Origin of the sequence: Acetatifactor muris (assembly GCF_024623325.1) — a bacterium.
Lineage (GTDB): Bacteria > Bacillota > Clostridia > Lachnospirales > Lachnospiraceae > Acetatifactor > Acetatifactor muris.
The window spans coordinates 1-57296 of the sequence record NZ_JANJZD010000030.1; the positions used below are offsets into that span (position 1 = coordinate 1).

The 57296-nt window shown below is 49.5% G+C and carries 58 protein-coding genes, 2 tRNA genes, 1 rRNA gene, 1 pseudogene and 1 riboswitch (1 of these 63 running past the window's edge); of the genes and pseudogenes, 13 read left to right on the plus strand and 49 right to left on the minus strand.

Translation table 11 applies throughout. The features are described 5' to 3' along the window. From NSB25_RS22090 to NSB25_RS22100, 3 genes are all read right to left on the minus strand, one after another. A 16S ribosomal RNA gene (locus NSB25_RS22090) occupies positions 1–103 on the minus strand; the annotation flags it as partial. 309 nt (positions 104–412) lie between these two features. Further along, positions 413–501: transfer RNA gene (locus NSB25_RS22095), tRNA-Ser, on the minus strand. Between the two features lie 62 nt (positions 502–563). After that, a tRNA-Ser gene (locus NSB25_RS22100) sits at positions 564–649 on the minus strand. A 410-nt stretch (positions 650–1059) separates the two neighbouring features. Between NSB25_RS22100 and NSB25_RS22105 the strand changes: the two genes are divergently transcribed. The 3 genes from NSB25_RS22105 (at position 1060) to NSB25_RS22115 (ending at position 4695) form a co-directional block, all read left to right on the plus strand. Then, the gene (locus NSB25_RS22105) at positions 1060–2775 is read left to right on the plus strand and encodes a type 2 periplasmic-binding domain-containing protein (protein WP_103241686.1); all 1716 of its coding nucleotides are present in this window, start codon (positions 1060–1062) and stop codon (positions 2773–2775) included. Between the two features lie 76 nt (positions 2776–2851). Further along, positions 2852–3820 carry an ABC transporter permease gene (locus NSB25_RS22110; protein ID WP_103241685.1) on the plus strand — a complete coding sequence of 323 codons (969 nt, stop codon included), beginning with the start codon at positions 2852–2854 and terminating at the stop codon, positions 3818–3820. An 11-nt stretch (positions 3821–3831) separates the two neighbouring features. Continuing rightward, a complete protein-coding gene (locus tag NSB25_RS22115) occupies positions 3832–4695 on the plus strand; it encodes a carbohydrate ABC transporter permease (RefSeq protein ID WP_103241684.1) in 864 nt (287 codons plus the stop codon). A gap of 150 nt (positions 4696–4845) precedes the next feature. Here the strand turns inward: NSB25_RS22115 and ispD are convergent, their stop codons facing one another. From ispD to NSB25_RS22190, 15 genes and pseudogenes are all read right to left on the minus strand, one after another. Further along, complete coding sequence (gene ispD / locus NSB25_RS22120; protein WP_103241695.1) at positions 4846–5586, minus strand: 2-C-methyl-D-erythritol 4-phosphate cytidylyltransferase; 741 nt, start codon at positions 5584–5586, stop codon at positions 4846–4848. Between the two features lie 214 nt (positions 5587–5800). Beyond that, entirely contained in the window at positions 5801–6844 is a 1044-nt protein-coding gene (gene tsaD / locus NSB25_RS22125; RefSeq protein WP_103241682.1) for a tRNA (adenosine(37)-N6)-threonylcarbamoyltransferase complex transferase subunit TsaD, read from the minus strand. A 50-nt stretch (positions 6845–6894) separates the two neighbouring features. Next, positions 6895–7482 (minus strand): DUF6715 family protein, encoded by a 588-nt coding sequence (locus NSB25_RS22130; protein ID WP_103241681.1) that lies wholly within the window; start codon positions 7480–7482, stop codon positions 6895–6897. An 8-nt stretch (positions 7483–7490) separates the two neighbouring features. Continuing rightward, complete coding sequence (locus NSB25_RS22135; RefSeq protein WP_103241680.1) at positions 7491–8402, minus strand: ribonuclease Z; 912 nt, start codon at positions 8400–8402, stop codon at positions 7491–7493. A 132-nt stretch (positions 8403–8534) separates the two neighbouring features. After that, complete coding sequence (locus tag NSB25_RS22140; protein WP_103241694.1) at positions 8535–8783, minus strand: hypothetical protein; 249 nt, start codon at positions 8781–8783, stop codon at positions 8535–8537. A 94-nt stretch (positions 8784–8877) separates the two neighbouring features. Then, entirely contained in the window at positions 8878–9327 is a 450-nt protein-coding gene (rimI, locus tag NSB25_RS22145) for a ribosomal protein S18-alanine N-acetyltransferase (RefSeq protein WP_103241679.1), read from the minus strand. A 2-nt stretch (positions 9328–9329) separates the two neighbouring features. Next, the gene (tsaB, locus tag NSB25_RS22150; RefSeq protein WP_103241678.1) at positions 9330–10058 is read right to left on the minus strand and encodes a tRNA (adenosine(37)-N6)-threonylcarbamoyltransferase complex dimerization subunit type 1 TsaB; all 729 of its coding nucleotides are present in this window, start codon (positions 10056–10058) and stop codon (positions 9330–9332) included. A 36-nt stretch (positions 10059–10094) separates the two neighbouring features. Beyond that, positions 10095–10565, minus strand: coding sequence for a tRNA (adenosine(37)-N6)-threonylcarbamoyltransferase complex ATPase subunit type 1 TsaE (gene tsaE / locus NSB25_RS22155; RefSeq protein ID WP_416385578.1), 471 nt, complete (start codon positions 10563–10565; stop codon positions 10095–10097). 109 nt (positions 10566–10674) lie between these two features. Further along, positions 10675–11151 carry a YcxB family protein gene (locus tag NSB25_RS22160; RefSeq protein WP_103241677.1) on the minus strand — a complete coding sequence of 159 codons (477 nt, stop codon included), beginning with the start codon at positions 11149–11151 and terminating at the stop codon, positions 10675–10677. 497 nt (positions 11152–11648) lie between these two features. Next, positions 11649–12002: pseudogene (locus tag NSB25_RS22165) on the minus strand (Uma2 family endonuclease); the annotation flags it as partial. A 67-nt stretch (positions 12003–12069) separates the two neighbouring features. Further along, positions 12070–12807 carry an ECF transporter S component gene (locus NSB25_RS22170; protein WP_306817683.1) on the minus strand — a complete coding sequence of 246 codons (738 nt, stop codon included), beginning with the start codon at positions 12805–12807 and terminating at the stop codon, positions 12070–12072. Positions 12808–13085: 278 nt separating this feature from the next. Then, positions 13086–13238, minus strand: a riboswitch (FMN riboswitch). 244 nt (positions 13239–13482) lie between these two features. Beyond that, positions 13483–15276: an L-fucose isomerase gene (locus NSB25_RS22175; protein WP_103241675.1), complete on the minus strand. Its 1794-nt coding sequence runs from the start codon at positions 15274–15276 to the stop codon at positions 13483–13485. 141 nt (positions 15277–15417) lie between these two features. Next, positions 15418–15852, minus strand: coding sequence for an RbsD/FucU family protein (locus NSB25_RS22180; protein WP_103241674.1), 435 nt, complete (start codon positions 15850–15852; stop codon positions 15418–15420). Next, positions 15846–16862 carry an aldo/keto reductase gene (locus NSB25_RS22185; RefSeq protein WP_103241673.1) on the minus strand — a complete coding sequence of 339 codons (1017 nt, stop codon included), beginning with the start codon at positions 16860–16862 and terminating at the stop codon, positions 15846–15848. Before NSB25_RS22185 ends, NSB25_RS22180 begins: the two co-directional genes overlap by 7 nt. Positions 16863–16891: 29 nt before the next feature. Beyond that, positions 16892–17953, minus strand: a complete 1062-nt coding sequence (locus tag NSB25_RS22190; protein ID WP_103241672.1) for a zinc-dependent alcohol dehydrogenase family protein — start codon at positions 17951–17953, stop codon at positions 16892–16894. Positions 17954–18159: 206 nt separating this feature from the next. Between NSB25_RS22190 and NSB25_RS22195 the strand changes: the two genes are divergently transcribed. After that, positions 18160–19014, plus strand: coding sequence for a helix-turn-helix transcriptional regulator (locus NSB25_RS22195; RefSeq protein ID WP_103241671.1), 855 nt, complete (start codon positions 18160–18162; stop codon positions 19012–19014). A gap of 23 nt (positions 19015–19037) precedes the next feature. Here NSB25_RS22195 and NSB25_RS22200 read toward each other — a convergent pair whose 3' ends face one another. The 7 genes from NSB25_RS22200 to NSB25_RS22230 form a co-directional block, all read right to left on the minus strand. Beyond that, a complete protein-coding gene (locus NSB25_RS22200) occupies positions 19038–19421 on the minus strand; it encodes an EF-Tu/IF-2/RF-3 family GTPase (protein WP_103241691.1) in 384 nt (127 codons plus the stop codon). Between the two features lie 41 nt (positions 19422–19462). Further along, positions 19463–21145, minus strand: coding sequence for a transglutaminase domain-containing protein (locus NSB25_RS22205; protein WP_103241670.1), 1683 nt, complete (start codon positions 21143–21145; stop codon positions 19463–19465). An 83-nt stretch (positions 21146–21228) separates the two neighbouring features. Beyond that, positions 21229–22854 carry a hypothetical protein gene (locus tag NSB25_RS22210; RefSeq protein WP_103241669.1) on the minus strand — a complete coding sequence of 542 codons (1626 nt, stop codon included), beginning with the start codon at positions 22852–22854 and terminating at the stop codon, positions 21229–21231. Positions 22855–22939: 85 nt separating this feature from the next. Then, positions 22940–23680, minus strand: a complete 741-nt coding sequence (locus tag NSB25_RS22215) for a DUF2812 domain-containing protein (RefSeq protein ID WP_103241668.1) — start codon at positions 23678–23680, stop codon at positions 22940–22942. Next, a complete protein-coding gene (locus NSB25_RS22220) occupies positions 23674–23994 on the minus strand; it encodes a PadR family transcriptional regulator (RefSeq protein ID WP_103241690.1) in 321 nt (106 codons plus the stop codon). The genes NSB25_RS22215 and NSB25_RS22220 overlap by 7 nt, the downstream gene beginning before the upstream one ends. 547 nt (positions 23995–24541) lie before the next feature. Continuing rightward, positions 24542–26080 carry a UxaA family hydrolase gene (locus tag NSB25_RS22225; protein WP_103241667.1) on the minus strand — a complete coding sequence of 513 codons (1539 nt, stop codon included), beginning with the start codon at positions 26078–26080 and terminating at the stop codon, positions 24542–24544. Beyond that, entirely contained in the window at positions 26065–27525 is a 1461-nt protein-coding gene (locus tag NSB25_RS22230) for a tagaturonate reductase (RefSeq protein WP_103241666.1), read from the minus strand. The genes NSB25_RS22225 and NSB25_RS22230 overlap by 16 nt, the downstream gene beginning before the upstream one ends. 301 nt (positions 27526–27826) lie before the next feature. Here NSB25_RS22230 and NSB25_RS22235 point away from each other — a divergent pair, with 301 nt between their 5' ends. The 3 genes from NSB25_RS22235 to NSB25_RS22245 all read left to right on the plus strand — a co-directional run bounded on the left by NSB25_RS22235 (position 27827) and on the right by NSB25_RS22245 (position 30946). Continuing rightward, on the plus strand, positions 27827–28831 hold the full coding sequence (locus NSB25_RS22235) for a LacI family DNA-binding transcriptional regulator (protein ID WP_103241665.1): 1005 nt from the start codon (positions 27827–27829) through the stop codon (positions 28829–28831). An 81-nt stretch (positions 28832–28912) separates the two neighbouring features. Beyond that, positions 28913–30322, plus strand: coding sequence for a glucuronate isomerase (gene uxaC / locus NSB25_RS22240; protein ID WP_103241689.1), 1410 nt, complete (start codon positions 28913–28915; stop codon positions 30320–30322). 147 nt (positions 30323–30469) lie between these two features. After that, positions 30470–30946: a GNAT family N-acetyltransferase gene (locus tag NSB25_RS22245; protein ID WP_103241664.1), complete on the plus strand. Its 477-nt coding sequence runs from the start codon at positions 30470–30472 to the stop codon at positions 30944–30946. A 72-nt stretch (positions 30947–31018) separates the two neighbouring features. Here NSB25_RS22245 and buk read toward each other — a convergent pair whose 3' ends face one another. The 3 genes from buk to NSB25_RS22260 all read right to left on the minus strand — a co-directional run bounded on the left by buk (position 31019) and on the right by NSB25_RS22260 (position 33776). Next, positions 31019–32086: a butyrate kinase gene (gene buk / locus NSB25_RS22250; RefSeq protein WP_103241663.1), complete on the minus strand. Its 1068-nt coding sequence runs from the start codon at positions 32084–32086 to the stop codon at positions 31019–31021. A 33-nt stretch (positions 32087–32119) separates the two neighbouring features. Continuing rightward, complete coding sequence (ptb, locus tag NSB25_RS22255) at positions 32120–33136, minus strand: phosphate butyryltransferase (RefSeq protein WP_103241662.1); 1017 nt, start codon at positions 33134–33136, stop codon at positions 32120–32122. A 166-nt stretch (positions 33137–33302) separates the two neighbouring features. Next, on the minus strand, positions 33303–33776 hold the full coding sequence (locus NSB25_RS22260) for an NUDIX hydrolase (RefSeq protein ID WP_103241661.1): 474 nt from the start codon (positions 33774–33776) through the stop codon (positions 33303–33305). A gap of 208 nt (positions 33777–33984) precedes the next feature. Here NSB25_RS22260 and NSB25_RS22265 point away from each other — a divergent pair, with 208 nt between their 5' ends. Continuing rightward, a complete protein-coding gene (locus tag NSB25_RS22265; RefSeq protein WP_242982571.1) occupies positions 33985–34683 on the plus strand; it encodes an ABC transporter ATP-binding protein in 699 nt (232 codons plus the stop codon). Further along, positions 34590–34991, plus strand: coding sequence for an ATP-binding cassette domain-containing protein (locus NSB25_RS22270; RefSeq protein WP_242982570.1), 402 nt, complete (start codon positions 34590–34592; stop codon positions 34989–34991). Before NSB25_RS22265 ends, NSB25_RS22270 begins: the two co-directional genes overlap by 94 nt. Before the next feature lie 12 nt (positions 34992–35003). Here NSB25_RS22270 and NSB25_RS22275 read toward each other — a convergent pair whose 3' ends face one another. Continuing rightward, positions 35004–36587, minus strand: coding sequence for an AAA family ATPase (locus NSB25_RS22275; RefSeq protein ID WP_103241659.1), 1584 nt, complete (start codon positions 36585–36587; stop codon positions 35004–35006). A 226-nt stretch (positions 36588–36813) separates the two neighbouring features. Between NSB25_RS22275 and NSB25_RS22280 the strand changes: the two genes are divergently transcribed. Further along, a complete protein-coding gene (locus tag NSB25_RS22280) occupies positions 36814–38049 on the plus strand; it encodes an AI-2E family transporter (RefSeq protein ID WP_103241658.1) in 1236 nt (411 codons plus the stop codon). 11 nt (positions 38050–38060) lie between these two features. Here the strand turns inward: NSB25_RS22280 and NSB25_RS22285 are convergent, their stop codons facing one another. The 17 genes from NSB25_RS22285 to NSB25_RS22365 all read right to left on the minus strand — a co-directional run bounded on the left by NSB25_RS22285 (position 38061) and on the right by NSB25_RS22365 (position 50523). After that, the gene (locus tag NSB25_RS22285; protein WP_103241657.1) at positions 38061–39812 is read right to left on the minus strand and encodes a glycoside hydrolase family 35 protein; all 1752 of its coding nucleotides are present in this window, start codon (positions 39810–39812) and stop codon (positions 38061–38063) included. 251 nt (positions 39813–40063) lie between these two features. Next, the gene (locus tag NSB25_RS22290) at positions 40064–42064 is read right to left on the minus strand and encodes an ABC transporter permease (RefSeq protein WP_103241656.1); all 2001 of its coding nucleotides are present in this window, start codon (positions 42062–42064) and stop codon (positions 40064–40066) included. Continuing rightward, complete coding sequence (locus tag NSB25_RS22295; protein WP_103241655.1) at positions 42061–42825, minus strand: ABC transporter ATP-binding protein; 765 nt, start codon at positions 42823–42825, stop codon at positions 42061–42063. The genes NSB25_RS22290 and NSB25_RS22295 overlap by 4 nt, the downstream gene beginning before the upstream one ends. Positions 42826–43172: 347 nt before the next feature. Next, on the minus strand, positions 43173–44180 hold the full coding sequence (locus tag NSB25_RS22300) for a sensor histidine kinase (RefSeq protein WP_103241654.1): 1008 nt from the start codon (positions 44178–44180) through the stop codon (positions 43173–43175). A gap of 5 nt (positions 44181–44185) precedes the next feature. Beyond that, on the minus strand, positions 44186–44857 hold the full coding sequence (locus NSB25_RS22305) for a response regulator transcription factor (protein ID WP_103241688.1): 672 nt from the start codon (positions 44855–44857) through the stop codon (positions 44186–44188). Positions 44858–45132: 275 nt separating this feature from the next. Next, positions 45133–45468 carry a hypothetical protein gene (locus tag NSB25_RS22310; RefSeq protein WP_146040158.1) on the minus strand — a complete coding sequence of 112 codons (336 nt, stop codon included), beginning with the start codon at positions 45466–45468 and terminating at the stop codon, positions 45133–45135. Positions 45469–45543: 75 nt separating this feature from the next. Continuing rightward, positions 45544–46383, minus strand: a complete 840-nt coding sequence (locus NSB25_RS22315; protein ID WP_103241652.1) for a hypothetical protein — start codon at positions 46381–46383, stop codon at positions 45544–45546. Positions 46384–46398: 15 nt separating this feature from the next. Continuing rightward, a complete protein-coding gene (locus NSB25_RS22320) occupies positions 46399–46836 on the minus strand; it encodes a hypothetical protein (RefSeq protein ID WP_103241651.1) in 438 nt (145 codons plus the stop codon). A gap of 477 nt (positions 46837–47313) precedes the next feature. Continuing rightward, on the minus strand, positions 47314–47505 hold the full coding sequence (locus NSB25_RS22325; protein WP_103241649.1) for a hypothetical protein: 192 nt from the start codon (positions 47503–47505) through the stop codon (positions 47314–47316). A gap of 68 nt (positions 47506–47573) precedes the next feature. Continuing rightward, positions 47574–47777 carry a hypothetical protein gene (locus NSB25_RS22330; protein ID WP_103241648.1) on the minus strand — a complete coding sequence of 68 codons (204 nt, stop codon included), beginning with the start codon at positions 47775–47777 and terminating at the stop codon, positions 47574–47576. After that, positions 47774–48268 carry a hypothetical protein gene (locus NSB25_RS22335; RefSeq protein ID WP_146040157.1) on the minus strand — a complete coding sequence of 165 codons (495 nt, stop codon included), beginning with the start codon at positions 48266–48268 and terminating at the stop codon, positions 47774–47776. Before NSB25_RS22335 ends, NSB25_RS22330 begins: the two co-directional genes overlap by 4 nt. A 105-nt stretch (positions 48269–48373) precedes the next feature. Beyond that, positions 48374–49327, minus strand: a complete 954-nt coding sequence (locus tag NSB25_RS22340; RefSeq protein ID WP_146040156.1) for a DUF6291 domain-containing protein — start codon at positions 49325–49327, stop codon at positions 48374–48376. Continuing rightward, complete coding sequence (locus tag NSB25_RS22345) at positions 49320–49520, minus strand: hypothetical protein (RefSeq protein WP_103241645.1); 201 nt, start codon at positions 49518–49520, stop codon at positions 49320–49322. The genes NSB25_RS22340 and NSB25_RS22345 overlap by 8 nt, the downstream gene beginning before the upstream one ends. Beyond that, positions 49520–49696, minus strand: coding sequence for a helix-turn-helix transcriptional regulator (locus NSB25_RS22350; protein ID WP_257479313.1), 177 nt, complete (start codon positions 49694–49696; stop codon positions 49520–49522). Before NSB25_RS22350 ends, NSB25_RS22345 begins: the two co-directional genes overlap by 1 nt. Next, entirely contained in the window at positions 49674–49892 is a 219-nt protein-coding gene (locus NSB25_RS22355) for a hypothetical protein (protein ID WP_146040154.1), read from the minus strand. Before NSB25_RS22355 ends, NSB25_RS22350 begins: the two co-directional genes overlap by 23 nt. 99 nt (positions 49893–49991) lie before the next feature. Continuing rightward, the gene (locus NSB25_RS22360; RefSeq protein WP_103241643.1) at positions 49992–50267 is read right to left on the minus strand and encodes a hypothetical protein; all 276 of its coding nucleotides are present in this window, start codon (positions 50265–50267) and stop codon (positions 49992–49994) included. Positions 50268–50331: 64 nt separating this feature from the next. Next, positions 50332–50523 carry a helix-turn-helix domain-containing protein gene (locus NSB25_RS22365; protein WP_103241642.1) on the minus strand — a complete coding sequence of 64 codons (192 nt, stop codon included), beginning with the start codon at positions 50521–50523 and terminating at the stop codon, positions 50332–50334. A gap of 171 nt (positions 50524–50694) precedes the next feature. Between NSB25_RS22365 and NSB25_RS22370 the strand changes: the two genes are divergently transcribed. From NSB25_RS22370 to NSB25_RS22380, 3 genes are all read left to right on the plus strand, one after another. Then, positions 50695–51285: a helix-turn-helix domain-containing protein gene (locus NSB25_RS22370; protein WP_103241641.1), complete on the plus strand. Its 591-nt coding sequence runs from the start codon at positions 50695–50697 to the stop codon at positions 51283–51285. 1020 nt (positions 51286–52305) lie between these two features. Then, a complete protein-coding gene (locus tag NSB25_RS22375; RefSeq protein ID WP_172455241.1) occupies positions 52306–53487 on the plus strand; it encodes a tyrosine-type recombinase/integrase in 1182 nt (393 codons plus the stop codon). A gap of 215 nt (positions 53488–53702) precedes the next feature. After that, on the plus strand, positions 53703–54104 hold the full coding sequence (locus tag NSB25_RS22380) for a hypothetical protein (RefSeq protein WP_103241638.1): 402 nt from the start codon (positions 53703–53705) through the stop codon (positions 54102–54104). A gap of 104 nt (positions 54105–54208) precedes the next feature. Here NSB25_RS22380 and NSB25_RS22385 read toward each other — a convergent pair whose 3' ends face one another. The 3 genes from NSB25_RS22385 to NSB25_RS22395 all read right to left on the minus strand — a co-directional run. After that, positions 54209–54625: a DUF3788 domain-containing protein gene (locus NSB25_RS22385; RefSeq protein WP_103241637.1), complete on the minus strand. Its 417-nt coding sequence runs from the start codon at positions 54623–54625 to the stop codon at positions 54209–54211. Positions 54626–54769: 144 nt separating this feature from the next. After that, the gene (locus NSB25_RS22390; protein WP_103241687.1) at positions 54770–56146 is read right to left on the minus strand and encodes an FAD-dependent oxidoreductase; all 1377 of its coding nucleotides are present in this window, start codon (positions 56144–56146) and stop codon (positions 54770–54772) included. Between the two features lie 240 nt (positions 56147–56386). After that, positions 56387–57296 carry the 3' portion of a hypothetical protein gene (locus NSB25_RS22395; RefSeq protein WP_103241636.1) on the minus strand. Its footprint extends 311 nt past the window's final position, so 910 of the gene's 1221 nt are visible here — the last part of the coding sequence; its start codon lies off the right edge, out of view; the stop codon is at positions 56387–56389.

Consider the following 57296-nt stretch of genomic DNA (forward strand, 5'->3'; position numbering starts at 1 on the left):
ACTAGCACGGTTATCACTAGGTTTCAAACCGTGCCCGTTCGACTTGCATGTGTTAGGCACGCCGCCAGCGTTCATCCTGAGCCAGGATCAAACTCTCATGTTTTATCTCTCACTTCAAGTTCTTCCTGCCAGTTCCTTCTGGCTTCCAGTTTTGGTTTCTGGTTTACTGTTTTTGGTTGAGTTCTTTGTTCTTCTCTGAAATTCCTCTCCCTCCGCTTCGCTTTCCTCTAAGCCCCCTCTCCCCAGGACTTCCCGGGTTGGTTCCGCTTTGATTCCCGCTCCGCTTTGGTCGCTTCAGGCCGAGTCTCCTCTGCCTTTTTCGTGGAATTTTCAGGGTCGCATTACTGTTTATTTGTCAAGGTTCTACGGCATATTGTTTCAATATGCTTCTGCGGCTTTTTAATACCGCCAACGGAGAAGGAGGGATTTGAACCCTCGCGCCGCTATTAACGACCTGCACCCTTTCCAGGGGTGTCCCTTCGACCTCTTGGGTACTTCTCCAGGCAAGTAGAAATTTCTCAAACTATATGTTATTAATCAGGCTGTACCGCCAGTCCTGAGAGCGGAGAGAGTGGGATTCGAACCCACGCGCCCTTGCGGACAAACGGTTTTCAAGACCGCCTCGTTATGACCACTTCGATATCTCTCCATGCATTTCACATCTGCCATTTCCCAACGGCACAAGTTATTCTAGCAAAAACATTTTACTCTGTCAACAACTTTTTTACATTTTTTATCATAATTTTTATGATACCGTTTTCTCACTGAAACAGCGTATTATCAGAATCAGCCCGTTTCATAAAATTATTTCTCAAAAAGCGTACTTTTTGAGAATATATGGATGTAAGCGACTATTACAAAGTTTACAGCAAAATTATCAAAAAAGCAAGAGAAAGTTTTGCTTTCTTTAGTTATTTTTTTATAAAAATATTAGAAAGTTTATTTTTCTTTGATATCTTCTAAACTTATATGGCAAGAATTATATTTTTTCAAAAAGTACGCTTTATGAGAATCCGAAGCGGCACAACTTACTACATATCGTAATAAAAGGAGGAAAAGATGAGAAAGAGTAAGTTTTTATCTGTTTCGGTTTCCACCGCACTGGTAGCATCCATGCTGCTGTCCGGATGTGGGAATACCGATAACAATGCTTCAACCGGCGGTAATGATGCCGGCAACAGCGGAAGCAGTGCTGCTGACAGCAGTGCAGCTGACAGCGGAGAGAGCTCCGGCGACAACGGCGGTTCCGGCAGCGGAGAAGGTTATGTCCTGACCGATCTGAAGGTCATCGTGGACGGTACCGTGAACTCCGTAAAACAGGAAACAGAACCTCAGAGAACCATCCGTGAAGCATTCATCCCCCAGTTGGAGGAAGCAATCGGCGAAAAGATCGGCCACGAAATCAACATTGACTTTGAAGTCGGCAACCATACCAACTACAGCGAGTATGTGGGCCGTATGTTCGTCAGCGAACAGTATCCCGACGTTATGATCATGAGCGCCGCCATGCTGCGTCAGTATCAGGACACCGGACTTCTGTGGGACATGACGGAAGCTTATGAGAACGCCGAGTTCCAGAGCAGACTTCAGCTCACCGGTATCGCAGAAGGACTCAAGGACTCAAAGGGACGTCTCTACGGCTTCGCTCCCACTTACGGCAATGGCTGTATTACTTATGTAAAGCAGTCCTGGCTTGACAACGTGGGCCTGAAAGGCGAAGACATCAAGACCTATGATGATTTCTACAACATGCTCTTGAAGTTCAAGAATGAAGATCCCGACGGAAACGGTGTAAACGGCGATACCTACGGCTTTATCTCCGCAGGCCTTATCGGTACCGAAGCTCCCTGGATCAACTATACCGCCGAATTCTGGCAGGATGCTTATCCCAGTATCATTCAGGGTGAGGACGGCGTATGGTACGACGGATTCCAGACTGAAGCGACCAAAGCAGCTCTTGAAAGGTTAAAACAGGCTTACTTTGTTGACAAAGTAATCGACCCCGACAGCTATACCGCAGGTACCAAGCAGGCCCGTGAAAAATGGTGGGGTGCCGAGCAGGTAGGTTCCGCAGGCGTGTTCACTTACTGGGCAGGCAACTGGTACAACAACCTGATTACCAACCTTGAGAAAAATGATCTTCCCAAGGATGTATACGAGCTGGCTCCTATCGCTGAGATTCAGAATTCCTGGGGCGGTTATCTGAACAGAGAATCTCCCGTATGGGTTATTATCGACGATGGTGACGGGGATGATTCCCGTGAACAGGCTATCTTTGACGCCTTCCTGGATACCATGCTGGATGGAGACAGAGTGCAGACTCTCTGGACCTACGGCGCGGAAGGGCTTGACTGGACAACTGAGGCGGAGGAATTCGTAACCAATCCGGATGACGAGAGCAAGAGAAAAGAGTACTCCTATGCGGAAGGCGAATTCCATATGCGCCAAAGCCTGGCAGATCCCAATGTGATCGCAGTCAAAAACCATCTTGATCCCGCTCTGGTAGTTGCCCCTCTGACCAACGGTTATGTCAGCAGCAACGATAATCAGGATGTCAGCAACAAATTCTTCACGGACAACTGTGTTGACGCCCCTTCCTCTCCTGCTTCTCCTACCTACAGTGAGAGATCCTCTGAAATTCTGGATGCAAGAGATGTGGCTATCTCCTCCGTTGTCGTTAACGGCGGTGATGTGGACGCGGCAATGGAAACCTATGTGAACACCGTAGGTCCCCTGGTTGATCAGATCCTGGAAGAACTGAATTCTGCAGAATAAGTGATTCCGTAAGCCGTCCTGTCCGGAGGGCAGGGCGGCTTCCTTTATAAGATAATCTCGAAAGGAAAAGGACGGTATGAGCAAAAAGACGAAAATAGTAACCTCCACAGGCATGGAAGTCAGACAAAAACCCCTGAAACTGCGCATTTGGAACAATCGGGGACACTATCTGATGTTTTTACCTGTATTTATATTTGTGCTTATCGTAAATTATTGGCCCATGCTGGGCATCCGTTATGCTTTTATGGAATACAAAGCCGGTCCCGCTGGTCCCAGTTGGACGGGACTGACCCACTTCCAGAGAATGTTTGAGGCCTCCGCATTCTGGGACGCCTTCAGAAATACCTTGATCCTGAGCATTGTAAAACTGTTCCTGACTACTTTTGCATCTGTAGTCGTATCTATCTTTTTGAATGAAATGGGAAATCTTTTTGCGAAGAAAACCCTTCAGACCATTATATATCTGCCGCACTTCATGTCCTGGGCAGTGGTTGCTTCCATCTTCACCCTGATTCTGTCTCCCTCCAGCACCGGTATGCTGAACGGTCTGCTGAGAGAGTGGGGAATATTGGGAGCCAATGACAGCAATATCCACTTCCTGGCAACATCAAGTATGTGGCGGCCAATTTTCTATCTGATCAATATCTGGAAAGAAACCGGATGGGGTACCATCATCTTTTTAGCTACTCTGGCCGGCATCAGCCCGGAACTCTATGAGGCAGCTGATATTGACGGCGCCACCCGTTTCCAGAAAATGCGTTATGTCACACTCCCCGCTCTTTCCAATACCATTATCACCGTATTGATTCTGAATCTGGCAAAGGTTCTGAATCTGTTCGAGTCCGTATTCGTACTGTATAATCCTGCCGTATACAATGTGTCGGATGTAATCGGTACTTATATTTATCGCCAGACTTTCTCAGTGGCCAGACCCGATTACGGCTATTCCACAGCAGTAGGTCTGTTCCGCTCCCTGGTGGGCTGTGTATTGGTGTTAATCTGTAACCGGGCCAGCAAAAAAGTTCGCGGCCGCGGTATTGTATAGGAGGTACGGATATGGCTAAGACAAAAGCGGTTTCCGGCAAACGCAAAAAGTTTTCCCTTTTTGACGCTATAAATTATATCGTATTCATTATCATCACACTGATTATACTGGTTCCCATCTGGAAGGTAGTTGTCGACTCTCTGAACGCAGTAGGTGTGTATCAGTTTCGGCTGTGGCCCTCTCAGTTTACCTTGGACGGCTACCGGGTTATTTTCGGCGAACAGGGACTTTTCAGGCCCCTGATTAACTCCTTTGTAACTACTATTGTGGGGACCCTGTTCGGACTGATTCTCTGTACATTAGGCGGATATGTTCTGATCCAGTTCGATATGCCCGGGCGTAATCTGATGGCTTATTTCCTGCTCTTTACCATGATCTTCTCCGGCGGTATGATCCCTGAGTATCTGGTTATGAGGCGTCTGGGACTGCTGAACAGCATGTGGATCCTGGTTATCAAGCACGGCATCAATGTGTCCAATATCGTGCTGATGAGAAACTTTTTCGAAGGTATCCCGGGAAGTCTGTTTGAGGCGGCAAAGATCGACGGCTGTTCTCCCATGAGAATTTTCCTGAAAATCGTACTGCCGCTTTCCAAAGCGGCTCTGGCCTCCATCGGCCTGATGTTCGCTGTAGGCGTATGGAACGATTATTCCACCGTACAGATTTATATCACGGATCCGAACCAGGTAAACTTCCAGTACAAGCTGCGCGTCATGATTATGGACGGCGACACGCCGCCTACCCAATATCCGGTGTCGCAGACCACACTATACAACGCGGGTATTATCGCGGCAATCCTTCCCTTCCTGATTCTGTACCCCTTCCTGCAGAAATATTTCGTAAAGGGGGTCAATATCGGAGCAGTAAAAGAATAAACATATACATAAAAACCGAGGCAGAATTCTCTGTCCCGGTTTTTTATGTTTTATCTGTCTCCATATATCTCTTCGTACGGTCACTGTGAAATTTTAACACTTTATTCCGATTTCCGTTTTCACCGAACGCTCCATACCTTACTTTATACCTTACTTCATGCCTGACAGCAATTTCTCCGCTATCGCCAGATCCTCTGGCGTGGTGATCTTGATATTCCCATAGGAAGCCGTCACCAGCTTCACTTTTGTATCCGAGAACAGCTCCACCACACCGGCATCGTCCGTCACCACAATCCCCTGCTCCCGAAGGCTGTCCCATTTCTCCAGAAGCATTTCATAAGCTTTCACTATCAGCTTCGTTTCGAACACCTGGGGCGTCTGAATGCTCCAGAGCAGTTCCCTTGCAGGCGTTGCAGCTACAAATCCGCTCACGTCCGCTATTTTAACAGTGTCTTTGGAAGGGACTGCCGCTACACAGGCATGATATGTTTCCACCGCCCTGTAGGTATCCCGCAGAATCTCTTCAGTGAGAAAAGGTCTCGCACCGTCATGTATAAAGACATAACCGTCCCGGTTGGCTGCTTTCATTTTCTCTCCGGCAATTACCTGCAGCGCATTGGCCACGGAAAAGCAGCGCTCCGCTCCTCCTGCAATCACTGCATCCACTTTGCCAAACCCGTATTTCCCCACAATTTCCCGGCGCACATAAGGAATGTCTTCCTCTCCCGTCACCAGAATGCAGTCGTCTATGATTTCCGAATCCTCCATCGCTCTCAGCGCATACCAGATCAGAGGTTTGCCGTCCAGCTGTATAAACTGCTTTGCCACACTGCTTTTCATGCGTTTTCCGCTGCCTGCAGCCAGCACTACGGCCGTACATCTTTTTTTCATCTTCCCGTCATGCCTCTCCATTTCCATTCCTGTTTGTACGCGCTGAACTTCCTGCTTTCTTTTCCTGCAGCTCCCCGTTCCCGGAATATGTTCCTGTTCCCTGCCGGTTCGACCAGTATGCCGCAGGGACAAAATATCCGGCTCCTGCTCTGCCCGGACTGAGCGACCTTATGCAGCAATTCAGCCGAAGCGCTGCACTGCCGCAGCCGCACACCTATAGCTTCAATCCCGGCACCGCATTCAAATCATAGCCGCTGCGGACACCCTTTCTATACTCATAGTACCCCGCCGCGCCGATCATGGCCGCATTGTCAGTACACAGAAGCGGCGACGGCCGGTAGAAGGCAATCTTCCTTTTCTCACATTCCCGCTCGAAAGCAGCCCGCAGCGAAGAATTGGAGGCAACACCCCCCGCTATGGCAAATTTCTCATAGCCAAATTCCCTGACTGCATGAAGCGAATGCTCCACCAGTACATCAATGACCGCCTTCTGGAAGGAAGCCGCCACATCCGCCTGAGAAAAGCTTTCCCCTTTCATCCTGCAGGCATTCAGATAATTGAGCACCGCCGATTTCAGGCCGCTGAAGCTGAAGTCATATTCATTCTCCGCCACCTTCGCCCTGGGAAAAGGAATGGCATCCGGATTGCCCTGGGCAGATATTTTATCAATCTTCGGTCCTCCGGGATATCCCAGTCCGATGGCGCGGGCCACCTTGTCAAAGGCTTCGCCGGCCGCATCATCCCTTGTCCTGCCGATGATTTCGTATTCCCCGTAATCTTTTACCGCCACCAGATGGGAATGTCCTCCGGAAGCCACCAGGCAGATAAAGGGAGGTTCCAAATCTTCATGTTCGATATAATTTGCACTGATATGACCGCTGATATGGTGAACCCCCACCAGCGGAATTCCCGCGGCAAAGCTGATGGCCTTCGCCTCGGCCACTCCCACCAGCAATGCCCCTACCAGCCCCGGTCCATAGGTAACCGCAACAGCCGTAATGTCAGCCAATGTCACATCTGCCTGGTCCAGAGCTTCCTCAATCACCTGATTTATCTTCTCTATATGCTTCCGGGAGGCAATCTCCGGCACCACCCCGCCATACTGCGTATGCAGCGCAATCTGGGTAAAAATAACATTTGACAGCACCTTCCTGCCGTTTTTCACCACGGAAGCTGCTGTCTCATCACAGGATGTCTCGATGGCAAGCATCAGTACATCCTTTTCCTGTTTCTGCTCCACTTTTCTCTCTTCTTCCATTTCACCGTTCTCACAGTTTATTCATCACAATTGACGGCCTGCCTCTCCCGTCAGTCTGTGGGATTCACATTCTTCGCCAGATCCCAGCCGTATATCTTCCATCGTCTGTTCTCATCCCGCCGCAGCAGATAAATTGTGGACGACATGCTGCTCTGACCGTCTTCAATCAGGGAGTATGTACATTGTATTCTGGCGAAATCATAGCCGTCCTCCTGAAAAGTGTCCACATTTACGCTGGATGCCACAGCCACGCTTCCTATCTGCTTTTTATCGGATTTAAAGGAAGCGATGTCCGCCTTCAGCTGCAGCAGATTGGCACTTTCCTCGTTGATGGACAGCAGTTCATCGTCATAGAGTTCCCGGGCCTTCCGTCCCAGCTGCTCCACTTCCTCGTCCGTGCACTCTTCATTATAAAAGCATTTCTGGATGTCCGCGTAATACTTGATGACTTCCTTCACCGTGGGCGGATAATCATTCACCAGATCCCGGCTCAGAACAAGCTGCACCGTGGTCATCTTCGCCTCCCCCGCGGTATCCCTCCTTCTCCCGGACAGATAAGTATAATAGCCGATAATACAAATGATGATAATCAGAAAGATAACTATTATCCTTACGGTGGACTTCTTCATGGTTTTCATGCTTTCCTTTACTCCTCATCAAAATTCAGCTCGACCGTCCTGCCGTCCTTGGCGGCGACGGCGCCCGGGAAAATCTTCCGCACATCTCCCAGATATTCCTCCGGCCGCATCAGCGAAGGGCTGTAATGGGTCAGCCAAAGCTCCGGAACACCTGCCGTTCTTGCGATTCTGGCCGCCTCATACATGGTCATATGCCTGTTCTCTCTGGCCTTCGTCTGCTTCTCCGGTTCTCCGTACATCCCCTCCAGAATCAGCAGGTCGGAACCCGCCGCATTGGCTGTTATGGCATCCACGGGCCTGCTGTCTGTGCAATACGTCACCTTCAGACCCTTCCGCGGCGGTCCCAGTACCATATCAGGAGTATATATTCTGTCGTCCTGTACAATGGTTTCTCCCTTTTGCAGCCGACTCCACAGTTTCATGGGAATCTCCTGCTCCAGAGCCCGTTCCCTGTCAAAACGTCCTTTTCTCTCCACAATCAGGCTGTATCCATAGCATACCACACTATGATTCACTCTGAAAGCCCTAATTTGAAAACCTTCAAAAGAAAAAGTCTGCTCCTCCTCCGTAATCTCACAATATTGAATCTCAAAGGGAAGCTCCGGCGCAATGGTCCGCAGCGCATTCACCACTCTGATCAGTCCCCTGGGTCCGATCAGCTGCAGAGGTTCCTTCCGCTCCGCATTTCCCATGGTGAGAAGCATTCCCGGCAGTCCGCTGATATGATCGGCATGGTAATGAGTAAAGCAGATAACGTCAATAGGATTGGGACTCCACCCCCTTTCCCGGAGTGCAATCTGAGTCCCCTCCCCGCAATCTATCAATATACTTTTTCCATTGTACCTGAGCATAAGCGAGGTGAGCCACCGATAAGGCAGCGGCATCATTCCTCCCGTTCCCAGCAGACTTACATCCAACATAGCAGCGCTTCCTTCTTCTATTCCAGTTCCGCGGCTGCCCGCTCAGTACCCAGGCTTGGGCAGAGAATTCCGGCCGCACTTGCGTCCGTTAGTTCTCTGGGGTACTGGGCGGCCTGCCGCTGTTTACATAATTTAAAGGAGCTCCAATGCCTCCGTCTCTTCCACGGGCACATTGAACTGCTCCGTCAGACTGTCATAACAGTCCTCACATAAATCAAAGTGGTGCTTCATACCGTCCCTGCGGCTGAAATAGCCGAAAACAGTGTCCGCGGTAAAACAATACTCTCTCAGATATCCGTTTTCCACCTTCAGGGCTCTGCCGCATTTATTGCACACAACCTGAATCAGTTTTCTATCCTGTCCATCCCCGTACTTACGCATACTTTTATCTCCCTTCATGCATACAACTGTCATAACAACTGCACCACATTCTCATTATACTAAAAATATACATAAATACGTTTGGTAATTGTTGTCAATACATCTTTTTCCTTTTCCACATAATCAATGCGTCTTCCTTCGGTCTGTCATAAAATCCCGGCCGGATACCTTCCGGACAAAAGCCGCATTGCTCATAAAAGTGAATGGCCGCCACATTACTCACGCGGACCTCCAGCGTATATGCTTCCACACCTTCCGCTTCTCCCAGGGCAAACAGTTTCTCCAGCATGGCCCGGGCAATTCCCCGTCTGCGAAATCGTTCCGCCACCACCACATTGTCAATATTTGCCTCATTACAGAGATTGGTATACCCACAGCAGCCTGCCACCAGGCTGTCGGCCAGAGCCACCAGATACCGACAGTACGGCTGCCTCAGAAGATCCCGGAACGCATTCTCCGACCAGGGCATGGAAAAGCTTTCCCTCTCTATATCTGCCAGTGCTTCTATGTCTTCTTCCCGCAGTTCTCTGATTTCAATCTTCATAGTCAAACGGTCTTCTGCTCCTCCCGGGCCTGGTCTGCCTCCCGCTCCGCCTGACTCTTGCGCAGATACTCCGGCCGATGTTCCGCGGCCGTGACCGCTCTGCCTTCTCTGAAATAAACAGCTCCCAGCGCCGCAACGCTGGCCGCCCTCTGTCTGTTATTCCCGGCACCGGCAATTGTAAACTGCAGACCCTTCTGTTCCCTGAGCACACGGTGGTACACCGGCACGCCGTCCCCCAGAAAAATCACAGTTCGTTCCATGGCCGCAAGCTTTTCCAAAATCTCTCCGATATCCATGGGGCCCTGCGAAATCACCGGATTCAACCGAAATCCTTCTCCCTCCGGCAGGAATTCATATGCCCCGGTATATACCTGATTCCTCCTGGCATCCATCAGCGGACAGACAATCCTTTCAGAACCGTACAGATTCCACGCCAGGCCCTCCAGTGTGGGCACCTCCACCAGTGGTTTCTTCAGCGCCAGCCCCAGGCCCTTCGCCGTGGCGGAGCCGATGCGAAGCCCCGTAAAAGAACCGGGCCCGGAGGCAATCGCTATGGCATCGATTGTCTGCAGATCCAGCTCAACCATTCTGCACAGCTCATCCAGCATGGGCAGAAGTGTCTGCGAATGTGTCTTCTTATAATTGGTGGTGTACTCCGCCACCAGCTCATCATCTTCCAGAACCGCAACCCCGGCAACCAGTCCGGAGCTGTCCAAACCCAATATCTTCACAAAATCCTCCCTGCCGCCACCCCGCAGACCGGCGCGTCAGCGCAAGCTTCTCCTTTCAATCTCAATCCGACGATAGTCAAATCCTTTTTCCGGATCCTTCTCCACGGAGATTCTCACCAGCTGTTCCGGCAATATCTCTTCGATTAAATCCGCCCACTCTATCAGGCAGACACCGTCTCCGTAAAAGTAATCCTCATACCCGATTTCATCCATTTCCTCCGCGTCGCCAATGCGATATACATCAAAATGATAGAGCGGCAGACGTCCCTCCTCATAAATCTGCAATATGGTAAAGGTAGGACTGTTTACCGTCTCCACAATCCCCAGTCCCTTCGCAAATCCCTGGGTAAACACAGTCTTGCCCACCCCCAGGTCACCTGTCAGCGTAAAAATCTGTCCCGCCGAGGCTTCTCTTCCCAGGGCTTCTCCCAGGGCAAAGGTTTCTTCCGGCGACATGGTCTCTGCCAGGATTCTGCCCTCCTTTTTCAGAACGGCCAGAATCTCCATTCCATTTTTATATTCCATGGCATCCTCTCTTATTGCTTTGCAGTTCTGAGACTGCAGCAGTTCCTTCACATCCGGACTGCATCGCGATACAGCCCGACTGCACGGAGAGTTACTGTCGAATCTTCACTTTGGAAGGCGGCATATGGGTGGAAATCATCTCAATCACAGACATCCGCTGATCCCCCAGCTGACGTTTCGGGAAAATCGTGGCATTCACCCGGGAAGTATAGAGAATAATACTTCTGCCGGTGGAAACCGCCTTATGCATATCCTCCCAGGCCATCTTCTCCTGTGCCTCCCCCTGAGAGACAGTCAGCCCTTCCTCGTCAAGAATATATTGCAGCGGCTCCTGAAAAGCAGGATTATTCAAAAGCTGACTCCTGCTTTTTACGAACAGCGTCCAGGGCAGATAGAGCAGCATCACCAGTCCCAGGACAATAAATATCCACTGCCGCGTGGCAATGGCAAATAAAATCAATATGGCTCCAAACGCGCTTCCCACTACGCCTGCCGGACTGTTGTAGGAGTGCATCAGCATATAGTCATATAAATCTCCCGCTTCAATTTTTACTGATAGATTGATCATGGCCGTTCACCTGTCGTATGTGAAATCTGGTAAATATATTCTTCCTGCAATTTTACTCTAAAAATCTGAAAAAAGCAAGAAAAAACCGTCCGAAACTTATCACTTAAAAAGCCTCATTTTCCCGCCTGATATCTCGACCGATATCCAGTGGGCGATTCTCCGGCAATCTGTCTGAATATTTTAGAGAACTGACTGGCGTCTTCAAAAAAATTTTCTTACACACGCAGCCTATAAATATTTCTTTTTCCATTCCTGGCTTTATCTCACTGCTGAACATATCCTTCCACTGTTCAGAAATAACTCTTATTAACGAATTTCAGACAAGTTAAGCGCCTTATTTCTACACTGTTTCGTCAGGTCAACCAGATGCCGTTTTCGTTATAAAGCACCAACGCAATCTCCTGGCCTTACATTTCATGGAAATAAAAATAGACCAGACGCTCCACAATCTTTGTAAAATGTCTGGTCCAAATCTTGCTGCTGCAAGGTTAGCCCTATTATCCATGCTCTATCCCTGCAAAATCAATTTCAAAATATTCATATATACCCGCCTTCACTTTATCTGAAAATGAGTACTCTTCAAATGTATCATACTCGAAATTATAAACCGTAATCTGCAGTTTCATCGGATCGACAATCCAATACTCCCTGACTCCTGCGGAGCGGTATTTGAATAGCTTTTTATTGTAGTCCATCTGGCGGCTTGTGGGTGATACAATTTCAAGAATCCAGTCAGGCGCTCCCTTACAGCCTTCCTCGGTAAGTTTGTTTTTATCACATATTACAGAAATATCAGGTTCCAGATAAACTGTATCATCCCCATTCAAAAGTACAGCAAATGGAGAAGGATATTATTCTTTCTCTGTGGGTTTTTAAAGACTTTCGCAATAACAGAACAGGATGCAAATAATGCAATACTCACCCTCTGTGTCCGGCCTTGATAATGGGACTCAGCGGTTTGTAGATGAGCAGTGTAATCACAGACACGCTGACGCCTTTGATCAGATTCAGCGGCGCAACACAGGCTGCTACAAAGCTGACAATATTGCCCTCACTCACCAGAGGATTTATGTCACTTCCCATATCCAGAATACTTTCAAGCGGCATACCATAAAGCTTTGAAAAGGCCGGAAGCAGATACACCGCGTTGAAAGCAGTGCCAAATACAGTCATTATCAGTGTACCTGTGACACATGCCACGATGGCTGTCTTTTTGTTCTTGCGAAAAGCATATATAACTGACGCCGGCAGAATAAAGCTGCAGCCAATCACGAAGTTAGCCAGATCTCCCACAAAAGCGGTGGATGTACCCTTGACAAAAAGCTTCAGCAGTATCTTGATAAACTCCATCATAACGCCTGCCGCAGGCCCAAAAGCAAATGTTCCCACCAGTATGGGCAGCTCGCTGAAATCCAGCTTATAGAAAGGAGGTGCAAAGGGAAGCGGGAAATCAAGCAAATGCAGAATCATGGCAATCGCACTGAACAATCCAATCATAGCCATCTTTCTCGTGCTGAACACCGCTTCCGTTATTCCATTCTTCTTCCGGGCTGCCTTCTCCAGAAAAACGGCCGTCACAAAAAGGACGACAATGATCCCCAGGAAACCCACCACATACAACGCATTTTCCGCAACATTTTGAAACAGTTCATTCATTTTCATTTCCTCCTAAATTAAGTCGCTGCGCGACAGCTCTATAGTGCGAAGTATACTCGGCGCACGACAATTCTTTTATGAGAGAAAATTCTTCCTGTCCCGGAATTTTTTCATACAGGCCGGCCCTTCCTGCACAAAAAACCCCGAATCAAAAGATTCGGGGTTGTCTTCCGCTTATTCTCGACTGCATCAAATGCACTGCAAAATAACAGCACATCATATCGAACGTATATCCTGGAAACGTCTTCCCAAAATATCCGCCGCTCTCTTTGCATTCGATCTTTCTTCTTTCATCCAGACTTTACTGTTGGTCCCGGAGTTTCACCGAGTCAGCCGTGACAGACAGGCAAACTGCAAATCAGATACCCTTTCTGCCCCGGGTCGCGGACTATACCGCCAGTAGGGAATTGCACCCGACCCCGAAGAATTTTCTTTTTATATACGTTTGACATTATAATACGGTTCGAGAGGAAAATCAAGAGATTTTTCGTCTTTCTTTTCTCATGACATTTCCTTCAAGTTCTTCCATTGCGTCTACTTTTGCAGAACCTCCTGCGCTTTTCGTATAGCTTCCCGGATTTACGATACCTCCAATTTCACATCAAAAGCCTGAGAGGGCATTCAGAATTGACCGCCCTCTCTGCTGACTGGCTCGGATTTCCAGTCCCTCTGCGCCTATTTGTACAGAGGTCCGTATGCCGCACAGGCCCGGTAATCCTGACCTTCCTTATCCATGCCGAAAGCATTCCACGCCGCGGGACGGAAGATTTTGTCCTCCTCCACGTTATGCATACATACGGGAATCCGAAGCATGGAACACATGGTAATCAAATCCGCACCGATATGTCCATAGCTGATGGCGCCGTGGTTTGCCCCCCAGTTGTTCATCACATCGTAAGCTGTGGCAAATGCTCCCTTTCCGGTAGTCCTGGGCGCAAACCAGGTACAGGGCCAGGTATAGTCCGTGCGCTTCCACAGCACATCTGTCACTTCTTCGGGCAGATGAATGGTCCATCCCTCCGCAATCTGCAGCACAGGCCCCAGGCCTTTCACCAGGTTCAGGCGAATCATGGTAGCCGGCATCTCCGCCTCCGTCACAAAGTGGGAGGAGAATCCGCCGCCGCGGAAATAGCCGCAGTCAGCATAGTTCCAGGTTGTGGCTGCCATTATAGCCTTCTGATCTTCCTCAGTTACCTCATACCAGGGCTTCATTACGCTGCTGCCGTCCGCATCTTTGGCCTGTCCGCAGGCATCCAGACATGCGGCGCCGGAGTTGATCAGATGGATAAATCCGCCCGCCTGTTTTGCAATTCCCTCCAGCTCATAGCCGGTGGCTTTCTTCACTGCCTCGGGACTCCAATAAGTACGCACATCAGCGAAAATCTGGGCTCTGTTGGTCAGGAGCTTCATGAACAGCATCCCCAGACCGTTCAGTACATCGTTCTCCGTGGCCAGAATATACGGCTCTCTGGCCCCATTCCAGTCAAAGGAAGTATTCAGCATGGCCTCGGGGAAATCACAGTTGGGGTAGAAGTCAGTCCACTGCCGCTGTCCCTGGAAACCTGCAGCGATGGCATTGTGGCCCACCATTTCCTCTTCCCTGCCCTCAGGCAGATTCTGATTCCCGTTCATCAGATCCTTGATGATACACATCATCCTGACTACAAACTCCCAGTCCTGATCCTTCTGTTCCCTGGACTTCTGTATTTCCTCAGGATTCTTGTCATAGCCTTCCTTACAGTACTCTTTCACCCAGGCAAGGGCTTTCCCGTACTCGTTCTGGTCGTAAATTCCCTCTGTCATCCGGCGGATAATCTCCACTTCATCCACAGACTCCACACGCATGCCCAGATATTCTTCGATAAAAGCCGGGTCAATGATGGAGCCCCCGATACCCATGCAGATAGAGCCAATCTGCAGGTAAGATTTCCCTCTCATGGTGGCCACGGCCACAGCCGCCCGTCCGAATCGCAGCAGTTTCTCCCGCACATCCTCCGGAATGGAGGTATCGTCCGCCGCCTGCACATCATGTCCGTAAATGCCGAAAGCCGGAAGCCCCTTCTGGGCATGGGTGGCCAGCACAGACGCCAGATACACCGCACCGGGACGCTCTGTGCCGTTAAAGCCCCAGACGCCTTTTATGGTATTGGGATCCATATCCATAGTCTCGGCTCCATAGCACCAGCAGGGCGTAACAGTCAGAGTGATATCTACTCCCGCCCTGCGGAACTTGTCCGCACAGGCCGCAGTCTCTCCCACACGCCCGATGGTAGTATCCGCAATCACCACCTTCACCGGTTCCCCGTTGGAGTAACGCAGATTCTCCTCGAAAAGAGCCGCCGCCGCTCTGGCCATGTTCATGGTCTGTTCCTCCAGAGATTCCCGTACTTTCAGAACCCCTCTCCTGCCGTCGATGGTGGGACGAATCCCAATGACCGGATACTCGCCGATTAACCTGTTTTCTGCCATAATGAACCTCCTAAAATTTATTTTTATACGTTTATACACAGATTCCCTGCGCTGTATACGCCCGTCCTTCGCGCTTTTTTCCTTCCATAGCCCTGAGGGGAGCCATTTTCAGCTGCGTCATACTCATGCGCTTTTCCTGTTTTACACTACACCCTTCTGCAGCATAATATTCGCATACAATGCGCTTTCTCCCGTGGCGATGATGGCGTAAGCGGTTTTGGCCTGCTCATAAAATGCAAATCGCTCTATCTCCCCCACGGCATCCGCTCCCCGCTCATCCGCCTTCTTCACAATCTCCTTATAGCTCTCCCAGACAGGGGTCTCCACAGGATCCCCCGGCATCACCTGCATGAGATTCACCGGATGCTCCACATAAGTATCCAGCGGGAAAAGCTGCAGTATCGCCTCCAGGATTTCACAGGTTCCATGGCCGTCCATGCGAATGACGATTGCGTTCTTTCCCATAGTTTCCGCCGGGAAATTCCCGTCCGCAATCACCAGCCGGTCACTGTGTCCCATTTCACATAACACCTTCAAAAGTTCCGGAGACAAAATTTTCGGTATTCCTTTTAACATGTGGTAATCACCCCCTCAACATCCCATAAATCTTCCCAATCCTTTGCGCCTTCCCAGAGGAACACCTGTCCCTTGATGAGACGGCAGTTTTTGTCCTCCGCTTCGATGGCTTTCATCTCTTCCTCTGTCAGCGGATCTTCCGCTGCAGATTTCAGATTGGATATATACTGATTTTCTTTTACAGAGAACGGAATGGGCACCTGCCCTCTCTGCACCGCCCATTTCAGGCAGATAATCGCCGGATGTACACCGTGGGCTTCCGCGGCGGCCAAAACTGCAGGCAGCTCGGTATCCGCCACGTCTTCCTCCGTTCTGTCCCGCTCCGGTCTGGACGGAGAGCCAATGGGACAGTATCCTATGGGCAGAATATTGTGCTCCAGGGCATAGGCAAACAGTTCTTTCTGCTGGAAGGAAGGATGCAGCTCCATCTCCAGAGCAGCGGGCTGGATTCTGCACAGAGGCAGCACGGCCTCCAGCTTCGGTATGGTCATGTTGCTCATGCCGATATAACGCACCAGTCCCTTATCCACCAGCTCCTCACACTGTCTCCAGGTGGCCATAAATTCTTCCACCGAAAAAGGTCTGGAATCCGGATTCCGGGAATCCCCGCTGCAGCCCGGCGCATGATAATTGGGAAAAGGCCAGTGTACAAAATACAAATCCAGATAATCCAGTCTCAGATCCTGCAGGCTTTTTCGGCAGGATTCCAACACCTTCCCTTCTCCGTGCATATCATTCCACACCTTCGATGTAACAAAAAGTTCCTTCCGCTCCACCGCTCCTTCCTGCATCACACGCTGCAGTACTTCACCGATGGAATCCTCGTTCTGATAGACTGCCGCACAGTCAATCAGACGATATCCATACCGTATGGCTCCGTATACGGCCTGAGAAACCTGCTCTGCCCCGTACTTATCGGATCCGAATGTGCCCAGCCCCACACAGGGGATCTCCTCCCCTGTATAAAGCTTTCTGACAGGCAGTAAACTTCTATCTAATGTCTCGCTCATATTTTTGCTCCTGTTCCAGCTCCACCGTTTTATTTATCGAATACCACTGCCACTTTGCCGCATTCTCCCCCTGCCATCAGACGATACGCCTCGGCCGCCTGATCAATGGAGAACTCATGGGTAATCAGATCTTCCGGATGAATATTCCAGCGAACCAGACGCTCCACCAGTTCCTCCATCTTCCACAGGGAAGTCACCCAGGAACCATAGATGCTCTTCTGACCGTGAATAATGTCAGGGCTGGGATTAAAAGTACAGGTTCCGCCCTCGCCAACGAAAGCGATTTTCCCCCACTCTCTGGTGGCGCGGATTGCCAGCTGTCTGCCCGCATCGTTGGCGGACGCGTCAATGGCTCTCTCCACGCCTCTGCCGCCGGTCACTGCCAGAATGTTCTCCAGCGCGTCATCCCCGGGCTTAAACACATGATCCACCAGTCCCAGCTTCTTCGCCAGCTCTATCCGATACTCATTCATCTCCACGCCGATGAGCTGATTGGCTCCCATAGCCTTTGCCAGCATCAGCGCTGCCAGTCCCACCGGTCCCAGACCCGTCACCAGCACCGCGTCATTGCCGCAGATACCGATTTTCTCTATGGCTTCATACACGGTTCCGAATCCGCAGGCAACCTGGGCTCCGTCCTTGTAAGTCAGCTGATCCGGCAATGCCACCAGGTCCTTCTCCTCCGCCAGAATATAAGGTGCCATACCGCCGTTTCTCTGCCAGCCGTACGCCTGGCGGAAGCTGCTCTTACAGGATATGTAATACCCTCTCCGACAGTCATTGCAGACGCCGCAGCCGGAAATGTGGTACACGATAACCCGATCTCCCTTTTTAAAACGCCGCAGACCCGGACCTTCCTCCTCGATAATGCCACAGGGCTCATGTCCCGCCACCATGCCCGGGATATAGCCTTCCGGTCCCTTGCCGGTGTGTTCCCGATAAATACAGCGGATATCGCTTCCGCAGATGGTGGTAGCCATGGTCCGGATCAGAACCTGTCCATGTCCCGGTGTCGGCACCTCGAAATCCTTCATTTCCACCGTGCTGTTCCCGGGAAGAACCGCACCCTTCATCATCATTTTTACTGCCATTTTTTTACCCTCCATACATAAATGATTGTAACTGTACCGTTTCCGTCTTCTTACTTTCTATTATAGCGCTTCCCCATTTTCGTGCAAGCTTACTTTATGCCTATTTATTTCAAAAAGTGTCGTGTTTTTGAAGATTTCGTGATAAAATAATTTTAGGAAAAACGACGACTGTCAACATTTGATTTCCATAGAAAGAAGGCCGCTTTTTGAAAACACTCTACACCGACCTGGATATCCGCTTTACTCTGGACGGCATCAGCGTCCGGGCACTGAATATCGTCTTCGAACGGTTCACACAGACCCTTCCTTCCCACAGTCACGGCAGCGGCTGTTATGAAATACATTACATTCCCTTCGGATACGGAAAACTGAATGCCGACGGGCAGTATTATGACATAGTGCCGAATACCCTCTATGTCACAGGTCCGCACATAGTGCACGCTCAGACCCCAATCCTGGATGACCCCATGCAGGAATACTGTGTCTATCTGAAGATACGGGACACCTTCCGGTCCAGAAAGCCCTCTCCCGTGATGGATGCTTTTCTCTCCATGCCCTTCTGGATCGGTCTGGATACCCAGGGCGTTCACCCTCTGATGAGACAGCTTTTCTCCGAGCTGGAACATCGCTACACCGGCTATCAGAATCAGGTGGAGCTTCTTCTTCCCCAGCTTCTGATCTGCATGGTGCGCAATTATGAACAACACCGTCTCTCTTCCACAGTTTTTGCTCACAACATGTCAGATTCCAAATCTGTCATCATAGATCAGTACTTCCTTTATGAATATCATTCTCTTTCCCTGGAAGTGCTGGCCGACAGACTGAAAGTCAGCCCCCGGCAGACCCAACGGCTGTTACAGGAATATTACGGGAAAACATTCCAGCAAAAAAAGGCGGAAGCCAGAATGTCAGCCGCCGCCATTTTACTTTCCGACAGGGAGAGAAGTATCTCCTCCATCGCGGAAGCTCTGGGGTATTCCTCCGCAGAGCATTTTTCTTCCGCCTTCCGCAATTATTATAAGATCAGTCCCGGCAGATACAGGCGGCAGAATGTTCTCTAGAGCCAAAATTATTTATTCCGGTGTCAGTCACACTGCTCCAGAATGTCCCCTCTGCTCACTTCCGCTCTGTCCACCCCGCGCAGAAGAAGTCCCACATTGTCTCCCTTCTTCGCCGAGTTCAGCATTCTGCGAAACATTTCAATCCCTGTAATGAGCACTTCTCTGCCGCTGCCGTCCCTTCTCCGCAGCATTACCGTATCCCCCACAACTACGGCTCCTGCCGCAACCTTTCCTGTGACAACCGTTCCTCTGCCGGTAATGGAAAAGATGTCCTCCACCACAAAACGAAATGTCTCTGCCGTTCCATATACGGCATTGTCAAAGGAAATATCCTCCGTCCGGCTCCTGTCCCTTTGATAAGTACCGTCCAGCGGCCTCGATTTCTTGAAAAAGCTGAAAAGTCCCATTCTGGTCTCCCTTCTTCTCAGTATATCCGCGCTCTGCGCTCTCAATAAGTAAGCACATTGTGATACAGGCGATAATACCCTCCGCCCAGATCCTCTACCTGAAGCTGAATGGCAAAATTCTCCATTCCCAGATCCTTCAGGCCGCCTTCCACATATCCCTTCCAGTAGTCTCCGGTGCTGTAAGCACTCTCCACTGAACTCCACAGCGACTGCGGTATCACATTGGAGAACTGCTGATCCCCTTTTCCCACTTCTTTCATCAGTTTCCTGCAGTCCTCATAATATTCCTTCAGGGTATCCCGAACCTGTTCTTCCGTAATCCCCGCTTTTTCCAGGCTTTCCTGCTTTTTCTCCTCCGCCGTCTGCCCTGCGCTGCCAGTATCTGCCGGCGTCCTGCTCTGCCATTCCATGGGCTGTATGGGATTCGGATTGATCAGATCCGACAAATCCGTCCCCGGATAGTCCACATTGCCGCTCTCCTCTTCTCCGCTGCCGGAATCCGAAAGGGCTCCCTCCCCGTTCCCGGAAGCTGCGGCATCACTTTCTCCTGTTCTGTCATCGTCGGATACACAGGCTGGCAGGTAAACGGACAGTCCTGTCCGCATATGTGTATCTGCAAATTCTCTGTCTGTCCTGTTGTAATAATCATATGTAGGACTGTCTGTGTCATCCCATGTAACATCTACATTATAGTAACGTCCATCTATATTGATTATATTCCACGCGTGGTCTTCGCCCGCATATCCCGTACAGTAGTAGCACGGAATGCCCAGCTGCTGCATCAGATACTGAAAGGCCCTTGCATAGCCGGCGCAGACACTCTTCCCTCCCACCAGCGCACTGTAGGCGCTCTGGTTCATGGGGGCGCTCATGTCATACTCTGCCCTCTGCATCAGCGCGTCATGAACATATTTTTCCTTTTCCAGGGCGGAGTTCAGGCCTCCTGCTCCCGCCAGAATTTTCTCCGCCTCCCCTTCGAACTGCTGCTCTGCTCCTGCAAAATCGTTCACAGTGCTGTTATATTTTAATGTAATTTCCACACAGCCGCCGTTTCGCAGATACTTACAGGAATACCCTGTCTCAAGCCAGAACAGTTCCGGATGGTCGTTATACACCGCTTCGAAGACACTTTTAAGCTGTTCCACACTGACAGAAACCACCGGTGCAAATGTGGCATTTAAATCCATGGCATTGGCATAAATCTGACTGTATAGCTGCCGCATATCCCCTTCCAGCATGGCATAATATGGGTAAAAGGTTCTGTCAAAGGTAAGTCCGCTGCCCGTGTCGCCGGTCTCCACGGAATCTGTCAGCTGATCCGCTTCTTCCTGGGCAATTTGCTCCGCCTCTTCCTGCACCGGCTCATAACCTGTTTTCCCGCTTACGGAAGCGGGCGTTTCCACCGGCTGCGTTCCGGGAATCTCATAATGGGGACTGTCTCCTTCCTGCAGCCAGTCCGTATTGATACCGGGCTGTACGGCAACAGGCTGATTCGTCTCCCCCTGTGCGCCCATATCGGCCGGCCCACTGTTCCCTCCCGGCGCCGGGCTCAGGCTCTCCACTTTCTCCGCCAGCATGGCTGTCAGCGAAGGATTCAGCGCACAGACCAGAATTCCCAGACATCCGGCCATAATCAGAAACATTATGACAAAAAAGATTGCTTTTCCTATTTTCTTCAAATTCTCACGCATTCTGCCGTCAGACGGCCATTCATTCTGCAGCACCCTGTACTGCCGGTGCTTATTGCTATTTTAACACAACGGACATCTCTGCCGCAACCTCTGATTATTGCGAACTCTCCATTCCCTTATTCGGCAAATGACATCAGCTCATGTGCATTCTCATACACAAAGATCACATACTTCCCATCTTCATAAACCTTTTCTCCGTTCTGCAGAGCTCTGGCCTCTTCATAAGCCTGTGCCTCTTCAGCCGTAAGCAGCAAAAATACTTCTCCCTGATGATATGCTTCCTCATAATATTTCACGGGAGAAGACCATTTAAAATATTCCAGACTCCCCGGATCCAGAATATTCCCCACCTCCACTTTGCCATCCGTAAGCTCCGTCACAATATTGGCATTCCAGTAAGTGGCAAACCCAAAATCATATCCGTTCTCTTCCAGATAGGCTGCCGCCGCACGCTTATCTGCATTTTTATCCACTGTGAGAAAAGAAAGGGTGACTTTGGCCATGCTCATACACAGGCACAGCGCCAGAAGCATTCCCGTCAGAGCCCTGTCCAACAGCGGCTCCTCCCCTCCAAAATAAATCGCAAGCATGGGAAGTGCAAAAATCAGAATGGTAATATAGTACCTGGGCACCATGGTACTGGTGGTAAACACAAATACAAACACGTTCACAGCCAGCGCAACTGCCAGAAACAAAACCACAAAAAAATGCTGCCCATAACTCTTCTTACAATTTTTCCAGGTTCTGACCCCACAATAGCAGAAAATTCCAATCAGCACAAAAGATATCAGGGTAATCAGTCCTCTCAGCGACAAAAACCCCTTATCCGGAATATATCCGAAAAGCATCAACAGACTGCCCAGGGCGTTCTGCACTCTCTCCCACAAAATCCCCTGGTATACCGCGATAAAATTAGTGGCATCATAAGTCTGAAACACAAATTTTCTGCTCACCCACAACACATTGACTCCGTAACCGGCCACAGCTGCCAGCACTCCCAGCAGACTGTAATACAGATATACTGCTTTATCACTTTTCCAGATGCTCTTCCAGCACTTCCCCCAATTCTGACTGACCCCAAACTGCCTGCGAAACATCTGAAATTCATCCGAGCCCATCAGATAGATAACAGAAGCGATCAAAAGCGGGCACTGCATGGCAAGCAGATATCTCACTCCCGACAATCCGAAAACGACAGCCAGAAGCACATACAATATCCTGACTACCCACATTCTGACCAAATGGGATTCCGCTCTTTTCACCAGGCGCAGGAACATACCGAAAAAGAAGAATAACAGAATCACATGGACCATGTAGGTATTGCCCATCTGCATATGTGTTATCATTGTCTCGGAAAAGGGCAGAAGAAGAATAGCCCCTGTGAGTACCGTCAGACTTCTCCTCACCTTCAGAGGCTTCATCATATAGAAATAAGAGAGCAGCATCAGCACATAAGCCGTAACATTAGTAAGCATACGGATCAGATGCCAGCTGTCCATAAAAGAAAAAAGCGGTGTCATCACCAGCTGGGTATACAAAACGCGAAATTCCGTGGAGTAATACCAGTCCGCAGTCCCGAATATATGTCCTTCTTCCGCCAGCAGCCTGGAAAAAATCATTTCCGCGGCCATATCGGAGTCCAGCCACTGATCCTGCCAAAAGGCATTCAGAAAAACCAGGGCAAGAAGAATCAGCCCCAGGAGTACAAAAGGTCCGGATTTTGCTATTTTTGATTTCATCATTCATACGTCCTTATATCAGAAAATTCGCAGAAACTGGCTTCATTATAGCAAAAAGTCCGGCAGGTGTAAAGAGAGTTCCAGACGGCTACCTCCCGCTCCGCATCGTGTTCACAATTCCGATTACAAAGAATACCAGCGCCACCCCCTGAAGACAGCCCTTTACAAACCCATAAGGAAACTCCATCCTGCTGCTCTCCTCCACTGCCGGCATCAGATAAGTGATTCCATTCAGCAGAAGCCCCACGGCCAGAAATAAGGAAGGTCTGCGCCCTCCTCTCCAGCACTCCTTCGGCTGTTCCCTGCCGATTCTCCCCCGGAGTTCCTCCAGAATTCCGTCCACACGGGCAATTTCACGGACAAAGCAGACTGCCAGCGCGGTCAGCAGGAAGCAGAAAAATGCCGACAGGGCAACGGTAGTTGTACCTCCTCCGGCAATAACCCCGAACAGATTCACTGCGGCAAAGATAACTTCCAGAATTGCAACTGTCTTGAACATCCTTCGGATTCTCTCATAGTGCCGGATATTTGACTCCACATCTGTGTACAATACAAAAGGTCCCTCGGCCGCTTTCTTCCGCAGCAACACCCACAATCCCCATGTACATACGATTTCCACACCCATATCCTGCATGAATTCTCTGTAATCCCGGCTCACCTGGAACATCGCTTCTCCAATATCCACCTGATAGATGTATTCCCCGGGCTGGCATCTCTCAAAGAGGTAGAAACCTGCAAAAAAGTTCTTCATGGCATATCCCTTCCCCACCATTTCATTCAGATATGCCGTCTCTTTATCCTTATTAAAATACAGTCGAAATCTTACCATGTCCCTTCCTCCATTTTCTCCGCATTGCGCAGAAGCTCCATCAAACGCTTTTTTTCTTCTTTGAAAACATGTCTGCCTGATTCCGTAATGATGTACTCCTTTTTCTTCCTGGAATCCGTCTCCTCGCTGTAAATCCGGATCCAGCCTTTTGCCGACATGGTCTGTATGGCCCCGTAAAGTGTTCCCGGTCCCAGTACCACTCTGCCCTCCGTAAGCTCCTCCACTTTCTGGATAATTCCATAGCCATGGCTGGGCCTGTGCACAGACAGTAAAATGTAAAACAGTGCTTCCGTCAACGGTGTGTGTCTCTCCATTTCCCCGCCTCCTGATTGGAATTCCACAGTATCCCTTTCTACCACAATCCCCTGAAAACATTTACGGCCGTATAAAACATCCACTCATAAATGCTTCCGCACCCCTTCGGCATACTGTAAAAGGGGCTGTCCTCCATAACAGTGCGGCTTATTATGTCAAGAAGAAGCCTTCAATATTGTACCGCACAACATATCGGAAGATGATATATCACACAGATAATATATCACCTTCCGATATATCTGTCAAGAACAGTCGCTGTAAAATCGTACGAATAAGAATCCTGCTTTGCAGGATTCTGCGCCGCAAACGCGTCGCTTTCAAGCGACAATTTTCTCTGCGTTTGCGTGTGCATCCCTGCGGAGCATTTTTGTATCACAGGGAAAGTTCGAAGGACTTTCCTATGATATAAAAAAAGGCTTCCGCCCGGCCGTCAAACCGTCGAAAACCTTTTTCCTGTTTATCACAGATTCCGTTTCATGCCTCTTCCGCTCCTGCGCCGATATCTCTCTTGTCAGTTCCGGCAGATTCCAGGGGCTTTGTCTGTGCTTACAATGTCACACCCTGTTTGAAAATCGCCATGTCGTGATAACCGGCCACCTCGCTGCGCACATATCTGCCGGAGGCCACCTCCACCACATAGTCAAACAAAGCCTTCGTCTCTTTCTCCATATCTGCGTCTTCCGCCAGCACTCCCGCATTAAAGTCAATCCAGTTCCTCTTCTTGCCGGCAAGGCCGGAATTGGTAGAAATCTTCACTGTGGGCACAGGAGACGCAAAGGGCGTTCCCCTTCCGGTGGTGAACAGCACAATCTGTGCCCCTGCCGCCGCCAGCGCCGTGGACGCCACCAGATCGTTGCCGGGCGCGCTGAGCAGATTCAGGCCGCTGGTCTGAACGGTCTCGCCATACTGCAACACCCCTTTTACCGGAGCGCTGCCGGACTTCTGTGTGCAGCCCAGAGATTTATCCTCCAGCGTGGAGATTCCACCCTTTTTATTGCCGGGAGAAGGATTCTCATATATGGTCTGATTGTGACTCTTAAAATAATTCTTAAAGTCATTAATCAAATCCACCGTCTGATGGAACAGCGCCTCGTCGGCACAGCGGTTCATGAGAATGGTCTCTGCGCCGAACATTTCCGGCACCTCCGTGAGAATGGTGGTACCTCCGCGGGAGATCAGCCGGTCAGAGAAGCGGCCCACCAGAGGGTTGGCCGTAATGCCGGACAGACCGTCGCTGCCGCCGCATTTCATGCCTATGATCAGCTTGCTGACACTGACAGGCTCCCGCTGAAAAGAACCCGCATACTCCGCCAGCTCCTTAATCATTTCAATGCCTTCATCCACCTCATCACTGCAATCCTGAGCCACCAGGAATTTCACTCTGTTCTCGTCACAGGCGCCGGAATGCCCCGCTTCCATGATATAGGGCTTCATCACTTCGATATTGCTGTTCTCACAGCCCAGTCCCAGCACCAGCACACCGGCCGCATTGGGGTGATTGATGAGGTCAGCCAGAATCTTCCTGGTATACTCCTGATCGTCTCCCATCTGGGAACAGCCGTAAGGATGCGGAAACGCAATCACCGAACCCACATTCTTCAGCCTGTCCCCCTGGGAGATAACCCACATGGCAGCCTGTTTTGCAATGGACTCGGCCACATTGTTCACACAGCCCACGGTGGGAATCACCCAGATTTCGTTGCGGACTCCCACCTTGCCGTCCGGACGCACAAATCCCATAAATGTCTCATCCCCTACAGGCGCCTGTTCCTCTTTGCCTGCAAAAACGGGCTCATAATTGTATTCCAGCAGATCCCCCAGCGCTGTCCTGACGTTGTGGGTGTGAATCCATGCGCCGGCCTTTACTTCTTCCTTTGTATTGCCAATCCGGTAGCCGTATTTGATTACTTCGCCGCCCGCAGGGATATCCCGGACTGCCATCTTATGGCCCGCGGGAATCTCCTCCAGCGCCGTGATTTCCTCTGTGCCCTCAGAGGCAGGCACACTCACCTTTTCCCCTGCCGGAATCGTGTTCAGTGCCACAATTACATTGTCGTTGTCGTTTATTTTCAGGAAATTTTGCATAATGCCGCCCTCATTCCGTTTGTTTTGATATCCTCCAGGTATGCGGTTACCGCGTCGGTGAGACCGGCCACCTGATTCAGATTCTGGCCGAAGAAACTCTCATTGCCCAGGAAGCTTTCCACAAATACCCTGCTGTCCTTCTCACAGTTGTCACGGAAGAACTCCAGCACTTCCATGTCGTCCAGAATATTGTACTCCTGACCGTCTCTGTGGCCGATCAGCGCCTTGTCTCTGATTTCCGTGCCGTGATAGAACGCCATCAGAGCCGCCAGCGAGAAGGTCAGATGTGCGGGCAGCTTACCGAACTTCTCCACATATCCCAGAAGGCTGGGCATACATCTGGCCCTCCACTTGGATACCGAGTTCAGGGAAATGGAAAGCAGCGCATGCTTTACATAAGGATTGTTAAAACGGGTGATTACCGCTTCCGCAAATTCCTTCAGTTCCTCCTCCGGCAGAGTCAGCGTGGGAATCACCTCGTCAAAAATGATCTTCGTCATGAAGTTCCTGATATCGTCGTCTTCCATGGACTGCTTTACGATATCATTGCCGCACAGGTAGGAGGCCAGCACAAAGGAAGTATGAGCGCCGTTTAAGATGCGGACCTTTCTCTGCTTATAGGGCTTCTGATTATCTGTAAAAATCACGGGAAGGCCGGCCTCCGGCAGAGGCAGCTCGCCGCTGATGTCCTTCGGACTCTCGATGACCCAGAGGGCAAAAGGTTCTCCTGTCACCAGAATGCGGTCCTCGTATCCCAGTGCCTTCCACTCTTCCTCTATGGTATCCCTGGGATAGCCTGTGACAATACGGTCCACCAGAGTGGAGGTGAATACACAGGCCTCTTCCACCCAGGTCCTGAATTCTCCGCCCAGATTCCAGAGTTCAATCAGCTGCATCACACACTTTTTCAGCATGATGCCGTTGTCATCAATCAGCTCCACAGGCAGCATCACAAGCCCTTTGTCCATATCCCCCTGAAATGTCTCATATCTGTGATAGAGAAATTTGGTAAGCTTGCCGGGGAACGATTTGGGAGGATTCAGTTCAAATTTGTCTTCAGCGTCATACACAATGCCCGCCTCCGTGGTGTTGGAGACAACGAACCTGAGGGTGTCAATCTCGGCCAGTCCCATGTACTTGTCGTACTCCTCATATGCATCCACGGCATCCGCCACACTGGTCACCTGTCTGTTGAGAATCTTCGCCTCGCCGTCCACCATACCGCGCAGAGATACGGTATACTGACAGTCCTGCCGATGAAAGCTGTCAAGGCTTCCAAAGCTGATGGGTTTGATCAGCACAATGTCTCCGTCAAATTTGCCCTGTTCGTTGGCAATGTCGATCATATAATCCACAAATGCCCGGAGGAAATTGCCCTCCCCGAACTGTACCACTCTGATAGGCCTCTCCTTTTTGTTCGTCATTGCCTTGTTTAAAATCTCCATTTCGTCTCCCTTCCGTCCACCTTCCGGACACTCCTTCCACCCCGCCTTCTGCCTTTATCCTGAATTGCTCTGTCGCTCACCGGCTTCGGTTTTCGAACATACTTTCGCTTTCCGTCAAATCGGGGCGTGGTTGAACGCACTTTCTATGTAAGCGCTTACATCATTCATTTTACAGCGTATTTTCTATTTCGTCAATATAAAAATCCTAATTGTTAAAAAAATATCTTGCAAAAAAAAACACATTTGCTATAATGCAGGTAGAGCTTTTTTGAAACTACTTACATGCTTATGAGGAAGGCCAATGACAATTTATGATATCTCCGAAAAAGCCGGTGTTTCGATTGCCACGGTTTCCCGGGTACTGAACGGCAGTAAAAATGTCAGTGACAAGACCAGGCAGAAGGTACTGGATGTCATCGCCAGATACGAGTACACTCCCAACGCTTTTGCCAGGGGGCTGGGACTGAATACCATGAAAACCATCGGCATCATGTGTGCGGACAGTTCCGATCTGTACCTTGCCAAAGCGGTGTACTATATTGAGCAGAAGCTTCGGGCAAACGGTTATGACAGTCTCCTGTGCTGTACGGGATATGGGCTGGAGTCCAAAATCGCATCCATGAATCTGCTGCTCACCAAAAAGGTGGACGGCATCATCCTGGCCGGTTCCAATTTTGCTTATGAAAAGGAGAGCGAGAACAAATATATTTCGGATGCGGCCGCCCAGATTCCTGTCATGCTTCTGAATGCGGCGCTGGATGTTCCGAATGTCTACAGTGTGGTATCCGATGATTTTACCTCCATGTATAAAGCATCCCTGCAGATGCTTGAAAGCGGCATAGAGGACATCCTTTACTTTTATAACTCCAATTCCTACAGCGGCAGGCGTAAACTGGCAGGGTATCTGGCCGCCATGGAGGAAAAGGGATGCAGTGCAGATGCACTGACACAGTTTTACCAGGGCTCCCACGAAGATATTCATGCCATGACAGACTATCTGAAGCAGCTGCACGAAAGGGGGCTGGCCTTTCACGGCGTCATCGCCTCGGATGATATCCTTGCTCTGGCAGCCGTCAAATATGCACAGGAAATGAAGTATCAGGTACCGGAAGAATTCTCCGTCCTTGGATACAACAATTCCATGCTGACAGTCTGCAGCGAACCGGAACTTACCAGCATTGACAATAAGCTGGAAACTCTCTGCCAGCATCTGATTACCACACTTCTGGGCGTGCTGGACGGAAACGAAATGCCGAAGAAAACCGTTTTTTCGGGAGAAATTATCGCAAGAGGCACCACGCGATAGTCGTTGTTTTTAATGGCTGATTATTATAATAATGTCAGGCATTTTCAGGAAAAAGAGAAAAAGATGAATGGAGGAAAAGACATGAAAGAATTTATGGACAAAGATTTTCTGCTGGAATCTGAGACAGCCAAAAAGCTGTTCCATGATTATGCGGAGGGTACGCCTGTACTGGATTACCACTGCCACATCAACCCCAGAGAAATCGCGGAAGACAGACATTTCGACAACATTACACAGGTGTGGCTGGGAGGCGATCATTACAAATGGCGTCTCATGCGCTCCTTCGGTGTGGACGAAAAGTATATTACCGGCGACGCTTCCGATTATGAAAAGTTCTGCAAATGGGCGGAGTGCCTGGGCAAGGCCATCGGCAATCCCCTCTTTCACTGGAGTCATCTGGAGCTGCAGCGATATTTCGGTTACCATGGGGTCTTAAATAAGAAGACGGCGGATGAAGTCTGGAATCTCTGCAATGAGAAACTGGCTCAGCCCTCCATGAGTGTCCGCAATCTGATTAAGCAGAGCAATGTGACTCTGATCTGCACCACCGACGATCCCGTCGATTCTCTGGAATGGCATCAGAAAATCGCGGAGGATGACAGCTTTGACGTAAAGGTGCTCCCCGCCTGGAGACCGGATAAAGCAATGAACATCGAGAAACCGGATTACCTGGATTATCTGGACCGTCTGTGTGAAGCCGCAGGCATGACAGAAATCAACAGCTTTGCCGCACTGAAGGAAGCACTGAAAAAGCGTATGGATTACTTTGCTTCCATGGGCTGCTCTGTCTCCGATCACGCGCTGGAATATGTGATGTATTATCCTGCCACAGACGATGAGATCGAAGCCATCTTCTTAAAGAGACTGAACAGAATGACTCCCACCAGAGAGGAACAGCTGAAGTTCAAGACAGCTTTCATGATTTTCGTGGGCAGAGAATACCACAGACGCGATTGGGCCATGCAGCTTCACTTTGGCTGCAAGAGAGACAATAACACGAGAATGTTCGAAAAGCTGGGCCCTGACACCGGTTACGACTGCATCAACAATGACGCTCCCTCCGCCCAGATGGCTGATTTCCTGGATGCCCTGTGCAAAACGGATGAGCTGCCCAGAACCATCCTTTACAGCCTGAATCCCAATGACAATCAGTCCATCGGCGCCATCCTGGGCTGCTTCCAGGATTCCAGTGCCGTGGCAAAGATTCAGCAGGGCAGCGCATGGTGGTTCAATGACCACAAAACCGGTATGACAGAGCAGCTGATTTCCCTGGCCAATCTGGGCAACCTTTCCGGCTTCGTGGGAATGCTGACGGACTCCAGAAGCTTCCTGTCCTATACCAGACATGAGTACTTCCGCCGGATCCTGTGCAATCTCATCGGTATGTGGGTGGAAGGAGGCGGATTCCCTGCCGATATGGATACCCTTTCGGAGATCATCAAAGATATTTCTTACTATAATGCGAAGAGATATTTCAAGTTTGATATCTAAACTGATTTACCTCTTTTTATGGAACAGTTCTGACAGGTCCTGAACTGTTACCTTTTTACAGACACAGCGGACCGCTGCACGATCAATTTCCATGCGGCGGTCTTTTTCATGGGAAAATAAACTTACAGATAAGGAAAGACCAGCGTCATGATCAGAAAAGCAGAACCAAAGGACATACCCCGCATCGCGGAGATCATCGTCTTCGGAAAACGTACGGCCTACCGGCCCATATTTCAGAATGATATGGTATCTTTTAACGAGTTGCAGGTATACAGCCTGGCAGAAGAATATTTTCATAATCTCAGCCGGCTGCAGCACATGCTGGTCTATGATGATGGAATCCTGAAAGGTATTATCAACGGAAAACACAGCAAAGGCCGCATTGAAATCTGCGATTTCTATGTGGATCCCTTTTTTACAGGTATGGGAATCGGCCGCTCTCTGATCGGTCATGTCATCCAGAAGGCCAGACAGGAACAGGTCCATACCATTTTTCTCTGGGTCATCGCCGAAAATAAAAAGGCCCGGATTTTCTATGAGCGCAATGGTTTTGCGGCAACCGGCAAAACCACACTTATCGAAGGAACTGATAAACTGGATATGTATTATGAACAGGTACTTTGATGTTTCTACAGGGGATATTTTCCGCAGTTTAGAAAATATCCCCTGCTAAATTTCAGGTTGTCATCCCATACCTTAGTATATCTTCGCCTCTTCTTCCCCTCTCAGCACACGCAGTGCTCCCTGGGCCAGTGCCAGAAGTTCATCCTCGCCGGGATATACGGTAAAGGGTGCGATCCATTCCGCTCTCTCCTTCAGGGCCGTCACCACATCGGCTCCATATGCAATACCGCCCGTTACAATAATCTGATCAATCTTACCATTCAGTACACAGGCCATGGATCCGATATCCTTTGCCACCTGGAGCAGAAACGCTTCTTTGGCTTCCGCAGCCTTCTCATCCCCCTCATTGGCACGCTTTGTCACCTCACGCATGTCGTTGGTGCCCAGGTAGGCGTTGAAACCGCCCTTGCCCACCAGCTTTCCGTATACTTCCTTCTCGGAATATTTCCCGGAAAAACACATTTTAATCAACGCTCCATTGGGAACTCCGCCTGCACGCTCCGGTGAAAACGCTCCGTCTCCGTCCAGCGCATTGAAGACATCGATGACCTTTCCGTTCTCATGGGCGCCGACGGACACGCCGCCTCCCATATGTACTACAATCAGCCGAAGTGACTCATACGGTTTCCCGATTTCCTTCGCATACCGCTTTGCCACAGCCTTCTGATTCAGAGCGTGGAAAATACTTACTCTGGGAAGCTCCGGCACACCGGAATATCTGGCGATGGGCATCAGCTCATCCACTACCACAGGGTCTACAATATAAGAAGGTACGCCGATGGCATCTCCGATCTCCTTTGCCAGGATACCGCCCAGATTGGAAGCATGCTGCCCCTGAACACCCTTTCGCAGATCCGCCAGAAGTGCCTCCGTTACCCCATAGGTCCCGCCGGGAATGGGTTTCAGCATACCGCCCCGCCCCACTACCACATTCAGGCTCTTGATGTCAAAGTTCCGTGACTCCAGCAAATCTGTAATAATCTTCTTCCGGAAATCCTTCTGGTCCACGATATTGGCATACTGGCTGATCTCCTCGGTGGAATGCCGCAGGGTCTCCTCAAACAACAGTGTCTCGTCCTCAAATACCCCGATTTTGGTAGATGTGGAACCGGGGTTGATAATTAAACTTTTAATTGACATAGATACCTCCTATTTTAGTTCCGTCTCGCTGCGTCAACTGTTCTTCTTCAATTCTTCCGCCACCACGGCCGCCAGGGCAATGGAATTCACCTTTGTCTCAAAGGTGTCGGAGCGGCTGGTGAGAATCACGGGAACCTTCGTTCCGGTGAGAATGCAGCCGTTTCTCATCTTCACCATATGTACGATGGCCTTGTACACCAGATTGCCTGCGTGGATATCCGGGAAAAGCAGCACATCCGCATCCCCCTGAATCTTCCTGTCAGTAGCGCCCTTATGCTTTGCGGCCTCCGGGTCAATGGCAAGGTCAAGCGAGAGAGGCCCGTCAATGATACAGCCCGGAATCTGACCTTCCTCACACATTTTACTTAATTCTGCTGCCTCCACGGTGGCAGGCATTTTCGGGTTCACTACCTCCACTGCGGCCAGCGGCGCTATTTTGGGCATATCCACACCGCAGGCATTGCACACGGGAATGGTATTTTTAATGATATTCACCTTATCCTCCAGAGTGGGATAGGTCATAAATGCCACGTCCGTCAGGAACAACAGTCTGTCAATGCCCGGAATCTCGAATACACACACATGAGACAGGGGCTTCCCTGTGCGCAGCCCCACTTCCTTATCCAGCACACTCTTCAGGAAATCCTTCGTGTCAATCAGCCCCTTCATATACATGTCCGCTTTGCCGTCATGGGCCAGCTTTACCGCCTTCAGTGATGCTGCAATCATATCCGGCTCATGAATAATCTCGTAGCCGCTCAAATCCATATCAATGGAAGCCGCCACTTCTCTGATCTTCTCTTCGTCTCCCACCAGAATCGCATCGGCAATCCCTCTTGCCTTCGCTTCCTTTACGGCTTCCAGAACCGCGGAATCCTGGGCGACAGATACCGCCACCGTCTTCCTGCCGCATTTCTGCACTTTTTCCATCACGTCATCAAAACCCTGTTTCATTTTTCCTCTGCTTCCTTTCTTTCCGCTCCGCCGGACCTTTGCCTGCTTCTCATGTTCGTTACCTGTCCCCGGAGATTTTATTGTTTTTATAGGCATGAAACCTGTCTGAAATGTATTTTATTCGGGCAAAATTATAACACGGCAGACAGCAAAATGCAATACTGTCCGACGTTTTCTGCAAATTGGCGAATGCTGTCCGGTCGTTATAAATCCGGCTTCTGTGATCAGTGTCCCCATCTGTGGTTTGTGCGTTTAAGCTCGATTATGTAATATTTCTCCCATCCAGAACAGCCTCCGTCAGACAGTCCCCCTCATAGCGCATTTTCAGTGAGAAGAATTCTCTCCCCTCCTCCAGAAGCCGGAAAAATATTTTATCTCCCTCCCATATGGGCAGATCATATACTTTGGATTTCTCCACCCATTCCAGAGTTCCCTCGTCGCATTCTGTCATCGTCCCGGTATACTCGTCCGCAGTGTACAGAAACATATATTCTGTCTGGGATGAACCGGGAATAAACGTGATAATTCCCCGCAGCTTCCAGGAAATCAGCTCCAGTCCCGTCTCCTCCAGCACTTCCCGCAGCAGGCATTCCTCCGGTGACTCATCTGCCTCAAAATGCCCGCCCACGCCAATCCACTTATCCTTATTGATATCTTCCTTCTTTTTCACCCGATGCAGCATCAGGTAGCTGTCGTCCTTTTCTATATAGCAAAGTGTTGTCAGATTGCTGCGCATCTTTTACTCCTTCCGGTGTACTCATTTCTCCTTATTATACATGGTGTTCCCGCAAAATACAATAAAAAGGAATGCGCCTTGTTGTTTGCAGTTTTAATGATATTGTAGATGTGCACTGTTTTACAGGGAACCCGATTCTATACCTGTTTCAGTATAGAACGAAATTTCGTCATCTGTACTCATCAGGATACAAAAAGGACAGGCAGAAATGAAACAATTACTGACTGATGACAAAAAATATAATTTCCTGGATTTTCTGAGAATCCCCTTCACAGTATGCCCGGTATATGCAGGCATAAAGATACTCAACCAGGCAGTGGTGTCCCTGCTGCCGTCCCTGCAGGTGCTGGCCACGGCGGCTTTTATCGACAGCGCCCTGGATATTTTTGCGGGAAAGGCAGGACAGGCAGCCATCCGGATGCCTCTGCTGTGCCTGGTTCTGATCATCGCCTACAACAACCTGAACTGGCAGCTGATGAGCTATGTCAATCTGAAAATGGAGATACGCCTGGAGTGCGTATACCGCACCGGGATCGCCCGGAAAAGGGCGGCGCTGGAATACCGGCATGTGGAGAACAATGACACCTGGGAGCTGATCAACCGGGTGTGCTCCCTGCTGGTGATCCTGATGGCTCAGGTCTGGTGGGCCGGGCTGGCCATTGTGGCGATTTCCGTTCCCCTTTTCCGACTGGCCATAAAGAGCGGGCAGCAAATGTATGAGAAAAATAAACAGACTGCGGGGAAGCGCAGCTGGACAGCGTGTGCGATATGGCAGGGACTGAGACAGCTTCTTTCCCGGAGGGCTATGAAACCATGCTTTCCCGGGAATTTGGCGGCATTGACCTGTCCGGCGGCCAGTGGCAGCGCGTGGCGATCGCCCGGGGATTTTTCAGGAGCCATGACCTGATCATCCTGGACGAGCCCACAGCGGCCATCGATCCATATGAGGAAACGCGGATTTATAACCGTTTTGCTGAAATTGCCCGGGATAAAACGGCTGTCATCGTGACCCACCGCCTGGGCTCGGTAAAGCTTGCCGACCGCATCCTGGTGATGAAGGAGGGGGAGGCGGTGCAGACGGGCACCCATGAGGAGCTGATTGTACGGGACGGGGAGTATAAAAGGCTTTATGAGGCGCAGGAGCAGTGGTACAGCGACGGAGATGTCTCTGTGTCTGATTCCGCTCTGCCAGGCCTGGCTGCGCAGGGGAGTTGAGCCCTCTGCCAGCTAGTGCCTCCTTTCAATCAGGCAGCTGTGTATCTTCTTCTTTGCATCATAATTGATGCCCGCCATGACCACCTCGCCGCCATATTCCTCCAGCGCTGCCGGGTAATTTTTCTCCTTAATCTGACGGATTGCTCCCTCTGATGACTTATTCCATTTCAGCTCAACCACCAGCGCCGGGAGCATCGAGCTGCGTTTCGGCAGGTACACCACATCCGCGACCCCCTTGCCGGAGGGAAGCTCCTCTACCTTCAGGTACTGATCCACCGCAGCGATATAAGCAAACTTAATCACATACCGCAGCGCCTGTTCATTGTTGTAGAAAGTCGGTGCGTACTGCGTGTCGCGTATCTCCTCTATGGCCTTGATCACTGCCTCCTCCTTGCCCGCAATGGTGTCCTCCAAAAGCTTTCGGGAGCGACTGATCAGTTCCATCCATTTCCGATTTGCATTGGTGCCTTTCAGTATTTTCCGGAACTCGCCCCTCACCTCTTCGTTGGGGATGCGCACCGTCCCATCCTCCTCATGCCAGGTCAGGTAGCCCAGATGAATCAACAGCGTCAGCACATCGTCACGGCTCTTAAATGTCTCAAAATCATTTTCAAAGCTTTCCGTGTCAACCTCTATCTCCTCCCCGGAAATCAGCCGGGAGACAATCTCCTGCAGCCCTTCGAAATCCATGTTGATATAGGTCAGCAACGACTCTGCCGCCGAGGTTCTCTGCCAGTAAGAGCCAAACTTTCTCTTTCTCATCGCCAGCATGACCGAATAAGGATTGTAAATTGCCCCAATATCCGAAAATTCATATCCGTCATACCACTTTTTTGCGTCCTCAAAGCTCATTCCATGACCTTCACACAGTTTCTTTACCTCATCTTCTGTGAAGCCGGTGAACTCAGCAAATCCGTTGGGATCCAGAATTGGATACTCTATGAAATCTGAAATTGCCGACTGGGAGCCGTCCTTCTTGATGGGCAGGATTCCCGTCATATAGGCTGCCGCCACTACCTTCGGCGTAAAACTGCTGTTTTTGAACCATCCCCTGAGGAAATTCAGGTATTTCTTCTGCACTGCCGCATCGCCCTTGGCCTCGCGGATCAACGCATCCCATTCATCGATAATAAAAACAAACTCTTTCCCCGATTGTTCCACACAGCCGATCATGGCGTCCGTAAGGCTTTTCCCCGCCAGTTCCGGATAGCTTTCCGTCAGCTCCCTGTGAACTGCGTCGGCTATCATATTTGGCACGTTCAAAAGCGGCATGTCCATTGTGGTAGCCTCGGAAACAAATCCGGTGATATCCAGATTGATCACCTGGTACTGGTTTAAGTGCGCCAGATACCCTTCCGTCTGTGCAATCTCTTTGTCATCAAAAAGCGCATGGGAATCACAGGAGCAGTCGTAATAGGCACACAGCATCTTAGCCGCGTAGGACTTTCCGAAACGCCTTGGCCTGCTGATACAGGTCAGCTTTGCCATAGTCTCCACAGTATTATTGATCAATGTAATCAGACCGCTTTTATCTATATATTCAGACTGCAGGATTTCCTGGAACCCTTTATTTCCCGGATTAAAATATATTCCCATTGCAACGCTCTCCTTAACTGCTTATTAATGCTATTTCATTTAGTTTGTATCTGAACTGTCTTCCTGATTTTCTTAATTATAATACACAATTTACTGAAATACAATCTGTAAAATCCAGCCCCCGGAATCAGCCGTAACATCAGCCCTTGACAAATATACCCCGGAAAGCTAAACTGTTATTTAATTACAGTTCCCTTCCTTTACGGGAAAAGAAAGGCATGTGTAAATGGAATTCAGCAGAGAAAAAATCAGACAGATCAGACATTTAATGCTCCTGGCAGCGCTTTTAATCCTGGCTATTATCTACAGTAATCAGGTGTTTCAGGGAATTTCGTTTTTATTCGGCATCTTCTCCCCCTTCCTGGTGGGCGGTGCCATCGCCTTTGTTCTGAATATTCCCATGAAGATCTTCGAAGAGAAAATGCTTGTCCGCTGGAAGGGAAAAAGCGCCCGGAAATGCAAACGTCCCCTGTGTCTTGTTCTCTCCATCGTGGCAGTTGCTCTGGTCATCACCGTGGTCATCGGAACAGTAGTTCCACAGGTGGCCTCCACAGCTTCCGAAATCGGGAAAAAGATACCCGCCTTTATGGACCAGGTCATGGAAGAACTGGACCTACTGGCCAAAAAGTATCCGGAGCTGACGAATCAGATCAACAAGCTGGATCTGGAGGAAATCAACTGGGATTCCATGCTGAACAGCATTTTTGACTTTCTGAGAAACGGGGCCGGCGATATGCTGAACTCCACTTTCAGCGTAGCCAGCGGTATTATATCAGGAATTGTAAATGTAGTGATATCCTTTATTTTCGCCCTGTATATTCTGGCCCAGAAGGAACGCCTGGAAGACCAGGGGCGCAGAATCATCTCCGCCTATCTGCCGGAAGCAGCAGGGCGGAAAACGCTGGAAATCTGCAGCCTTCTCTATCGGAATTTCAGCAGCTTTATCACCGGGCAGTGTCTGGAGGCTGTCATTCTGGGCTTTATGTTCGTCATCTCCATGAGTATCTTCCAGATGCCCTATGCTCTGATGATAGGTGTGCTGATTGCCTTTACGGCCCTGATTCCCATCGTCGGCGCCTTTATCGGCTGTGCCGTGGGAGCGTTCCTGATACTCATTGACAATCCGCTTCAGGCGCTGTGGTTTATCATTCTCTTCCTGATACTTCAGCAGATCGAGGGGAACCTGATTTATCCCAAAGTAGTCGGCAATTCCGTGGGGCTGCCTGCCATCTGGGTGCTCATGGCTGTCAGTGTGGGCGGCAGCCTCATGGGCGTTTCCGGCATGCTGCTGTTCATTCCCCTGATGTCTTCCGGCTATACGCTGCTGCGGGAGAGCGTCAACAAGAAAAATGCAGGGAAGAAGCCGCTTTCCCTGCCCAAAAAAGAAGCCGCTGAAGCGGCAGGACCACCGGAAAACGGCAGCCGGCCGCATAAAGGACCCAGGACTTCATCCCGCAAATAGTTTCTGCATTCCTACCCGATATCCGGCTCTCCTCTCAGCGCAATGCTTTCCGCCGCCTTTCCCTCCGTCTCAAAGAGAATAATCTCATTCTCCCCGATTCTCAGGAGAGGCGCCGGAATGTACAGCCTCTTCTGGGGACCAATCTCCCAGAATCTTCCGATGTTAAATCCGTTTACAAACGCACAGCCCTTCCCCCAGCCGGCAAAATCCAGGAAGGTATCTCCTTTCTCCTCCACCTGGATTGTAAACCGGTAAAAGGCAGGTGTACCGGAAAGATATGTACCGGAAAAGTCCACCTGCTCCACATTGTCCAGAGGCAGAGGATACTGCTCCCAGTGATTGTGCATATGTCCGTTAATCTGCACACACTGGTCGATTCCCTTTCGCTGTCTCTCCATCAGCGGTCCGAAGTTCACCCGCCCCATGTTCTCCACCAGGATGTCCATTCTGGCATTCTTCTCCGTGGGAAGCGGTGTTTCCAGCTTTCTTTCTTCCAGCAGTTCTCTGTCGTACAGCGTCATTATCGGTCTGTCATCCACCAGAATAGCAGCCCTGTCGTTGGCGCCCCAGAGACGGATTCTCTCCAGATTCTCTTCCGTGTGCAGCACGGTCCGATAGAGAATATAGCCGTAATTCTGCCCCAGCCGCTCCATGGAACAGGGGCAGACGGTAATGACACTCTGACTCAGCCGTTCCAGCGTGGATGTCAGGCTCACCTTTTCCTTCACCTTCAGCGTTCCGTAATCCTTCCTGACAATCTTCGTGGTAAACGGCACATCGGAAAGCTCCGTATACTTTCCGATCACTTCTCTGTACCTCCGGTACTTTTCCGTAATCTGCCCGTCCTCTGTCAGCACTGCGTCATAATCGTAAGAAGTCACGTCCGGCGTCAGCCCGTCATAATAATTGGAGCCGTTCATAAACCCGAAATTGGTCCCGCCCTCAAACATATAGATATTCACATGACCCAGCTCCAGCATCTTGTCCAGGTCCCTGACACTCTCCTCCAGATTACCTCTCATATGCCCGCCGTTGCCCCAGTGGTCAAACCATCCCACCCAGAATTCCGTACACATCAGAGGACCCCCGTCAGTGTATTTCTCCAGTGTCGCAAAGCGCTCCTCCGTCCGGGAGCCAAAGTTCCCTGTGGGCAGCGCTCCCTGCAGCTTTCCTGCGTTCAGGCTCTCCGGGAACGGACCGTCGGAAGTCACAAGCGGCACCTCCACGCCATTTTCCGTCATCAGTCTGCTCATTGCTTCCAGATAGGTGCGGTCATTGGCATAGTAACCATACTCGTTTTCCACCTGCATCAGAATGACCGGACCGCCCCTGGTACACTGCCAGGGAGTCAGTCTGGGAAGCAGTTCCTTATAATATTCCTCCACATGCCCCAGGAAAGAAGGATCATTTACCCGAAGCCGCATGCCATCCTCCCGCAGCAGCCAGGCCGGAAGTCCCCCAAATTCCCACTCTGCACAGATATAAGGAGAGGGACGCAGAATCACGTACAGACCCAGCTCCTGTGCCAGCCGGATAAACCTTTCAATATCCAGAATTCCTTCAAAACAAAACTTTCCTTTTTCCCGTTCATGAAGATTCCAGGGAACATAGGTTTCCACCGTATTGCATCCCAGATTCTTCAGCTTTTCCAGCCTGTCCCGCCAGTACTCCGGAACCGTGCGGAAATAGTGAAACGCACCGGAAATGATTTTCACCGGTTTTCCGTCCATATAAAAATTGTCTCTGATTTCAAAACAGCTCATGATTACCTCTCAATCTGCCGCCCGGAATTTCAGCTCTTCCGGTTCAGGCTTTAATTATACTTCCGGCGGAAAATGTACCTCTATGACCTGGTTGATATAAAAAAAGAAGCGAGTAACCCACTCAAGACTCCTCAACAGCCAAATGGTACAGAAACCGCTTCTTTTTTCAGATTAACATGTAAATTCCCGTCTTGTCAAGTTGTAAATTCCAGTTTCACCCCGGCACTTCCCATGACCGCACCCTTTTCCCGTCATTGCCGACGCTGCGTAGACAGCAGCACAATCCGGTAATAGCTTCTGGATGTGAGAAGATAAATCAGACTGTACATGACAGCAAAAATCAGAAAACAGACGATTGTGCAGACAATGTACAATCCGGTATTGAGCAGATTCAGCAGCGCAAGCAGCTTCGATATCATGGGAAAAGCCGCCGCAACATGCATTCCCGCTACTGCCAGCGGAAGGAAAAATACTGTCAGTACCTGGGAATGGATGGTATCCTTAATCTCATCCCGGTCCATACCCACCTTCTGCAGAATTTCAAACCGGGCCTTATCATCATAGCCTTCTGATATCTGCTTGTAGTAAATAATCAGTACGGTAGCCATGATAAAGAGAATTCCCAGGAACACACCGATAAAAAAGAAGCCTCCGTACATGCTTACAAAAGAAGATCTCGATTCTGCCATGGATTCCACTCTGACTGCCGTTCCCGTCCGGTTCATTTTCTCCCTCAGGGCTTCATAAAATGTAATCTGACTCTCCTCTTCCGCGTCTGTGTCAAATCCATATACCTGCTGGATGTCAGAGGCGTCCTCCTGCAGAGCCTCCTGCTGTTTCTGATACACTTCCCGGAAAGTGTCTTCTGTCACGATAATATACTGTGTGGTCGCAATATTTGCAGCAAAAATACCACTTCCCACAAATTCTTCCGCTTTTCCCGCCACGGTGTATTCCCGGCCAAACAGTTTCAACGTGGGATAATCGTATTCCCGGCGCTCGGAATGTATCAGGACTTCCCCTTCCGTCAGCATCCTGTCTTCCCCTGTGAGGGAATTGTATTCCGACAGGGGAACGAAAAAGAGCGCAATAATTGCATCCGCCGAACCCAAAGTAAAATCCCTCTCCACAGAAAAAGTATCTCCGTCACAAAAAGCGGAAAAGGCCAGATAAGTGTAGCTGATTTCCTCTGTCACATGAAGATTCCTCTCCTCCTGCAGGTCACGGGTCACAGTAATCGCCGCTTCGTTTTCCGCTTCTGCCGCCCCATTAAAATAAAGCATGAAATCCGCAGGATATCGCGTCCGGATTATATCTTCTATCCCCATCATCAATGATGTGGTGGATGAAACCATCACCAGAACCATGGTGGAAAGCACACAGATATTTTCCAGACCCACAGCATTCTGTTTCATCCGGTAAATCATACTTGATATGCTTACAAAATGTCTCGTCTGATAATAGTATCTTTTATTTTTCCGCAGCATTTTCAAAAATGCAATGCTCCCTGCCGTAAAAAGCAGATATGTTGCCGCGATTACCAGCAGGACAGCCACAAAAAAGAACAGCAGAGAGGCTATCGGATTCCGGGTTGTAAATGCAATATAATATCCGCCGCCCAGCGCCGCAAGCCCGGCAAGCGTGAGAAACCACTTGGTTTCAGGCTCTTTCTCTCCCGCATTTCCCGCCAGTATCAGTTCAATCGGATTCGCCTTATAAACCTGCCGGATAGAATTGAGACAAATCAGCAGAAAAATCACAGCAAACAGCAAAGCGGTTTCCACAATTGCCTTCGAAGAGACAAAAAAGCCAAAAAACAGTTCCCCTCCCAGCACAAGATTGATGACCAGATACATTGCCTTATCCAGCGCAAGTCCCAGTCCCAGTCCAAATCCAATGCCCAGCAGCGTCACATAAATACTCTCCCAGCCCAGAACTCTGGCCAGATGCTTCTTCTCCATGCCAAGGATATTGAAGACGCCAAATTCCTTCTTCCGGCGCTTCATCAGAAAGCTGTTGGTATAAAACAGAAAAACAAAAGCAAAAACAGCTATTATCCTGCTTCCCAGAAACATTGTCTGATTCAGATAATTCGTGCCCGCCATCTGTTCCAGACCCGGATTCAGGGACAGGGAACGCACAATATAGTACATGGCCGCTGTCACCATACAGGTAAGCAGGTAAGGAATATACGTCCTTCCATTCTTTCTGATATTCCCTGCCGCCAGTTTCGGGTAAAACCCTTTTTTCATAAACGCTCACCTCCCGTTGCCAACAGTGTAAGTGTATCCGATATTTTCTGATACAGCTGTTCGTTTGTACTGTTGCCCCTGTAAATCTGATGGAATACCTCACCATCCTTGATAAAGAGAACTCTTCCCGCATGGCTGGCCGCCTTTGTGGAATGCGTCACCATCAGAATCGTCTGACCATCCTCGTTAATCTCGTTAAATATCCGCAGCAGACTGTCCGTAGCCCTGGAGTCCAGTGCGCCGGTAGGCTCATCCGCCAGCAGCAGCTGAGGCTTCGTGATCAGTGCTCTGGCAACCGCCGCCCTCTGCTTCTGTCCTCCGGACACCTCATAGGGAAATTTATCCAGAATCTCCCGGATATTCAGCCTCTCCGCAATAGGTTGAAGTCTCTGGTTCATCTCCCCGTACGCTTTCCCTCCCAACACCAGAGGAAGGAAAATATTGTCCCGTATGGAAAAGGTGTCCAGCAAATTAAAATCCTGAAATACAAAACCCAGATTGCTGCGCCGAAATGCCGCGAGCTCCTTCTCCTTAACACCGGAGAGACTTTTCCCTCCCAACAGTACCTGTCCTCCGGTGGGCTTATCCAACGCCGCCAGAATATTCAGCAATGTGGTCTTGCCGGAACCCGACTCCCCCATAATCGCCACATATTCCCCCTGCTCCACAGAAAAGGATACATTGGTCAATGCCTGTACCTGATTGCCGCCAAAGCGGGTGGTATACACTTTTCTAAGACTCTGTGCCTCCAATAATGCCATATTTGATTTCCTCCTGATTTAAGTTCCGTATCTGTCCATCCAATACCCGATACCAGGCAGAGAATTTCCGGCCGCTCAGTACTTGCGTCCATAATTTCTCCGGGGTATTAGGTGGACAGATACTGATTTTAGTTCCGTATCTGTCCATCCAATACCCAATACCGGGCAGAGAATTTCCGGCCGCTTAGTACTTGCGTCCATAATTTCTCCGGGGTGGACAGATACAGTATACAAAACGACAGAACGCACCTCCATCGAATCGGGTGACAATTCTGCCGTCTCATGTGACATTTTTGTAAGGCCTTACTTCCCGCCTCTGCTTTTCGCTCTGCCGGACAGCACTTCGTCTACTCCACCTCAAGCGCGTTCCTGTGCAGGTCCAGCGAAAACACGGTCCCCTTCCCCACTGTGGATTCCACGGTGATTCTGTGAGAAAGCCTGTCCGCAGTCAGACTGCACAGATAAAGTCCCAGTCCCGTGGACTTTTTATCCGCTCTGCCGTTATACCCGGTAAATCCCTTCTCGAAAATCCTGGGCACATCCTCCGGAGCAATTCCGATACCCGTATCTGCAATCTGAAGAACCTTATTTTGTGTGACTGTAATTTTCACGCCGCCCTTTCGGGTATATTTGACAGCGTTGGAAAGAATCTGTTCGATGATAAACAACAGCCATTTTTCATCCGTGAGCACGATACTATCCACAGGTTCGTAAGAAAGCCGTAATCTCTTTCTGATAAACTGCGGCGCATATTTATGGACTGCCTGCCTGATAATTCCGTCCAGTCCACACTCACGGAACACAAAGTCCGAAACCCCGCCTCCCAGCCGTATCCAGTTCAGCGCCATTTCCACATACTGCTCGATTCGGAACAGTTCAGCCTGCAGTTCCCGGTGTTCCTCCGTGTCCTCCCCCTGCAGAGTCATCCGCATCACGGAGATGGGTGTCTTGATCTGGTGCACCCAGGTGGTGTAATAGTCCATGCTTTCCTGCCGCTCATTCTGCCAGGCTGTCAGATTGGCATCATAACTTCCTTTCAGCTTTCGGAGCATCTCCTGATAATCTTCTTCCGCCAGTGACTTTGGTTCCGGCAGTTCCTCCAGAGCGATTTCCACATTCCGGAGAATTCTCTGCCTCCGGCCATACGCTTTCCAATAGAAAACAAACCGCACCGGCAATACCGCCACAGTGAACAGACCGCACAGTCCCGCCGCATACAGCACAGCCTCTGTCTCCAGTTCATACAGAATAAAGATAGCCGCAAAGATGCCGCCATACAGTACAAACATCAATGCGGTCATCCAATACTGCATGCAGAACTTCCCCAGAATATGGTACCATTTTCCTTTTTTCATACCTTTCACCCCACAATATAGCCGCTGCCCACCTTTGTGGTGATAAAATCGTTCAGTCCGGCCGCCTCCAGCTTCTTCCGAAGCCTCGTGACGTTCACCGTCAGTGTATTTTCCTCCACATAGGAATCCATCTGCCACAGCTTCGTCATCAAAGTGTCCCGACTGACGATTCTGCCCTTATTTTCCAGAAGGGTCTGCAGGATACGGAATTCATTTCTGGTCAGTTCCAGCCTTTCTCCGTTATAGGTAAGAGAAGTATTGTTCAGATTCAAAATCGCACCTCTGTGCTCCAGCATGGGTGTCTTTCCGGCCATATCATAGGTCCTGCGCAGTACGGCCTGTATTTTGGCCATCATCACTTCCAAATCTACCGGCTTCGGAATAAAATCATCCCCTCCCATATTCATGGCCATGACAATATTCATATTATCGGAAGCGGAAGAAATGAAAATCACCGGCACATTGGAAATCCTGCGAATCTCGCTGCACCAGTGATAGCCGTTAAAAAAGGGCAGCATAATATCCATCAGTACCATGTGCGGGTCATATTCCCCAAAGGCATGGATAATATTCCGGAAGTCTTCCACACATCTGACTTCATGTCCCCAGGCTTCGATTTGCTTTTGCATTGCCTTCGCCATTGCCGCGTCATCTTCAATTATCATAATACGATACATTTTTCTCTCCATTCGTTTGCTTTCTGTACATTGTATCAGGCCGCTTACCCGGCGGCAAGTGCCAATTACTCCGTTTTTCAGAGACCTGCCAAATTAAGACTCTCTATCTTAAGAAAACATTAACATTCCATCTTTTTCTCCATTTTACCACATTCCACAAGTTATGAAAAAAGCCCTATTTCTGCGGTTTGTGCACATATGACATTTCCTGAATAATCACGTCTTAATTTTTACTAGTGACACTACTAGTGACACTTTTTATCGCCATTCCACATCTATTTCACCCGCTTATCGACTGACAGCATATTGTCCAGGATGGCAAGAGTGAACTTTCTGTATGCATAGAAGCTGTTCCGGCAACAGGGCATCACTTCCGCTTCTCCCAGCTCCCACCTGATTTCCATGTCATGGAGGGACTTCCCGTCAACGATGGACGATACAATCCACTCCTCCACGCCAGGAGCGGCTTGCTGTGCAGCCGCCCGTACCAGTTCCGTGTGCTTCCCCGCCCTGCATTCTTTCAGCAGGGCTTTCGCCCTGTCCGCTGTCATGCCATACCCGGCATAGTTATGCATGGCGCATACGCCATACACAGCACGCTTTCTCCGCATCCCCATCCACTCCTATACAGAAATCCCCTGCCGCCTTTATGGAAGCAGGGGAAAACACAATCACGTCATTGTTGTCTATGCTGCCTTTGCCTGGTAGTAGATTGCCATCTTCTTGTTATCCAAAATAAAGCAATCATAGCAGACGCGTCCCTCCACCAGGGAGCCGCTTATCCCAGGCGGGTCTACGTGGATTTTATAATCCTCCAGTTTCGTCGGTGCCACTGTGGCACACGGGTGGGCTATCATGAAGCCGAAGTCCGCCGGGAGCCTGGTTGCCGGAACCTTGATGACCATTGCCCCGTCCAGGTTGGAAATAACCCCCTTAAGCCTTAAATCATTGCCAATGTCGGTCTCCATGGTGATGTCCTTACACTGCTTCATCAGAACATACACATCAGGGGTGACTACAATGATACGGCCTGTCTCCGGCACCTCCGCATTGTCCAGGGCATTGTTCCCGGCAATGATCTCCGTGTAGATATTTTCTTTGGTAAGCGCCACGGCATCCGGCAGATGCCCTGCGCCTGCACACATTACACCATACACATAGCTGTCCACCTCCGGAATGACCACCTGTCTCTGCTGTCTGGCCAGGGCGGTTGCCGCCGCAAGCTGCTGTGCCGTCTCGTCCGTGTCCAGCTTGTCGATGGCGAACGTGAAGGAACGATCTTTTTTAAGGGTGAATTCCTCCGTGGTCGCGTCCAGGTCTTTAACCATGCCATACCTGCTGCCTGTAAAGCCGGATGCAGGGTTACGGTTATAGTCGGCCATCTCGCTTGTGCCCACCTTATACACCTTCACCGTGTGCGCCCCTGTCCAGTCAAAATCATTGTTGGTAAGCAGGGACTTCTTGCTTTCTGTTGTAAATAATTCATCCACATAGGGAAGAAACTTTGTTACTAAACTGATTGCCATAAATATTAATCTCCTTTACAGATTCATGGCCTGTCTAATCAAATCTGTGCCTGCCCGCCGCGGCTCCGACTTGTCCGTGAACTTCGGTGCACTTGTTGCGGCCCTTCGTCTCGCTTCCATCTCCAGCCTTTCAGCTTCAGATGGCGTGCGCTCTTTTATCAGGCCGTCAATGATATCTAAGGCCTTGTCAAACTCTTTTTCACTGCCACAATTCAACGCTTCCAGAATGCTTTCCGGGTATCCCCTGTCAATCAGCTTCTGGCGGCTGTTCAATCGGAACTCGCGCTGTGCAAGCTCCTGTTCCCTCCCATCCAGTTCCTTTGATGCCTTCTCCCGGTCTTTTGCAAGCCTGTCCTGCACGATACGGTTGACATCCTCCTGGCTGAAAGTCCTCTCCCCTGTTCCCTGTCCGGCTGCCGGGTCTGCGTTCTGGTTGGTGTTCTGTAAGTCCATGTCTGGTTTTTCCTCCCTATTTTTACGCCCTGGTAGGCTGTTCTCCGGCAAACAAAAAGGCGCAGGAAAATTCTACTCGTTTTAGAGTAAAACCTTCCCACGCCTTCATATGGCTTCCGTCCGGCACATCCGCCGTCCGGGGTACTCCTATATTCTGTTTGCCTGATTCTATTATAGCAGACTATAGGGAGCAGCGCAACGTTTTTTGTGTTACGTTTTGTTACATTTTATGCGCGCGTTATCGTGTCCACTAATTCAGTTTTGCCCGGAAAATCAAGGTTTTCGTTCCCGCGCGTTATCGTGAAAAGAAATTCCTTTTTTTATTCGAACTTCCTCGAATTTTCCGAAACACATCACCGCTCTTTTTTGTGTAAACTTTTGTAAGCTTTCCACATTTGCGGCATACTTTTTTTGTGCGCACTTATGCGCATTCCGCGCATTTTCCCTGTACTCTGCCCCCATACGCCCCAGGTTTGCCTAAATCAACGGCATGTCTGCACTTGTCTGTACATTCTCCCCTGGAATCTCCAGGTCCATATAGGCACGCTTGAACCGCCCATTTCCGCATCTTTCTATCACCTTGCAGGACCTGACTACCGGTTTAAGCAGCTCCTCCACTGCCCGGAGTTCCTGCTGCTCCTGGTAACTTACTTTTATTCTTGCTGCCATTGCTTCTTCCTTTCCGGTGCCATGCCTCCCGGTTCCGGGACTTCCCTTCCCCGGGGTGGCACCTCTGCTTAATTATTCACTGTCTTTTTGCCCATAACCACCTTGTCTATGCACACAAGCACTTTTCCCATGAAACTCTTCACCAAATCCGGCGCATGTTCCATTGTTTCCTGCTTCCAGGTCTCATAATCTGCCCTGTCCAGCCTGCGGCACCTGGCCGCCATCTCCGCTATCATGGGGATGCATTCCACAAACAAATCATACTCTGTCATACTGCACCGCCTTTCTGTTCGGCCGCTTTCAGCCCTCTCGGCTTATGCGTTGTCCCTAAACCGCCAAAGATATCTGCAAATGCAAGAGTCCCCAGGTACCGGCAATATAAAACCTTCCCTTTATCCTGGAAGTCGCTGATTAGGCTATCCCCTTGCTCCAGTCCACCTTGACGCACAAAATAGCAGGCATCCTCATTCCCCGACATGGCCGCCGCACGTATTGCATCCAGCTTTTCCGCCAAACGGTATACCATCATCCTGTGGCGATATGAAGACTTGTCCAACCATATCAGCCTTGGGCATGAAATAACGCCCATAGGAACCTTAAAATGAATCGCTATTCCCAGCATTTCAGTTGTCGTCATTTCTTCCTCTCCACAAATTGCCGCCCATAAAAGCTCCGACGTCACATCCGCATACCTTGCAAATGTGCTACTGTGGTACGGATGATACTTTATCAGCGCATACAGATTCAACATTCTAATTTTCATTTTCCTCTTCCCTTTCTGCCGGAAAATATGCTACTATGTAACTGAGCGTTGTAGCTTTTCCGGCTATGCTTGCCCTGTTGGTACTGGTAATACCAATGGGGCATTTTAATTATCTTCGTTCAGTCTGTTATCCCAATATGAGTAACTGTATTCTGTTGGTACGATAAGAGTATCCTCTTTCCTTACAGGCTCCCTTCCCCACTCTCGGTGCATATACTCTATATGCTCCTGTGAAAACTCTTCGTAAGGGCAACACAGGCAGATCAGTTCCTGTATTTTATCATGGTATCTCTCCATGGCCTCCCTGCTGATATGGCTGTGGGCTATTCCGCTGATTTCACTTTCCAGCTCCTCGTCACTTTTTCCAGAAACAAAACTCTCCAGGCCTTCTTTTCCTCCTTTGACTCCGTTTCTGTCCTGTTCCCTCGCCAGCCAGCCGTTGATAAACCGCTTTATACCGCGCTGGGTCTTCCGCTTTGTGGGATTGCTGTCAAGCCATCCTTTCATCTTCCGCAGCTCCTGGAGGATGTCCACTGCTGGATACAGCTCCTTCCAGCCATCAATGTCTGATTGGAATATGTCATGGAGGGATTTGTCATTCAGGATAAGGGATATCACTGGCGGCATGGAGACAGATTCTTCTGGCTCCGTGCAGATAGAACTAATATCCATATCCCTTTCCATATCCCTTTCCATATCCATATCCTTATCCTTATCCATATCCTTATCCTTATCGGCTAGATTCGCTAAGCCTTGCTTACCATTTGCTAGCGATTGCTTTATATTGCTAGCTTTCGCTAAGCCACCTTTTCTACCATTTTCCCGATTCGCTTCGCAACGCCTTTCATACCTTTCCTTGTCCCTATCTATCGCCATGCTCAAGATATCGAAAGCCATAGCGAGTGCCGGATTCCTGTCAAAATCAGGCTTAATCGCTTCCCTCCCATAAGGGAATAATGACTTGAACAGCTTCCCGGCTTCTTCATCTGGAAGCCTTAATACAATAACCTCATTGTCATAATAGACAAGAAAACTTGGCTTTTTCATTTCTTCACTCAAAATTTTTATCCTCCGATCTGAGAACGTCAAGCATATACTCTTTTATGTGATTTGCCGCATCAATAAGTTCGGAAATCGTATCTTTAGAAACAAAGAGCGCATGTTCATCCGTAGCCGCAGAATCTCCTCTGCTTATCGACACCAAAGTAGCATTTATTTTTTCGATATATCCAACCACATCATATCTATCCATTATTCCTTTCCTCCTCTCTGTTCCAACCTGGAATAATCAATGACGCTCTCCGGGGATATCCCCAGAACGGCACACACCTTCCCGAACCGGTCCATCTTCACCATATAGCCCCGGCGCATCCGGTAGACAACATTGACACTCACATCCGCTTTGTCAGCGATCTCCAACGGAGACATGCAGGATGCTGTCATTGCCGCTATTATCTGTTTCACCTTCGCACATACCATCTGTTTCACCTTCCCTTCTCAGAATCTCCTTGTCAAGCATCCACTCTTCCACGGCCTGGACTCTCCATGCCTGCCATTCCTCCCGGCTCTGGCCTGTCATGCTGTGGTAGTATGAAAAATCCTCAACTGCTTTGATAACGTCCATAGCCACCCCTTTCTTGTTGGAAAAATCCCTTTTAAAATCCACAGGCGGTAATTTATACCTTTAAGGGATTTTCGTTGGAATTTGAGAAAATCACACCGATTATAATCTACGTTTCGCCATATTCTCACGCATTGTCTCGGCTCTCTTTTCTCTCTGTTCTTCTGTCAGCTCCATCCCAGGATTAATACGAATCCAACTTACCGGTATATGTGCGCACAAGCTCCCGTCCTTATTCTCCGCCACAATCTGGCATTCCTCCGGGTACTGCTCTGCAAGCTGCTTCACCCTGGAGATCGTCCGGCGTTGGGACAGGCTCAATGTTGCCCGCTTCTCATCCCTAAGCCACTCAATGACATTCTCAATACAGTTATCCATACTTCCTCCTTCCCATCGCAACTACCTGCAACTGATTTCATTTGATATCAGTTGATAGCGGTTGCTACTCCATGATTTCCGTTACATCCACTCCCAGAGCTTTTGCCAGTCTCCCGGCAGAAACGGTTGATACTTCCCGGCTGTTAAGAATAACGTTCATCCTTGCTCGGCTCACACCGTAGGTATTTGCTAGAGCCGTGATGCTCATCTCATTCCTTGCCAGTTCAATGTTGATTTTCTCTCTGCTGATTTTCATGTGGTTTATCTCCTTTCACTATATTTTTGTTTGACATAAGTTATAACTTGTGTTATTATTAATTTAGCATAAGTTATAGCTTATGTCAACATTAAAATATAAGTTCTATCTTTTATTTCTATTGAAATTATGTTATTATCTCAATAAAAATAGGTAAAAGTAGGTGATAACATGAATTTTGGAGAAAGCATAAAACAGATTAGAAAAGAAAAAGGACTAACTCAAAAACAATTAGGTGAAAAGCTAGGCATCTCACAATCCGCTATAGGACAATTTGAAAGCAATAAAGCTAATCCAAAAATGGAAACTATACAAAAGATTGCTGATGCTCTCAATGTTTCCCTTAACGATTTAGTACCTGATTCTTTCGAACAAACCATACAAATAGGCCGTGAAGTGTCTGCAAGCGATTATAGTACCATAGAAGCTATGGCAAACCATAACATATTTACTGACAAAGAAAGGGAAAAACTATTCGAAAAAATAGAGCATTATAGAAATATTCTGGCTACAATGGATGACCGTGATAAACTAATAGAGTATAGTAGCAAAACTCATACAGAGCTAGAAAATACGCTTCTTAAAATGCTTATGAAAAAGTCCGAATATGATACAGCAAATGCTATAATTGTTTTGTCATGCTTTCTATCATTAAAAGGCAATGACCAACAATCTATTATAGAAATGCTATTAGAATATTGCTATCCGCACAAAGATTTAAAATATTGGGGAACTACCACAGACACCCCACCCCAGTCCTAGCCCCGACTTCCCAAAACTGGGAACTTCCCCATATCTGGGGAACAGGGTAAAGGGAAAATGTCCTGCACCGTAGTTACTGCATTGCTATCAGCCGTAACCACAAGCGAACCATACTCCTAATCTGCAAGAGGTCTGCACGAAATTGTGCTAACAGGCAGCAGGATGCGGCAAAACTGCTGATTCGGCAGTTTAAGTGGGTAACGATTCGTTATTGACATTCCCAACAAACCGGGAATTTCCACACATCTGGGGAAGGATGTCGTGGCTCCCGACATCCCGGGGGAACAGGGTATAAATTATTTACCATGTCTGGCATAGCCCCTACCTTTGCCACATTCGGCAAAACTGCCGAACCGACAGAGCAGGGTAAGGTAGGATTCCGCTACCTTTCGCTGTCCGAAAAACGGACGCACAAATGGTTCTCCTTCCAGGAGCCGGGAGCAAAATTGCGTTGGGAGCGAGACCCATTTGGGCCTGACCACTATTTAGAGGTGAACGCAATCTTGCGCCCGTTCAGACCAAAGTTGGCTCCGGCTCCAACCAGGTCAAGGCTCTGCACCATGACAATATAATATGCTTACCCGGGCAGCCGGGGGACGTGTTCTCACCCGTTCCGAGTCTTGCGGAAGGTGGTGATTATTATGAGTACATACGAGGAATTCATGGTCATCTTGACCGTGGCGCTTCTGATTGTGGCAATTCTGAATCTGAAAAATAAGAAATAGCCGTCCCGCTCACTGGCAATGACTGGACGACTATTTCTTGATGTCTAATATAGTTATTCGCCGGGACGGGTGACTCGCACTCACCTTCCGGCTGTCCTGTTAAGCATATTATATCCCAAACACAAACAATCGTCAAGCACAAAAAACGGCTCCTGCGCCAACAGGAACCGCCTGGATGCTATACGGACGGATGCCGGTATAACAGCCCCTCGACAAGGCTTATTATACCATGACTGCATCTGTCTGTACAGGTGTATTTTTTATACCCATTTTTACAGAGAGGAGCGTGATTCACATGGCACTCACACAATGCCCGGAGTGTTCCGGTCAGATCAGCGACAGGGCTATCATATGCCCCCATTGCGGCTTTCCGGTCCGGGACGGCAGCATCTCCACCAGAGAGCCCAGGAAGGCACGGAAACGCCGCCCCAATGGCTCAGGAACCATTGTGAAGCTGTCCGGTAAACGTCGGAATCCCTTCCAGGTAAGGGTCAACACCCGCATCACAGTCAATGGCTATCCGGATTATGACGTGATCGGCTGTTATCCTGACCGGGTGTCTGCAGGGATTGCCCTGGCGGAGTACAACAAGGCCCCTTATGACCCCCATGACCGCCGGAAGCTGTTCAGCGAAGTGTTTGATTCCTGGTACCAGTGGAAATATAAAAGCGCTCACACTGCACCGGATAAGAAAACCAGTTCCCAGAACTGCACCCTTGCCGCCTACCGGAAATGTGATGCTCTCCATGATAAAGTCATGTGGGATATCAGGGCCCAGGACATGCAGGCTATCCTTGACCGGGAAGATCTGTCTCATGCCATGCTGGAGCATATCCGTAACCTGTTCCGGCAGATGTACAAATACGCTGTTCAGTTTGAGCTTGTGGCAAAGGACTACTCCCAGTATACCAGAATCACCAAAGAGGATGACGACACTCAGGGAGTCCCCTTCACCAGGGAGGAGCTGTTGCTGCTTTGGAAACACAAAGACCTTCCTTTCGTGGATACCATACTCATATACTGCTATTCTGGATGGAGAATCAATGAGCTGGCACGGATGCCGCTGGAGAATATTGACCTGGAGGCCCGGACTTTCACCGGCGGCTTAAAGAACCGGTACAGCCGTAACCGGACAGTTCCCATTCACTCTGAAATCTATGAAATGGTATGCCGGCGCCTGAACGGATCCTTTAAAAGCCTGATTTATCATGACGGCACAAAAGCCATAGCAGAGCCAAAATACAGGGAATACTTCAACACTGCCCTGCACTCCTGCGGTATCCGGACAACCCACACTCCCCACGACTGCCGACACACATTCAATATGCTGTTAGATAATGCCGGCGTGGACCGTGTATCCCGCTATAGGCTTATGGGTCACAAGGGACAGGACATCAATGAGAACGTGTATACACACAAAGATATTAATCAGCTGCGGGAAGCTGTGGAGGCTATAAAAATAGAGCATGACTGCTGATTTTTGCATTATGCTCTATTTTCTATTAGTGACTTTACTAGTGACACTGATTCCGGAAAATGGCTTATTTTCAGGCTTTCCGGCTACACTATCTTAAGAAAACATTAAAATTGCGAAAATCACTTGAAAAATCTCTCCCAAGTGATATAATACGTCTTGGCTGTTCTGAAAGGAACAGACTTACATAAAAGGAAACAAAAAGGAGACAAAGCAACATGAAAAAGAATTTTTGGACAAAAATGATAAGCCTGGCTCTGGCACTGGTATGTGTACTCAGCCTTGTAGCGTGCGGCGGTGGCGGCGGCAATTCTGATGCAGCCGGAAATTACAGCCTTGACTCTGTCAAGACAGGAGATTCTACCATGTCATGGAAAGATGTTGCCGCTGCGGCAGGAATGTCTGCAGATGATGTTGCCATTGGCCTGGAGCTGAAATCCGACGGCACTTTCAAGCTTAACATGGATGCCATGGATCCCACTCTTACCGGTGAAGGCAAGTGGTCAGCTGACGGCAATACCATCACACTTTCCGGCGATGGAGATTCTCTTACTGCTACTCTTAACGGCAGCGAAATCACCATTGAGCAGGATGGTGTAACCTTAATCTTCAAGAAATAAGGATTCCAGAAAGGGAACGAAAAGAGCCATTGTACTGCGAAACAGTACAGCGGCTCTTTTATTATTGCTGTGTCTCTGTAAACCCTATTACCCTATTGTAAACCCTATCCCCTGCGGATTGCAATCAGGCGCAGGATGTCATCATACATGCTCCCCCTGTCTTCCAGGTCGATCATCATCCACCTTTGCCCGTTTCCTTCTTTGGTCTGTACATAAATTTCCCGTAATTCCGCGTTACACTCAGGTAATAAAGCTTCAACAGCAGCTTTTTCCTTTGTCCCAACCACAATCATTACCGTAAAATATCCTTCTCTCGGATATATGGTGCACAACGTTTTTCCCGCTTTTTTAAACTTTACATTCCAACCTCTCTCCCAGCTGCAGGCGCTGAATTCTATTTTCTCCTTACATTGATATGCAGTTTTAATCTGCGCACAAAATTGCAGGAAAACAGGATTTCCAATGTATTCCCCGATTTCTTCCAATGACGGGCACACATTCCGGTCTGTCAGATTTATCATTTTCTTAACTCCTCTTCCGTTGCCTTCTGAATCACTTCAGGTATGTTGCTCAAATCAGAACAAATGTTCATCATTAAACGATTCCATCATAACACATGAGATCATAAAAAGCAAATAAACATTCCTGAAAATGCACCGCTCCCATCACACTCCGGAATTATCGTGTCTCTCACAGTCAGTCTGCGCCGGACCGTCAATCAGATGTCCTTCCCTGTCAAACCGGGATCCGTGACAGGGGCAGTCATAGCTTTCCTCCTCCGGATTCCACTCCAGTCGGCAGCCCATATGAGGACAGTTGGGGATAATCTCTCTGTTTCCTGCCGGAAGAAAATGCTTTGCCAGCCCCTTTGCCGTGTGAGCGCCATGTACGGCCAGCTCTCTCGCGGCCTGAACCGTAAAATGTCTCTGTGGTGAGAAAATATCTGCCTCCGGACAGTCCCGCCCGCCAATAAGAGCTGTCAGAATACGGGCGCTCACCATGGCCGTGGTCATGCCCCATTTTCCAAAACCCGTGGCCACATACCAGCCCGGCCTCCGCCTGGAAAATCTGCCTATATAGGGCAGCCCGTCCAGTGTCATGCAGTCCTGAGCCGACCACCGAAGCACTTCACGGCATCCGGGATAGAGTTCCCGTCCCCTGCTGCGAAGCATCTCATATCTGCATTCTCCACCGGCCCTGCTCCCGTGGTTTATGCCTGTCCGATGGCTTCCGCCCCCAAGGAGCAGGAGATTCCCGCAGGTCCGAAAGGAAAGCCCTTCACGATCAATACCCAGATACATGCCCTCCGGCAGCTTCGCCCCTTCCAGAGCTGTCACATAGCTTCTCTCCTGATACATCCTGGCAAAATAATACCCCGGGACATTGATAAAGGGAAAATGTGCGGCAAATACCGTATGCTCTGTCGTCACACATCCTCTGGCCGTCTCCACCCTTTTGCCTGTCACTTTCAGCACTTTGGTCTGTTCATATACCTCCACTTCCTCTGCCATTTTCTCCAGAAATCTAAGGGGATGGAACCTGGCCTGATTTTCAAATCTGACAACACCCGCCACGGTAAAAGGCAGTTCACACTCTGTACCGAAAGATGCTTTTATGCCCAGAGCTTCCGCCGCCTCTGCCTCCCTTTTCAAAAGTTCCGTCCCGGCCTGTGAATACAGATAAGCCGGACATTTGACAAAGTCACAGTCAATCCTTTTTTCCAGAATCAGCCTTTCATATTCCCCGATGGCAGCCTCATTCGCACCGGCATAATACGCTGCCATTCGGCGGCCAAACATTCGAATCAGCCGATCATAGATTAAATTGTGCTGAGATGTAATCTTCGCCGTAGTATTCTTCGTCTGACCGCTGCCGATTCTGTCCGCCTCCAGAACCACCGCCCGAATCCCCGCCTGCTTCAGATAATATGCCGTCAGAATCCCTGCCAGCCCTGCACCGATGACGACAACCGGCACCTCCATATCCCCCGGAAGCGCCTCCCGCTTCCTGATTTCGGTATCATTCATCCATACAGATTCCATTTCTGCCTCCGTTGTGTTCTCTCCCTGCAGAATGATTCTCCTGCGGAAAAGATATTCATGATAATAAAATCCTCGTAAATCGGGGATTCTGTTGTGGTTAGCATATGCCGAAATGCGGGGATTATACAATTTTCAATGTCCTTAACTTCCTGCAACGAAAGAAGGATGCAAATCCCTCAGATACTGCTCTGACTGATTTACATCCTTCATTTATCTGTGTCCCTGTATTTCACAGGCGGCTTACACCGTACCGGTATAACGTGAATTCCCCTGTACATTATAGGTTCCGCCGGCTGTATAACCATTCGCAGCACTGGCCTGAGTGGTCATATAATAATCTACCAGCGAAGCATTTGTGGCAATCGAAGAACCATAATCCTTGAAAAAAGCCTGTACCTTGGACATATCCGACTTCTTGAATGTATCCTCGTCAATCTTCATTCTGCCTTTCCCGTCCACGGTGATTCCGAAAGCTTTAAGTGCGTCCGCATTGCGAGCCGTCTTCTCCCTGATATAGGACAGATTCGCCACCACACCGGAGTTTGCACTGGACTCTGCAGCGTCGAACATTTTGTTATAATTGCTCACAAAGCTCTTAGCTGTGGCAAATATCTTCTTGATATCGTATTCGTCTGTCTCATTGCCGTCCTTGTCTTTTACCTTTTGATATAATTCATCGGACGCAAGGGCCTGACTGTCTGCCTTGAGAGAAGACGCACCGGAAGGTGTTTTGTTGCCTGTCCCTGTAAGGTCTATCCCTTCCGTACCGGACGCAGCGCCGGCGAACTGCAGCCTCGATGACACCATAGAACCATAGCTCAGAATATTATCGCTGGAGAACAAATCCTGTACCTTGGAGATATCCGTCTCCTTCAGCTTCCCTTCATTGAGCATCAGCGTCCCGTTGGCATTGATTGTGACGCCGATTTCCGAAAGCTTGTCGGCATTCGCCGCCGTACTGCTCATCATGTTCGCCACATAAGACGTCTTACTGGTCAGCGTGGAGTCCTTTGCCGAACTCACCACATTATTGTAATTCGTCACATAAGCCTTCATCGCGGAAACCACCTTATCCGACGCACTCTTGCCGTCTGTGGAATCCGTATAAGTATTGTCGTTGCGCAGCGTTGAAACGGCACTGTTCAGGCTG

Coding starts and splice junctions, on each gene's coding strand:
- NSB25_RS22105 (WP_103241686.1), top strand. CDS start 1,060: ATGAGAAAGAGTAAGTTTTTATCTGTTTCGGTTTCCACCGCACTGGTA.
- NSB25_RS22355 (WP_146040154.1), bottom strand. CDS start 49,892: ATGGACGTTATCAAAGCAGTTGAGGATTTTTCATACTACCACAGCATG.
- NSB25_RS22245 (WP_103241664.1), top strand. CDS start 30,470: ATGATCAGAAAAGCAGAACCAAAGGACATACCCCGCATCGCGGAGATC.
- NSB25_RS22110 (WP_103241685.1), top strand. CDS start 2,852: ATGAGCAAAAAGACGAAAATAGTAACCTCCACAGGCATGGAAGTCAGA.
- NSB25_RS22380 (WP_103241638.1), top strand. CDS start 53,703: ATGAAAAAGAATTTTTGGACAAAAATGATAAGCCTGGCTCTGGCACTG.
- NSB25_RS22135 (WP_103241680.1), bottom strand. CDS start 8,402: ATGTTGGATGTAAGTCTGCTGGGAACGGGAGGAATGATGCCGCTGCCT.
- NSB25_RS22215 (WP_103241668.1), bottom strand. CDS start 23,680: ATGGTAAGATTTCGACTGTATTTTAATAAGGATAAAGAGACGGCATAT.
- NSB25_RS22325 (WP_103241649.1), bottom strand. CDS start 47,505: ATGGCAGCAAGAATAAAAGTAAGTTACCAGGAGCAGCAGGAACTCCGG.
- NSB25_RS22160 (WP_103241677.1), bottom strand. CDS start 11,151: ATGATCAATCTATCAGTAAAAATTGAAGCGGGAGATTTATATGACTAT.
- NSB25_RS22270 (WP_242982570.1), top strand. CDS start 34,590: ATGCTTTCCCGGGAATTTGGCGGCATTGACCTGTCCGGCGGCCAGTGG.
- NSB25_RS22350 (WP_257479313.1), bottom strand. CDS start 49,696: ATGTCTCCGTTGGAGATCGCTGACAAAGCGGATGTGAGTGTCAATGTT.
- NSB25_RS22365 (WP_103241642.1), bottom strand. CDS start 50,523: ATGAAAATCAGCAGAGAGAAAATCAACATTGAACTGGCAAGGAATGAG.
- NSB25_RS22310 (WP_146040158.1), bottom strand. CDS start 45,468: ATGCGGAGAAAGCGTGCTGTGTATGGCGTATGCGCCATGCATAACTAT.
- rimI (WP_103241679.1), bottom strand. CDS start 9,327: ATGAAGATTGAAATCAGAGAACTGCGGGAAGAAGACATAGAAGCACTG.
- NSB25_RS22305 (WP_103241688.1), bottom strand. CDS start 44,857: ATGTATCGTATTATGATAATTGAAGATGACGCGGCAATGGCGAAGGCA.
- NSB25_RS22375 (WP_172455241.1), top strand. CDS start 52,306: ATGGCACTCACACAATGCCCGGAGTGTTCCGGTCAGATCAGCGACAGG.
- NSB25_RS22290 (WP_103241656.1), bottom strand. CDS start 42,064: ATGAAAAAAGGGTTTTACCCGAAACTGGCGGCAGGGAATATCAGAAAG.
- ispD (WP_103241695.1), bottom strand. CDS start 5,586: ATGAAAAAAAGATGTACGGCCGTAGTGCTGGCTGCAGGCAGCGGAAAA.
- NSB25_RS22370 (WP_103241641.1), top strand. CDS start 50,695: ATGAATTTTGGAGAAAGCATAAAACAGATTAGAAAAGAAAAAGGACTA.
- NSB25_RS22390 (WP_103241687.1), bottom strand. CDS start 56,146: ATGGAATCTGTATGGATGAATGATACCGAAATCAGGAAGCGGGAGGCG.
- NSB25_RS22265 (WP_242982571.1), top strand. CDS start 33,985: ATGAAACAATTACTGACTGATGACAAAAAATATAATTTCCTGGATTTT.
- NSB25_RS22170 (WP_306817683.1), bottom strand. CDS start 12,807: ATGAATGAACTGTTTCAAAATGTTGCGGAAAATGCGTTGTATGTGGTG.
- NSB25_RS22360 (WP_103241643.1), bottom strand. CDS start 50,267: ATGGATAACTGTATTGAGAATGTCATTGAGTGGCTTAGGGATGAGAAG.
- tsaD (WP_103241682.1), bottom strand. CDS start 6,844: ATGGAAGAAGAGAGAAAAGTGGAGCAGAAACAGGAAAAGGATGTACTG.
- ptb (WP_103241662.1), bottom strand. CDS start 33,136: ATGCCTATAAAAACAATAAAATCTCCGGGGACAGGTAACGAACATGAG.
- NSB25_RS22210 (WP_103241669.1), bottom strand. CDS start 22,854: ATGATGAAATCAAAAATAGCAAAATCCGGACCTTTTGTACTCCTGGGG.
- NSB25_RS22140 (WP_103241694.1), bottom strand. CDS start 8,783: ATGCGTAAGTACGGGGATGGACAGGATAGAAAACTGATTCAGGTTGTG.
- NSB25_RS22230 (WP_103241666.1), bottom strand. CDS start 27,525: ATGGAGATTTTAAACAAGGCAATGACGAACAAAAAGGAGAGGCCTATC.
- NSB25_RS22280 (WP_103241658.1), top strand. CDS start 36,814: ATGGAATTCAGCAGAGAAAAAATCAGACAGATCAGACATTTAATGCTC.
- NSB25_RS22185 (WP_103241673.1), bottom strand. CDS start 16,862: ATGAGCGAGACATTAGATAGAAGTTTACTGCCTGTCAGAAAGCTTTAT.
- NSB25_RS22190 (WP_103241672.1), bottom strand. CDS start 17,953: ATGGCAGTAAAAATGATGATGAAGGGTGCGGTTCTTCCCGGGAACAGC.
- NSB25_RS22345 (WP_103241645.1), bottom strand. CDS start 49,520: ATGGATAGATATGATGTGGTTGGATATATCGAAAAAATAAATGCTACT.
- NSB25_RS22300 (WP_103241654.1), bottom strand. CDS start 44,180: ATGAAAAAAGGAAAATGGTACCATATTCTGGGGAAGTTCTGCATGCAG.
- NSB25_RS22130 (WP_103241681.1), bottom strand. CDS start 7,482: ATGAAAACCATGAAGAAGTCCACCGTAAGGATAATAGTTATCTTTCTG.
- NSB25_RS22315 (WP_103241652.1), bottom strand. CDS start 46,383: ATGGCAATCAGTTTAGTAACAAAGTTTCTTCCCTATGTGGATGAATTA.
- tsaE (WP_416385578.1), bottom strand. CDS start 10,565: ATGGAGATTCTGGCCGTTCTGAAAAAGGAGGGCAGAATCCTGGCAGAG.
- NSB25_RS22385 (WP_103241637.1), bottom strand. CDS start 54,625: ATGATAAATCTGACAGACCGGAATGTGTGCCCGTCATTGGAAGAAATC.
- NSB25_RS22115 (WP_103241684.1), top strand. CDS start 3,832: ATGGCTAAGACAAAAGCGGTTTCCGGCAAACGCAAAAAGTTTTCCCTT.
- NSB25_RS22335 (WP_146040157.1), bottom strand. CDS start 48,268: ATGAAAATTAGAATGTTGAATCTGTATGCGCTGATAAAGTATCATCCG.
- uxaC (WP_103241689.1), top strand. CDS start 28,913: ATGAAAGAATTTATGGACAAAGATTTTCTGCTGGAATCTGAGACAGCC.
- buk (WP_103241663.1), bottom strand. CDS start 32,086: ATGTCAATTAAAAGTTTAATTATCAACCCCGGTTCCACATCTACCAAA.
- NSB25_RS22275 (WP_103241659.1), bottom strand. CDS start 36,587: ATGGGAATATATTTTAATCCGGGAAATAAAGGGTTCCAGGAAATCCTG.
- NSB25_RS22260 (WP_103241661.1), bottom strand. CDS start 33,776: ATGCGCAGCAATCTGACAACACTTTGCTATATAGAAAAGGACGACAGC.
- NSB25_RS22220 (WP_103241690.1), bottom strand. CDS start 23,994: ATGGAGAGACACACACCGTTGACGGAAGCACTGTTTTACATTTTACTG.
- NSB25_RS22235 (WP_103241665.1), top strand. CDS start 27,827: ATGACAATTTATGATATCTCCGAAAAAGCCGGTGTTTCGATTGCCACG.
- NSB25_RS22330 (WP_103241648.1), bottom strand. CDS start 47,777: ATGACAGAGTATGATTTGTTTGTGGAATGCATCCCCATGATAGCGGAG.
- NSB25_RS22295 (WP_103241655.1), bottom strand. CDS start 42,825: ATGGCATTATTGGAGGCACAGAGTCTTAGAAAAGTGTATACCACCCGC.
- NSB25_RS22200 (WP_103241691.1), bottom strand. CDS start 19,421: ATGGGACTTTTCAGCTTTTTCAAGAAATCGAGGCCGCTGGACGGTACT.
- NSB25_RS22225 (WP_103241667.1), bottom strand. CDS start 26,080: ATGCAAAATTTCCTGAAAATAAACGACAACGACAATGTAATTGTGGCA.
- NSB25_RS22175 (WP_103241675.1), bottom strand. CDS start 15,276: ATGGCAGAAAACAGGTTAATCGGCGAGTATCCGGTCATTGGGATTCGT.
- NSB25_RS22285 (WP_103241657.1), bottom strand. CDS start 39,812: ATGAGCTGTTTTGAAATCAGAGACAATTTTTATATGGACGGAAAACCG.
- NSB25_RS22180 (WP_103241674.1), bottom strand. CDS start 15,852: ATGTTAAAAGGAATACCGAAAATTTTGTCTCCGGAACTTTTGAAGGTG.
- NSB25_RS22320 (WP_103241651.1), bottom strand. CDS start 46,836: ATGGACTTACAGAACACCAACCAGAACGCAGACCCGGCAGCCGGACAG.